The following is a 57671-nucleotide window of genomic DNA, read 5'->3' on the forward strand; positions in this document are numbered from 1 at the left end:
CGCGCTGGCTGCATGACCACGACGGCATCCCCCTGGGGCCGCTGCTCCTGCGCAAGGACGGGCTCTTGCTCACGCTGTCCGAGGACCGCACCGTGGTGGCCTTCGCGGAGGCCACCGGGCGCGAGGTGTGGCGGCTGGCCCCTCCGCGCACGCAGCGAAGCTGGCTGACGACGCAGGGCCACCGCGCCCTCGTCACCACGGACTCCGGCTATGTCTACGGGCTCGACCTGGAGGATGGACAGGTGCGCTACCGGATGCGCGCGCCCCTGCCCTTCCACGGCGCTCCGGTGCCGTGGGGTCGTCGGTTCCTCGCGCTGCTCGGTCGGGGTTCGCACTGGGCGCTGCTGCTCGCGGACGCGCACACGGGCGAGGCGGCGTGGACGCACGAGCCGGACCTCACCCACCCGTCGGCGCCGCTGCCGGTGGGCTCGCGCGTCTTCATCGCCGGGGAGCGCGAGCGCGAAGGCATGCTCTTGTGCCTGGACGCCAAGGGCCAGCGCGTGTGGGAGCGGCCGCTGAACCTGGGGCCGGGGCCGTACGCGCTCTCGCCCCTGCCTCGCGCCGTGGTGGTGACCAGCGCCTCGGGGGCCGCGGCGCGCGTGGCCTCGTCGGGCACCGTGGACTGGCGCGTGGGCGCCGCGGGGGAGCCGCTCATCGGCGCACTGCCGGCACGCACCGCGCGCGGGGTGACGCTGGTGCCGGGTGAGCGGGTGCGCGCGGTGGACCCTCGAGGAGGCCAGGTGCTGGCCGAGGTGCGCGCGGGGGCGGGGCTCGTCGCGCTCCAGGCCGACGTGCGCCTCAACCTCTACTTCCTGGACGACACCGGCGCGCTGTCCGCGTACCGGCTGGGCTCCCACTTCACCGTGGTGGAGTGAGGGCGAACACCCGCTTCGCCCTCCCCCACCCGACACACCGCTAGTTCGCGGCGGCCTTCTTCGCCGGGTCGATCTCCTCCTCGGGACGCTCCTCCTGCGTGGCGCCCTCCCACGTCTCACCCGCGCCCAGCTTCCACTCCGAGGGCACGTCCAGCTTCCACACGTACGTGGCCGTGGCGTCCCCGCCCGAGGGCGAGCGCGACGAGACGGTGATGGTCATGTCCAGCTTCGCCACCTCGTTGGGCATCAGGTCCAGGTCGTAGTGGCCCAGCACCAGCTGCGGCGGGAACTCCGCGATGAAGCGCTCCGGGTGGTCGATCTTCATCGACGGATCCCCACCGCGCATCTCGCCCAGGAGCTTCCCCTTCGCGTCGGTGAGCTTCCACACCGTGTCGAACGTGGCGCTGGTCAGCATCTTGAGGACCTTGCCCTCGTCCTTGAGCTGACGCTGCGCGCCCCACAGCGCGAGCTGCAGCCGGATCTGCGGCTTGCCCATCACCATGATGGTGTCCGAGGACACCACGTCCAGGCGCATGCCCTTGTCCGTGGCCGTCCACACCGGGCGGTAGCGGCCCTCGCGCAGGCTGTCGAACACCTTGCGCGTGTAGTCGTAGAACGCCTTGCGGTCGCCAGCGCGCTCGTCCTTCTCCGCGCGCTTCTCCAGCTCCTGCAGATAGCCGTCGAAGTTCTTGTTCCCGTTGAACGCCTTCAGGTGGTCATCCACCTGCTCGAAGTACGTCTTGAAGAAGGGCTTGAGCTCCTCGCGATACGCGTTCTCGTCCGGATTGACCCGGAGCCAGGCCACGCGCTCCAGATAGTCGGCGCGGATGCGCTGGGCGGCCGCCTCGCGCTGCGCCTCCTGGGTGCGGGCACTGGCGCTGCGGTAGCTCATGATGGCGCCCAGCAGCACACCAGCGACGAGGACAATGACTCCGAAATAGCGCTTCAAGCGGCAGTCTCCTGTGCGGTGGAGCAGGCAGTGATATGAAAATTCCCCAACGTGATCCAGGCCACCGGCACCCACCTGTTCACCTCCCTGCTCCCTCTGGAGGAAGGCGAGCTGCTGCGCAACCCCCAGGTGGCGTGGGAGGCGTACGGAGAACCGTGCGACGGCAAAGCGGTGGTGCTGCTGCACGACCTGTCGCATTCGCACCGGGCGGTGGGGCCGGCGGAGGACTCCGCGTATCAGCCGTCCGGCTGGGCGCGTGAGCTGGTGGGGCCGGGGCTGCCGTTGGACCCGGACATCATGCCGGTCATCGTCCCGGGGCTCCTGGGCAGTCCGTTCGGCAGCACGTCGAACGCGTCGATGGACCGCGAGACGGGCGAGCGACTGGGCCTGAGCCTGCCTCCCCTCACGGTGCTCGACATGGCGCGCGGGGTGTCCGCGCTGTTGCGAGCCCGGGGGCTGAACCACGTGCGCGCGCTGGTCGGTGTGGGCCTGGGGGCGCAGGTGGCGCTGCGGCTGGCGGCGCTGTTCCCGGAGCTGTCGGACTCGGTGGTGGCCATCGGCTCGGCGCGCGCGCTGCCGGAGGGCGTGCGCGAGAAGCTGGGCCTGGCGTGGCAACTGTTGCGCGCGGACCCGGACTTCCGCGAGGGCCTCTACGAGCCGGACGCACAGCCTCGCAAGACGATGCGCAGGCTGAGGCTGGACTTCCAGAAGCTGCTCTACGGCCGCGAGTACCTGTCGCAGCGCTTCGCCGACGCCGACGCGGCGAGGCTCGCGTTGGACGCGGAGGCGGACGCCTTCTCCGAGTCGTTCGACGCGTCGTCATGGGCGACGCTGTGTTCGGCCTACTCGGGCTGTGACGTGGCGGACTGCTTCGCGCAGATCCGGGCGCGGGTGCTGCTGGTGGCGGGGAGCTCGGACGTGCTCGCGCCGGTGAACCGGGTGCGGGACACCTACCACCTGCTGTCCGCCGCGGGCGTGAGCGCCCGGCTGGTGGAGCTGCCCGGCCCGGGGGACCATGGCGCGCTCCTGACGGAGACCGAGCGGCTGCGCGCGCCACTCGGAGACTTCCTGCGGCGCGTGGGCTGAGGCGCTGGGGCTACTCGCGCGGCTGCGGAGCGGAGAGCTTCCCGCGCAGCGCGCCCACCAGCATGCTGATGGCGATCTCGTTGTTGCCGCCGTGCGGGATGATGATGTCCGCGAAGTGCTTGGACGGCTCGACGAAGCCCATGTGCATGGGGCGCACGTGGCGCAGGTACTGGCTGACGACGTGGTCGAAGTCGCGGCCGCGGTCCTTGATGTCGCGGGTGAGGCGACGAAGGATGCGCAGGTCGTCATCCGCGTCGACGTAGATCTTCACGTCCATCAGCTCGCGCACTTCCTTCATGTGCAGGACGAGGATGCCCTCGATGAGGATGATGTCCCCCGGGTCCACGCCCATGGTGCGGGGCTGACGCGACGAGGTGACGAAGTCGTAGACGGGCTTCTGGATGGGCCGTCCGGCCTTCAGCTCCCGGAGGTGGCTCACCAGCAACTCGGTGTCGAACGCGTCGGGATGGTCGAAGTTCACCTCCCGGCGGTCCGCGATGGGGAGGTCCTTCAGGTCTCGGTAGTACGAGTCCTGATCGATGAAGGCCACGCGGCAGTCGGCAAGCGCCTCACGAACCTTTCGGGCGACGGTGGTCTTGCCGGACGCGGTGCCACCCGCGATGCCGATAACGAGGGGTGACGACGTCATTGCGGCGCGACCTACCCTACCGGACGCACAGGCGCAAGGGTTCGGTCCACCCCGGAAGCATCCCCCAGGCGGATCATCCGCTGATTCAGCCCATCCGCCAGGACCTCCGGGGGCACCGACTCCACCGGCACGGGCCTGGAACCCAACTCCCGGAGCAGCACCGCCAGCCCCCGTGACACGCCCGACACCTCGAATCCCGGGGCCTTGCGTCGCACGGCGAAGCTCCACGGGGTGCCCCCCGGACGCCGGGCCACCTGGGCCAGCGCCTCCAGCCCGGACAGCTCCAGCGCCCCACATGCCCACGCACGGGCGGTGAGGTGGCGGCGGACGGCGCGCGCGGCGAAGACGAGCTCGGACAGGTCCACGGGGAAGCTACCGGGCCGGACGTCCTCCGCGAGCCCCACCTGTCCGGGGCCCGGCGCCGGGGCGGTCTTCAGGAAGGTGGTGGGCGCGAGCATCTCCAGGCTCAGCGCGGCGGAGGCGCCCTCGTCGGGCTGCTCCCGGAGCCGACGCATCGCCCAGGCGGAGAAGACCTGCGGCAGCGAGCGCCCTCCCCCGCCGAAGAGGTTGCGGTACTCGCGCGAGCGGGTGAAGTCGAGCAGCGCCTCGCGCGTGCCGGCCAGGAGCAGGCGCGTCAGCGGCCAGTCCTTGTCCAGCGCCTCGGCGACCACCGCGAGGCGGAAGTCCTGGTCGGCGGCGGTGCCCTCCGGGTCCTCGCTCGCGTCCGGGGCCGACACACCGTGGCCCGCGTCGAACAGCTCCCACGGCCGGCTGTCGCCCGAGAGCACCGGAGGCGCGCTCACATCCGGCGCGCGAAGGGTCAACGGCTCGCGAGGGCCCTGGGGGATGAGCGTGCGCAGCCGCCGAAGGGACAGCCGGGCCACCTCCGGGGGATGGCCGTCGCCCTCGAAGGTGACGGCGCGCAGGGACGGACAACGCGGTAGCAAGGACTCCAACAGCTTGAACAGCTCCTCGCGCACCGGCTGCGTGTGGTCGTCGACGTAGAACCGACGCGAGCCCCGGCGCGTCACCACACCGCCCGCGAGGTGGATCTCCACGACCTGCTCCAGCGGGAAGCCGTCCAGGCCCGCCTCGAGCGGCAGCCCGGCGGAGAGCTGGTGGCTGAACAGGTGGCCCAGGTCCAGGAGCAGCGGCAGCCCCGTGCGCTGGTGCAGCTTCGCGAGGAAGTCGAGCGCGTGCAGCTCGCCTCGGCGCGCCAGCACCGCGGGGTTCTCCAGCACGAGCGGCATGGAGAGGTGTGACTGGACATGGAGCGCGTGCGCGGCGCAGTCCGCGAGCCCGGCCTCGTTGAACGGGGGCGTGATGTAGAGGTAGCCGGGGAACGGCTGGCCCTGCACGTGCCACCACCCCACGTCATTGCCCACCCACGGGCTGCCCACGGCGCGCGCGTGCGCGTCCAGGGCCTTCAGCGTGGCGGCGGGCTCCAGCTCCGGCCCCCACAGGTTGAGGTGCACGGGGTGGAAGAGCACGGGCACGTCGGCGCGGCGGCGCCACATCTCCGGAAACAGCGAGGCCTGGGCACGCGCCTCCTCCAGGTCCAACGGAGCGCTGTACTCGACGAAGTCGAAGAGCCCCGGCGACGCGTCCAACAGCCGGTACGGCTGCGGCACATCCGCGGTGCTCAGGTTGCTGCTCAGCCCCAGACCCCGCCAGGGCAACGTCCATGCGTCCGAAACGGCCTGCGTCATGCGGCGCAACCTAGTCCACCGCTCGCGTCTGTTGTGCTCGGAGTTGCGGGCGACCGGGCGAGCCCGCGTGAGGCCCGCACACCCTCCGTGGGCATTTGAAAAACAACCTCGAGCGGCCCCTCGGTGATTCATCGTGATGACAACCCAGCGCCGGGTTCACAGACATCGAACATGGCCCGTGTCGACGAATCAGACAGCCTTGAAGTCAACCTGCCCTCCATTCTCGAGCGCATCCATCCGGAGCGAGCGTTGCACGGAGACGAAGCGCGTCCCCGCTTCGACGAGTCCGCGCAAGACGTACTCCACGCCAGGAAGGCCAGCGCGGACTCGCCCTTCGCGGACCAGGGCCCGCCTGCGAGGCACCGCGGAGGGAGCGCCGTCGAAGGCAGACCTGGCCTGGAGGGTGAGCGTCCATGGCGAGGACGGCCTCGTCCGGGAGGTCCTCCAACGCGCGCGAGCAGGCGCCAACCAGGGCCGGAGCACCAAGTCCTCGGAGGTCTCCGGCTGCACGCATCCGCTGTGACAGCAGACGATGAACGAACAGGGCCTGAGAGGCACAGCGGGCTACCCCACGTTCGCCGTGGCGGTGCTCGGCGAACTCAGCACGGGGGAGTTCGGGGACTGGCGGCAGGACTACCTGGCCACCCTCATCTATGGCTTCTACGTCGAATACACCGTGGACATGTCGGGCGGCGAGCACCACAGCAGGCCTCCGACCACAGGCATGCCATCTGGCGCTGTGAGCAACACGCCAGGAAGGTCCTCCGCGAGGAGGCTGGCGAATACTTCGACCGAACTACACGGCGGACCTGAGCTGGGGATGGATGACACCAGCGCGAGGCCTCGGGTGAATCCGCGGAACCTTTTCCACGGACCGCTGTCGGAGCACTGGCGAATCCAGGAACAGGGAGGCAGTGAATGAGGCGGAACCTCAAGGCCGTCACGGGTGTCGTGTGTGCGCTCGCGTTGAGCGGAGTGGTGTTCTCGTGCCGGTCATCGGACGTGGACACGAAGAACCTGGCCCCTCGTGACTCGCACGCGGGACAGATGGCCTCCAAGTCCCCCCCTTCCCAGGCAGACACGGCCCTGGCGCCAGCCGCCGGGACCACGAGCCCTGATGCCCCCTCCCCCGTCGCCGCTCTCGAAAAACCTGCCCCCGCACCTAGCGCGGCGCCCCCACCCTCCGGGAACTCCGCGCGCCTGCGCTCCGCGATGGGCAACATGTTCGGAGCGGCCGGCGCGGCCCATGGCCAGGGCGGACTGGGGGTCAAGGGCAGCGGCTCCGGTGGCGGTGGCGTCGCGATACTGGGTGGCAAGAGCAGCGGCATCACGGGTATCGGCACCATGGGTCGCGGCAGCGGACGCCTCGCGGGCTCGTCCCGAGGTCCTGCTGCCGACGCCACTTCCAGCCAGGAGGGCTACCGCGACCACGGCGTGAATCCCTTCGTCTCCACGGAGAAGGACCGCCTCTCCACGTTCGCGGCGGATGTCGACACGGCCTCGTACACGCTGGCACGGCGCAAGCTCAAGGAAGGCACCCTGCCGCCGCGTGAAGCCGTGCGCGTGGAGGAGATGCTCAACTACTTCCGCTACACGTACCCCGCGCCCGCACCGGACGAGGGCCCCTTCGCCGTGCACCTCGACGCCGCGCCCTCCCCCTTCACGCCCGGACGACACCTGCTGCGCGTCGGCGTGCAGGGCAAGCGCCTGAGCGTCTCCGAGCGCAAGCCCGCGCACCTCACCTTCCTCGTGGACGTCTCCGGGTCGATGCAGTCCCCGGACCGCCTGCCGCTCGCGAAGCGCGCCCTGCGGATGCTCGTGGACCAGCTCCGCGACGGCGACACCGTGGCGCTCGTCACCTACGCGAGCGCGGTGCGCCGCGTCCTGCCGCCCACGGGCATGGAGCACAAGGCCCGCATCCACGCCGCCATCGAGGACCTGACCGCGGGCGGGAGCACCGCGATGGGCTCCGGCATCCAGCTGGCCTACCAGGAGGCGATGAAGACGCTGGATGGCGAGTCGGTGTCGCGCGTCGTCATCCTGTCCGACGGCGACGCCAACGTGGGGAGCACCTCCCACGAGGAGATCCTGAAGACCATCCGAGGCCACGTGAAGGAAGGCATCACCGTCACCACGGTGGGCTTCGGGATGGGCAACTACCAGGACACGATGATGGAGCAGCTCGCGGACCAGGGGAACGGAAACCACCACTACGTGGACTCGCTGATGGCCGCGCGGCGCATCTTCGTGGAGCAGCTCGGAGGCACGCTGGAGGTCATCGCGAAGGACGTGAAGCTCCAGGTGGAGTTCGACCCCAAGCAGGTGTCCCGCTATCGCCTCGTCGGCTACGAGAACCGCGACATCGCGGACGAGGACTTCCGCGATGACCGCGTGGACGCGGGAGAGCTGGGCTCGGGCCACTCCGTCACCGCGCTGTACGAGCTGGAGCTCATGCCCGGCGCGGGCGAGGGTCTGGCCACGGTGCGCGTGCGCGCCAAGCGCCCTCGTGGAGAGAGTGCCTCCGAGCGCGCCTTCCCCTTCCCCGCCAGCGCGCTCTCCCCCTCGTTCAAGCAGGCCCCTTCGGACCTGCGCTTCGCGACCGCGGTGATGGGCGCGGCGGAGCTGTTGCGACGCAGCCCCCACGCGGAGAAATGGAGCCTGGACCAGGTGCGGGAGATCGCGCGCTCCGCGACGCCCTCGGGCAACGAGGAGCGTGAGGAGTTCCTCGCGCTGCTGGGCGAGGCGCATCACCTGCTGCGCGACGTGGCCACGCGTTGAGTCAGGAACAGAGGGCACCGGGGGCACCGCGCCTCCAGACGGAGCACCTGGGGTACAATCGATCCTTCACCCCTCGCCCCTGGAGCCCTCCATGCACTCCGCGACGCAGGCAGAGATCGACGAGTCCCATGCGCAATTCCGAGGCGCCTGGCGGAAGATGGCCCTGGGCGGCAGGGCGGGCGAGGTGGTGGAGCGCCCCGAGGTCTTCATCGCGTCGAGCCATGTCTCCTGGGCGATGATGAACGCGGCCTTCCTGCGCGCGCCCGCCACGACGGAGCAGGCGCTCTCGGCCGCCGTCGCGTCCGCGGCCCGCTACTTCTCCACCGGCCGTCATCCGTGGACGTTCGTCATCTCGGACGACTGGCTCGCGCCCCAGGTGCGCGAGCGCGCCGAATCCATCCTCGCCTGGTACAAGCTGCGCCCGCTCACCACCGTCACCGGCATGGTGTGCGAGCGGCTCTCGGAGCCCGTGCGCGCCCTGCCCTCGCTCGACGTGCGCCCCGTGAAGGACACCTGGGGACGCCAGGCCGTGGCCGACATCAACTCGCTCGCCTACGACGTGAGCCGCGAGTCGGGGCGCGAGGCCCTGGACGCGGAGGCCCTGTACGACGAGGAGATCCGAGGCTTCGTGGCCTGCCGCGAGGGCGCTCCCGCGAGCAGCACCGTGGTGCTCCGGGTGGACGGCCTCGCGTACATCGCGCTCGTCGCCACGTCCCCCGGCCACCGGCGGCTCGGCGCCGCGGAGCTCGTCATGAGGCACGCGCTGCGCGAGGCTCGCGACACGTGGGGCATCGAGCGCTCCGTGCTCCACGCCACCGACGCCGGCGCGCCCGTGTATCAACGCATGGGCTATCGCCCCGTGACGCGCTTCCGAATGTACGAGGCCCCCGCGCCCGGGAGCACCTGACACGCACGCGGCTCCCGCCACGAGGACGTCCTCACCCCTCCCTCGCGAACGAGGGCTCTGCACGAAATCCCACCCTGGAGGGCACGAAGGACCCATGGGCCCGAGGCCTCATCATTCTCGCGGTACCAATCCAGCAATGCGCGACAGCCTCGCGAAGAAACGTGACCTCACGAGAACACGGGCACCATTTTCTGCCGGGCCTGAAAGCGCGCGGCCATCCAGGGATGAGAGAGCGAGAGGCGGTGGCGGAAGCGCTGACCCAGGCTCGTGAAACCGCGTGGCTGTGGCAGACTTGGTCTCCAGGGGGATCGCCGGAGACAAGAGGCGCCGCAGCACACGGGAGTCCGCGAATGGCGACGTGGAATGACCTCATCCTGGCCACACCTCGACAGGTGAACGGCAGGCATCAGGAAGAGGGACCGGTGGCGCTGCAGGAGGCGCTGCTGGGGACGGAGGGAGAGCAGCTGGTCCTGCTGGGCCATCTGCATCGGGAGCCGCACCTGCTGCGCGAGGGCGCATTCCACGCCGGGCGCGCGCACCTGGAGGCCTCCACCCGGCCCTCGTGTACGCGCGACGAGCGGCTGGAGCAGATCAGGGCCGCGGGCCACCGCTTCACGGAGGCGCTGGGCGCCGAGCGCGACACGGCCCGCGTCTCGCTCATCTCCCTGCACCTGGGCCTGTGCCGGTTGCTGCTGGGCAGCCCGAAGGACGCGCGCGAGTGGCTGGGGATGGCGAACCAGTCCGCGGTGGAGACGCTCAAGGACATCCTCACCGAAGCGACGGGCGAGCAGGGCTTCACCCGCAACCGGCTGCTCGGGGGGATGCTCAACTTCGTGATGTTCTTCACCAGCTCCGCCACGCTCGGCGCGGGCTACCTGGTGTGGGATCGCGTGATGAGCAAGCGCTCGGACAAGGTGCTGCGGCGCGCGCTCGCGAGGATGGAGCCGCTGGCGGGCTACATCGACGCCCTGCGGGAGATGCGCCTGCGCCTGGGTGAGCCCGCCTCCAGCGTGCCGCGCTACGTGGTGACGCACACCGTGGATGACAGCCAGTGCCTGTCGCGCATCACCATCCGCACGCTGGTGGGCGAAGGCGAGGCAGTGGACTTCAACGGCCGGGAGACCCGCCGCGTGTCGAGGACCGGCTCGGAGCGCACCACCCCGCTCATCCGCTGAAGGCATGCGCGGGGGCAGCGGCGGAATCCCCTGCCCCCGTGAAGCCGCTCAACCGCGGACGCCCGGAGTCACGGCGCGGGCGTGGAGACGACGCACAGCTTCACCGAGCCGGAGCGGACGCCGCCGCGGCTGTCCCGAGCCGTCATGGTGACACTGCAGTTGTTGCACGCGCCGGACGGCACTTCCGTCGGCGTGAAGTTCGAGGACTGCCCGGTCGGCGTGCTGAACGTGCCAGGGCAGGACGCGGTCCACTGGTAGGTCACCGCATCGCGCTCCTGGTCGAACACGTTCGCGATGACGGCCGTGCTCTGTCCGAGCACCACCCGGCCCTCGCTCGCGTGCACGTAGAGCACCAGCGGCGGCCTGTTGAAGCTCACGTGGACCTCCGCGCTCCCGCCCGGGGGAGGCGGCGCTCCGACGACCTCCACCGTGAGGCGCGCGGTGCTGACGCCATTGCGCTGGTCGCGCACCGTCAGCGTGAGCGTCACCGTCTGCGGCGACGTCGGCGCCGTCCACGTGGGGTTGGCCACCGTGGTGCTGCTCAGCTGCCCCGCCGTGGCGCCCCACGAGTACGACAGCAGGTCGTTCGGCACCGGGTCATGCGCCGTGGCGCCCAGCGTGAGCTGCTCCCCGACCACCACCGTGCTCGACGACACCGACACCGAGTCGATGATGGGCACGTCGTTGTCGTCGTGATGGCCGAACGTCATGTCATGCAGCGTGACGGCCACCAGCGCCGTCTCGCCCCCGACGATGGTGACGCCCGTCGCCTGGCCCTGGTACTCAAGCCCGTTGTTCGCCGCGAAGGCCGACACCGTGAGCGTCCTGTCGGTGCCCGCGGGAATCCCGGCGATGGTGCCTCCCCAGACCGAGCCCGTCTTCACCAGGTCCTGCTGGATGTCCGCGAAGTCCGCGCCGGAGACGACCACCTGGATGCGGACGACGCTCGCCTCCGTCGCCGCCGCCTCCTGGTCGCCAATCACCAACTGCACGGCCCCCGACTGCGAACCGGAGCCACAGCCCACCACCATCGCCAGCAGGAAGCCGACGACGCAGACACTCTTCGCCATGCGCATGGATGTTCCCCTTCTCGCACGCAGACGCGAATCGCCTGGCCGTGCGCGGAGCCCCAGCCTGCAACAATGACAGACACGCCAGAAGTGGAATCAGACACAATCACAACCGGGGCCAGGTCGACACCCGTGCGCAAATCATGCGCGTCGGTTTTGGACCGCCCACCCGGCCCACGCCCCAGGGAGGGATGGGTCATTCCGGATGCCTCCGCAAGCGCCCCACGTCACGAGACGATGTTTCACGGACCCGACAACTCCCGGGGAAAGGAGGAGTGAACAGACATACAGGGAGTTCACGAGAACCCACCCTCGTGATAGAGACACGCGCCGAACCAATCACCTGGGAGTCTCTTCATGACCTCGGCTGTCCGAAAGCTCTGCGCCCTCGCGCTGTTCCTCGCGTCCTCGTCGTCCTTCGCCATCGAGCACTGGGCGGATGGCCGCGCGTCGCTGCACTCCTGTCTGTACGCCAGCTCCTACGAGGCGGAGATCCGGATGTCGTACCGGAACCTCTCCCTGCCGTGGGGCACGTCGGTGGAGCTCATCCACGGCTGGGGCGGGCTGGACAACTGGGTCGCCTTCGACTGGGACAACACGCAGACGGTCGCCGCGCCCGCGTCCGCGCCGTGGACCTGGACGGTGACGGTGCGCAGCTTCATCTCCCACCGCACGTCCCCCAAGTGGTACGACAGCTTCAACTTCGTGTGGAAGGTCACCCTGCCCGGCGGCAGCGTGTTCTACGAGAAGGGCAACGGCTCCACCTTCGGCTTCTACTCGGCCAACCTGGGTGACATCGCCGAGCGGCCCTGCACCAACAACTCCAGCTTCTCCGGCCCCCCGTTCGCGCTGACCATCACCTCCATCGAGCGGTGGTAGTCCCGCGCCACGTCCTCCGGGCAGGGCTGCTCCTCGGAGCCCCTGCCCCGCTGTACCTCCAGTCCTCCGCGAGGTGTCGACGAGCCACCGCGCACGCGCTCCCCGGATTGAATGCGAGGCACGGAAGGCTCTAGACAGGTGGGATGCTCGATTCCCCTGGAAGGCTCCGTACCAGCTCGCGCTCCGTGTTCCGCGCGAAGAGCTGGGTGCTGCTCGCGCTTCTCGCCCTCGTCGCTCCGGCGTGTGACGACTCGGACGACCCCTCACCCGCGACGCCCATCGGCGAGGCGCGCGGACGCGCCACCGGCGAGGCCGTCACCGTCGAAGGCCACGTCACCGTCCCGCCTGGCGCCTTCAGCTCAGCGCTCGGAGATCAGGGCTTCGCGGTGCAGGACGACACCGGCGGCGTCTACGTCAAGCTGGAGGAGAAGCTGTCGCTCGCCGTGGGCGCCCGCGTTCGCGTCACCGGGACGCTCGACGAGCAGAACCAGCTCCGCATCCTGAAGGCCGTGCCCGCGGACGTGTCGACGCGAAGTGGAACCCAGACACCCACCCCGAAGAACATCGGCACCGGCTCCGTCAAGGAGCCCGTCGAAGGCCAGCTCATCCGCGTCACCGGCGCCGTGACCAAGACCTTCGAGGATGACTCGCCCTACGGGTACAAGCTCTACATCGACGATGGGTCCGGAGAGGTCCAGGTGTTCGTCCACGCCTCCGCCGGCTTCAACCCGGACACGCTGCGAGCCCTGCCCCTCGGCCAGAGCATCACCGTCGTGGGGCTCGCCGCCCAGTACGAGACGACCTACGAGGTCGCCCCCCGGGAACCCGCCGACCTGAGCATCCCCTGAGCCGGAGCGTCACACCTCTCCTGACACCGGGAGTCCTGGGTATTTCAGATTTTCCGGAGAAGGAACGTCAGACCCCTCCGCCATAGTGCATGGAGGAGGGAGACGGTGACGGCTCAAACGTTGTTGGTGTTCGTTCCGGTGGTGTTGATGCTCGCGGCGGCGGTGGCCATCCGTCGCCCGCGACGGCGCTCGCGGCGACTGAAGGTTCGCGAAGCCCACTGACAGGCTGAGCCGGGGCGCAGGCAGCCGCCCCGGCTCGAACCGGACGAGCCCCTCCCCCGAGGTCGCTCGTCCTTCCGTCAATCAGGTGGCGCTGACTTCCCCCGAAGCCAGACGACCGCATTCCTTGGGGTTATCGGTCCTGCCCGCACCGGGTTGCGTCCGACCCGAATAAAAAATGGAAAGGTGACTGTACGCCCAGGTCCGGGCGTGTCGGAGGTAGACTCCACGCCCTCCCCAACCCGAGTGCCGCGTGGCTGAACGTCCCACCGTCCTGGTCGTCGATGATGATCCGCACCTGCGGGACATCGTCCGTTTCGCGCTGGAGCAAGGCGGCTTCCGCGTGGAGGAGGCCGCGGAGGGGCGAGCGGCGCTGGCCCACGTCCAGCGCTCGCCCCCCGCGCTCATCGTCCTGGACATCATGATGCCGGAGATGGACGGGCTCACGGTGTGCCGCGAGGTGCGGCGCACACACGAACTGCCCATCGTCTTCCTCTCCTCGCGGGACGACGAGGTGGACCGCATCCTCGGCCTGGAGCTGGGCGGCGACGACTACCTCACCAAGCCCTTCAGCCCGCGTGAGCTGGTGGCGCGCGTGAAGGCAGTGCTGCGCCGAGCGCGGCCCGCGCCCGAGAACCCGGCCTCCGCAGCGTCGAAGCCGTTGATGCGCGGCCCCTTGAAGCTGGACGAGGAGCGCTTCCGAGCCTGGTGGGGCGAGCGGGAGGTGGTGCTCACCGTGACGGAGTTCCACCTGCTCGCGGCGCTGTTGCGTGTGCCGGGCAAGGTCTTCACCCGGGACGAGGTCATGACGCGCGTCTACGACGACGGCGTGGTGAGTGATCGCACCATCGACAGCCACGTGCGTCGGGTGCGGCAGAAGTTCGCCGGCGTCGGCGGCGAAGTCATCGAGACGGTGCATGGCCTCGGCTATCGGCTCGCCATCCCGTAGCCGCCGCCCGCAGCCCCGGCTGTGGATGGTCTTCGCGGCCGTGGGGCTCGCGGGCTTCGTGCTGACACTGGGCGGGCTCGCCTTCGTGCGCGTCTACGACAACCAGCTCATCCGCCAGACGGAGATGGAGCTGCTCACGCAGGGCGCTGTGGTGGTGGAGCTCTACCGCGCCACGCTGGCAGAGCGCGTCGGCGAGGGCGACTATGGACGGACTCGCACCGCGAAGTGGCCCTTCCCCATCCCTGATGACAAGCGGCTGCGGCCCATCCTCCCCTCGCTCAAGGCCTCGGACGAGCCGCTCCCCGCGGACGAGGAGCCACCGCGCGCGCTCGTGCCCGGCGAGCCGTGGGCCCTGGAGACGGGCCTGAAGCTCAACCCGCTCCTGGAGAACGTGCGTGCCGCCACGCTCGCGGGCATCCGCGTGGTCGACACCAGCGGCGTGGTGGTGGCCAGCAGCAGCCCGGCCGTGCTGGGCACGACGCTGGCCGACCGACCCGAGGTGCAGCAGGCCCTGCGAGGAGAGCCCGCGAGCGTGCTGCGCCGTCGTCACTCCGAGGCCGAGGACACACCCCTGGCCTCGCTCAGTCGAGACACCGGCATCCGCGTCTCGGTGGCGCTGCCCGTCCTTCAAGGCGAGCGCGTCTGGGGCGTGGTGGTGCTGGCGCGCACGCCGATGACCTTCGCCAAGGCCACGTACGCGGACCGCTGGAACCTGACGGCCACGGGCCTGGTGCTGCTCGGCGCGCTCGGGTTGATGTCGCTGGCCGCCGCCGCGCTGCTGGGCCGCCCGGTGCGGGCCCTGGTGAAGCAGACGCGCGCCATCGCCGCCAGCGCACCGGAGGGCTACGAGCCTTTGGCCCGTCCCGTCGTCGCGGAGCTGGCCGAGCTGTCCGAGTCGCTCGCCGGCATGGCCACCGCGCTCAGGGACCGCAACCAGTACATCCGCTCCTTCGCGGCCAACGTCTCGCACGAGTTCAAGACGCCACTGGCCTCCATCCAGGGCGCGGTGGAGCTGTTGCGCGACAGCGCGGACGCGATGACACCCGAGCAGCGCACGCGCTTCCTCTCCAACATCGACGCCGACGCGCGCCGGCTCACGCGGCTGGTGCAACGCCTGCTGGAGCTGGCCCGCGCCGACTCCATCACCGCCACGCCCGCCCAGGTGGAGCTGGCCCCGCTGCTCAAGGCCGTCACCGCGAGGGCCCACGCGGAGGGACTGGAGCGCGTGGACGTGGGCCCCGTTCCCGAGGGCCTCACCGTGGCCCTGCCCTCCGAGGTGATGGAGGACGTGCTCTGGCAGCTCGTCACCAACGCCCGCCAGCACGGAGGCGAGGACGTGCGCGTGTCGCTCGCCGTGGAGACGCAGGCGGACGGCGTCGTGCGCGTCGTGGTGCGGGACGACGGGCGAGGCATCTCCGAGTCGAACCGCGCCCGCATCTTCGACGCCTTCTTCACCACGGCGCGCGAGCGCGGAGGCACGGGCCTGGGTCTCACCATCTCCCAGTCCATGCTGCGCGCGTTCGGCTCCACCCTGGAACTCCTGCCCGCGAGCCCGGAGACGAAGGGCTCCGCCTTCGCCGTCGCCGTGCATCAGCGGAAGTAGCTGTTGGAGATGTCCACCGAGTAGCCCAGCTCGAGCGTGGGCGAGGACGCGGCCACCAGGTATTGACGGAAGTGCAGCACCTTGCCCGGCAACGTCGCGCCCTGGCTCGTGCCCTCGGCCGCCTCGAACTGCTCCAGGCTGCCGCCCTCTCGGCGATAGTTGAACACCGCGGGGAAGTGCGCGCGGGCCCGCAGCTCCGCGACCGGCCACGAGACGCGCGGCAGCGCCAGCTTCAACCGACCGGACAGGTGGAACACGCCCAGCTCCCGCGTCATCACCACCTCGAGCGCACCCGACGTCTCGCCCAGTCGCGCGGGCGCCACCTTCAGCCGCAGCACCCCATCCGTCACCGCCTCCACGGGCACGGGGATGGCGTTGAGCGTGACGCGCTCCAATGCGTGCCCTTCCGGGATGCTCAGCTCCAGCGCCTGCTCACGGTCCAGGCTCAACGTGTAGCCGACGCGCAGCGTGGCGCGGCCTTCCAGCGTGGACACCCACGTCGCGGTGGCCTCGGGGATGCGCGGCTCCAGCGGAGGACGCACCTGCGGCTTCGTTGCCTGCGCAACCTGGGACGCCGCCTTCCAGCCGACCCGCAGCGCGCCCTGCACCGGATAGAGCACGTATCCCTCACCCGAGGACGACAGCGATTCCAGCAGCGTGAAGACGGACGTGTCCGCCTCCAGCTCCAGCGGCACCGGCGAGGCATGAGAGCCAAAGCGAAGCTGCGCGCGACGCTCCGGCCCCGTGCCCGACGAGCGCACGGTGAGGCTCACGTCGAAGCTCTGACGCCCCGCCTTGCGCGTGAGCAGACACAGGAAGCCATCCACCACGCCCACCGTGGCGCCCTCCAGCGTGGGCAGGGCCGTGGGGTACGTGTCCGCGTCGAGTTGCAGCAAGCGCACCTGCGTCCAGCGTCCATCCGCGAGCACCTCCACCTCGAAGCTCGCCTCCACTTGCAGCGCATCCGCGGACAACCGTCCGCGCAGCCCGGTCTTCACCAGCGCCTCGGTGGGGGGCGCGGGAGGTGGTGTCTGTCGCTGCGAATACAGCGGGATGAGCTGCTCCAGCGGCACGGTGGCGGTGCCGGCGGGAGCCGGAGTGGACTCGGGCGCGCCCAGGGCCTCGGGAGCGAGCAGCAGGATTCCGACGACGAGGGAAAAGGTCCGCATGATGGGCTCAGCTCGCTTCCGGGGTGACAGGAGTGGACACGGGGGCCGCGCTCGGAGCCGCGCCGGGCTGGGACAGGTCCGACAGGAACGCGCGCACGCTCGCGCGGGTGGAGAGCACCATCAGCCCGAGCAGGCCGGCGAGGATCTCCAGCGTGTAGATGAGGCCCGTGTAGCCCTCCAGGATGACGGCGCCGGTGGGCACCAGCAGCGTCGCGGCCCACAGCCCCGCGAGCAGCGACGTGCGCTCCTTCGGGAACAGCCACCGGGCATACGCCACCACCGCCGCGCCCAGGCCCAGCGCGCTCACCGCATAGGCCACATAGAAGTTCATGAAGGCCGCCAGGTACGCGAGCAGCACGAAGAAGAAGCCGTACACGGCGGCGAGCAGATACGACTCATGCAGCGCGAGCTGCCGCTTGTGCCGCAGCCCCAGCGCCGCGAGCAGCGCCACCAGCACCAGGAACGGCACCCACGCGCGCCCCGCCATGCGCGACACCATCGAGTCGAACGTCTTTTCCGACGGGAGGATGACGCCCAGGTTGACGCCGGACTCCAGCGACTGGAACGCCCAGTCCAGCGTGACGGTGTCGCTGCCCGCCTGCACGGACGACGCGGACAGCCCGCCCGCCGGATAGTCGTAGTTGTCCCCGCCCTCGACGGCCAGGTGCACGCGCACGTCGCGCGCGGAGAGCGCCGGATCCAGCTTGTAGATGAACGAGTCGAGCCCTCGCGCGCGGTAGCGGATGACGAAGCGGGCCGTGGCCCCCTTGGCGATACGGCCCGTCCACACGAGCCGGTTGCCGGACTCGCCCAGGTCCAGGCTGGCTTCCTTGCCGTCCACCAGGAACTGGAGCTCCGACAGGAGCACCTGCGACTTGTCCATCTCCATGGGGAAGATGAACGCCACGTCGATGTCGTGGCCCTCGCGGTTGACCACCGCGTACTCCGCGCCCAGGTTGAAGTCGAAGCCGGAGAAGTAGCGCAGGCCGCGCTTGCGGTAGTTCATCTTCGCCAGCACCTCCACGTGCTGACGGTCGAACGCCAACGGCTTGAGCTCCGTGAAGATGGTGCCGCTGTGCACGTAGCGCAGCGACGGCGCGGGCTGCACCACGGGCGCGCCCCACCGGTCCTCCACCCCGGCCGCCAGCTCCGAGTTCGCGAAGTCCGTCCGCCCCGCCACCTGACCGGCAATCACCGCGGTGGCGAAGACGACGATGAAGAGACTGCCGAAGACGTGGTGCGCGACGAGCCACCGGAACGCCCCGCGGATGGGGCCATCGGACGTCCTCGGAGCACGAGGCGGGAAGGCAGGAGGATTCATGCGCCCAGACTCGTCCCGCGCGGTGCAACGCGGATGGCGCACCCGTGCGCTTCCCGAGGAATGTTCGTGCGGATTTCGTGCAAGCCCTCGTCACAGGCACGGAGGTGAGTGCGCGTCGACCCGCACGCGCCGAACGCGGCTGAGCACACCTCGCGACGGAGTCCTCTCGGACCACACCGGCCGCCCCGACTGTGACTTTCCGCGCCCGTCGCGCGCACCGCGCCCGTCGCTGTCACAAAGTTGTCAGCCGCCCCAGGAAGGGGATCAAATCCAGGAAATGGAGAGAGTCGAGGAGATCTACCAGGGCTTCGTGGTCGATCATCAGCTCGAGCGCGCGGGCCTCTTCGAGGTGCTCCGCGAGCGTTACGTGGCGGTGGACACGGTGCTGTACCCGGGGTGCTTCGTGCACATCACCCCGTCGTTCTTCTTCCAGCACGTGGTCTACGTGGACCGCAACGATCTGGCGCAGGGCTTCTTCGCGAACAAGGACGGCGTGCTGCGCAAGATCAGCTCGCGGCAGCAGTACGCGCAGAAGGCCTACGTGCGCTTCGTCGCGCAGGACTTCACGCAGCCCATCCCCATCCTGGACGAGAGCTTCGACCTGGTGCTCTCGCTCTACGCCGGAGGCATCGCCCGCGCGTGCGGGAAGTACCTCAAGGTGGGCGGGCTGCTGGTGACGAACGACCACCACGGCGACGCGGCCGACGCCGCGGCCGAGGAGAACCTGGCGCTCGTCGCGGTGGTGAAGGAGCTGCGCGGCAAGTTCACCTTCAGCGACCAGGAACTCGACACGTACCTGGTCCCCCGACAGGCCACGCGGGGGCCTCGCGCGTCACGCTCCGAGGGCCGCCCCGAGTGGACGCGCCACGCGGACTACTACGTGTTCCGCAAGACACACCCGGGCCCCTCGACCCAGGAGCCCGGGCGATTCTCCGCACCGCACTGAGCGCGCGGACGTGCGCTACCGCGGCTCCAGTCGGAACTGCTGGCAGTCGTTGTTGGACCAGGTCCACTGCTGCAGCACGGTGCCGTTGGTGCTCGACCCGCAGTTCGTCACGTCGAGCACCTTGCCGCTGTGCCGCGCCTCGATGCGGACGTAGCCGCCGGACGTCGCCACCGCGCGGAACTGCTGGTTGGCGCCGCCGCCATAACCCCACTGCTGGATTCCCGCGCCGTCCGCGGTGCTCACGTCCCGCACGTCCAGCGCCTTGCCGCTGTGCAGGGAGACGAAGCGCGAGTAGCCGCTGTCGGTGGGCTCCACCACCCAGATCTGGCTCGCGCCGGTATGGCAATCCCACTGGTGGATGGTGGCGCCGTCCGCCGTGCTGGGCCCGTCGATGTCCAGGCACCGCCCGGTGCTCTTGTTGACGATGCGGTAGCGCTGCGTCGGGCTGCCTTGCGCCGCGTTGTAGATGGCGAGCAGCAGCGACGTGTCGTTGCGCGTGTCCTGGCTCAGCTCCCAGATCATCACCCCGCCGCCCTGCTGCAACGCCAGCCGCGTCTTCGCCTGGATGGTGGCAATGCCGTTGTAGAAGACGTCGCCCACGTTGTCCTTGTACGGCGCCTGCGCGTCGCGAGCGACCAGGTCCGCGTAGCCGACATACGACGACGGCGAGCGCCCGTAGAACGGCACGCCCAGCACCGCCTTGGACGCGGGCAGCCCCCGCCCCTTCCAGTAGTTCAGCGACTGCACCGCGTAGTCGTACGTCGAATGCGGCTGGCCGCCGTCGTACGCCATGATGTTGAGGAAGTCGAAGTCGGTGAACGTCGACGCGGGGACGCCGTCACCGTAGTAGCCGTTGGCCACCACCGCCGCGGTGAGCAGCTTGCCGCGAGCGCGCATCGCCACGCCGAGCTCACGGATGAGCGCCGCGAAGTTCTGCGCGGACGCGCCCGGGTCCGGGTACTCCCAGTCGATGTCCACCCCGTCCAGACCCGCCGTGGTGACGTAGCTCACCAGCGTGTTGACGAACGTGGTCCGCGTGCCCGCGCTCGCCGCGAGCTGCTCGAAGGCGCTGTCGTCGCCGTTGTTCCACCCGCCCACCGCGATGAGCACCTTCACGCCACGCGCGTGCGCCGCGGTGACGAGCGAGCGCAGCCGCGCATCCGTCGCCCCAGGGCCCGTCAGCCCACCCCACGCCGTGGGCACCACGAACGCGTAGTTGATGTGCGTGAGCCGCTCGTAGGGAATCGCGTTGACGTCCCCCGCCCACGTCGGGAAGTAGCCGACCACGCGCGTCGCGAGCGCCGCGTCCTCCCGTCGCTCCAGCGATGCGTCCCTCGGCGCCGCCTCGTCCGGCGGCCCCGAACACGCCATCAGCACCACCGCCAACACCGCTTCGAGGACCAAGGCCCTGGATGTGAATCCCGTGCGCGACATGCGGACTCCCTCGTGAGCCCCCGCCCCGACGCGGGACGGATGGGTCGCGCACCTGTAGCGCCGCCACAAACCCGCAACAACGGTTTTTCCAGAAACCAAAGAAAGACTATCCAGTCCTGTCGGACGTTTGGCGAGGGCCTGGAGCCCCTTGCGGGGGCGTCCGTATTTTCGGCGGGGACTGCACGGCGGGCGTCAGCGGGCGTCGGTGGGGAGCGGCTTCACCTGGAGCTGCTTGGACGCGAGGAACTCCGCGTTGAAGACCTTGGACGCGTAGCGGCTGCCGTGATCACACAGGAAGGTGACGATGCGCAGGCCCTTCCCCGCGTGCTGCCGCGCGATTTCATACGCGGCGCGCACGTTGAGCGCCGCGGAGGTGCCCACCACCAGCGCGTCCTCGCGGGCCAGGTGGTAGAGCATGTCGAGCATCTCGCCGTCGCCCAGCCGCATCGCCTCGTCCACGCGAGCGGCCTGGAAGTTGGCGGTGAGTCGCATGATGCCGATGCCCTCGGTGATGGAGGAACCCGACGACTCCAGCTTCCCCTCGCGCACGTAGCAGTAGAGGCCCGAGCCCGCCGGGTCCACGAGCACCACGCGCAGCGCGGGGTTCTTCTCCTTGAGGAAGCGACTGACGCCGGACATCGTCCCGCCGCTGCCCACGGAGGCGACGAGCACGTCCACGTGCCCCTCGCACTGCTCCCAGATTTCGGGCCCGGTCGTCTCGTAGTGGAAGTCGCCGTTGGCCGTGTTCTCGAACTGGTTGGCCCAGAACCAGCCATGCGCCTCCGACAGCGCGCGGGCCTGGTGGAAGAAGTGGGCCGGGTTGGCGAAGGGCACGGGCGGCACCTTGCGGACCTCCACGCCCATGGCCTCCAGGTACTCGTACTTCTCGCGCGCCTGGTTGTCCGGCATCGTCACCACGACGCGGTAGCCACGCTCGCGGCCGAGCAGCCCCAGGCCGATGCCCGTGTTGCCCGCGGTGCCCTCGACGATGGTGCCGCCGGGCTTCAAGCGCCCCTGCTCCTCCGCGCGGCGGATCATCCCCTTGGCGGCGCGGTCCTTGATGCTGCCGCCCGGGTTCATGAACTCCGCCTTGCCCAGGATGTCGCAGCCGGTGACGCGGCTGAGCGAGCCGATGCGAAGCAGCGGGGTGTTGCCGACCGAGTCCCACAGCGAGCCGATGCGAGGCGCCATGCCCCCTCCCCTAATGGAGTCCGGGGAGGGAGGCAACCGGCCAGGTCCGCTTGCGGCTACTCGTTGCGCATCGCCTCGACGGGGTCCAGCTTCGCGGCGCGGGCGGCCGGGTAGATTCCGAACAACAGGCCCACCCCGCAGCTCATCGACAGCGCCAGGGCCACGGCCCACGGCGGCACGGACATGGGGAAGCCCACCATCCAGTCGCCCAGGAACACCAGGCCGAAGCCCAGGCCCACCCCCATGGCGCCGCCCAGCAGCGCCAGCAGCACCGCCTCCGTGGCGAACTGCCCCAGGATGCGCCGCCGCTTCGCGCCCAGCGCCTTGCGCACGCCAATCTCCCGCGTGCGCTCCATCACCGACACCAACATGATGTTCAGGATGCCGATGCCGCCCACCACCAGCGACAACAGGCACACGCCCACGCCGGCGATGGTGATGACCTGCGAGAGCTGGTTGAACGACGCCGTCACCGACTCGTTGGTGTGCAGCTCGAAGTCGTTGGCCTCGTCGGGCGCCAGGTTGTGCCGGCGGCGCATCAGCGTGGCCACCTCGTCCTGCGCCTTGCGGAACAGGCCGGGGTCCTTCGCCTGGATGTCGATGTCCAGCGAGCGCTCCTTGCCATAGAGCTGCTGGAACACGCGCAGCGGGATCATGGCCTGGTTGTCCAGGCTCACCATGCCCAGGAAGCTGCCGCGCCGCTGGAGCACGCCAATCACCCGGAACGGCCGGCCCTTCAGGCGGACCTCGAAGCCCACCGGGTCGATGCCGGGGAACAGCTCGTCCGCCACGTCCACGCCCAGGATGATGACGTTGCGGCCGTCCAGCCCCTCCACCTCGTTGAAGAAGCGGCCGGACTGCACGGACACCCCGCTCACCGCCGGGTACGTCGTGGACGCGCCCATGATGAGCACCGCGGGCCGCGTCTCCTTGCTCACCGTGGACACCTTCTGCCCGCCCTGGTCGTCCGAGGGCGCCACCAGCCCCACCGACGGACAGAACTGCTCCAGGGCGCGCACGTCCTCCAGGGTCATGTCCGGACGCTTGGCGAACTTGGCCCAGTTGAAGCGGCCGAAGCCGCCCGCGGGCCACTTGGTGAGCTGGAAGGTGTGCGCGCCCAGGCGGCCCAGGTCGCGGTTCACCTTGGTGCGCAGGCCCTCGATGAGCCCCATCATGGTGATGACCGTGGCCACGCCGATGACGATGCCCAGCAGCGTGAGCAGCGAGCGCAGCGGGTTGCCCAGGAACGTGCCCAGCGCCAGCCGGAGGTTGTCGAAGAAGGCTCGCATCGGCTCACTCGTACCGGAGGGCTTCCACCGGGTCCAGGTTCGCCGCGCGCGCCGCCGGCCAGATGCCGAACAAGAGGCCCACCAGCGCCGCGAAGAACACCCCGCCCAGGATGGTGCCCGTCTGCACGTCCGCCGCCAGGGGCGTTATCAGCGACACCACCTTGGCCGTCCCCAGCCCCACTGTCGTCCCCAGCAGGCCGCCCACCGCGGACACGCTGGCGGCCTCCATCAGGAACTGCACCACGATGGTGCGCTTGCGCGCCCCCAGCGCGCGCCGCACGCCGATCTCCCGCGTCCGCTCGCGCACCGACACCAGCATGATGTTCATGATGCCGATGCCGCCCACCAGCAACGTGATGAGGCCCACGCCCACCGCGACGCCATACAGCGCGCCCGTGAGCTGCGCGTACGTCTGCGCCATGGCCTCCGGCTTGTTGATGTTGAAGTCGTCCGGCTCACCCGGCGTCGTGCCGCGGATGCGCCGGAGGATGCCGATGAGCTGGTCCTCGGCCGCGCGCACCTGGCCCGCGTCCGCCACCGCCATGGCGATCTCGAACGGGCGCCCCTTGCCGAAGCTGCTGTAGAAGGTCTTGAAGGGGATGATGACGAGCAGGTCCATGCTCTGGTTCACCACCTTGCCCTTGCGGCTGAGCGTGCCCACCACCTGGAAGGAGCGGTTGTCCACGCGGATGGTGCGCCCCACCGGGCTGATGCCGGGGAAGAGCCGGTCCGCCACGTCCGCGCCCAGCACCGCCACCGGCCGCGTCACCTCTTCGTCCGCCTCCGTGAGGAAGCGCCCGCTGGTGATGTCGAACCCGGAGATGCTCAGGTACTCGTGGTTGACGCCCTGGATGCGCACCGTGGACATCTGCTCGCTGGCGTACGACACGTCCGCCAGCCGCGACACCGACGGCGACATCGCGCTGATGAAGGGCGCCATGGAGCGCAGCCGCTGCACCTGGTCGAGCGTGAAGTTCTTGCGCCCGCGGTACTTCCACCAGTCGCCCTTGATGATCATCGGGTACTTGCTCACGTAGAGCGTGTTCGCCCCGAAGCTCGCGAGCTGCCGGTGGAAGGACGTGTTGAGCCCCTGGATGATGCCGACGATGGCCAGCAGCGTGGCCACGCCGATGCCGATGCCCATCGTCGTCAGCACGGTGCGCAGGCGGTTGGCGCGCAGCGAGAACAGGGCGATGCGCGCGCCCTCCAGGATGTCCACCCGAAAACCCGCCCAGTGCTTCATGCGCCCCCCGCAGCCATCGCCGCGGCGTTGCCCAGCGCCACCTCGCGCCCCGGCCCGTCGGCGACGATCTCACCGTCGCTCAGGCGGATGGCCCTCGGACACCGGGCCGCCAGCTTCGGCTCGTGCGTGACCAGCACCAGCGTGTGGCCGGCCTGGTGCAACTGCTCGAACAGCCGGACGATCTCCTCGCCCGTGGCCGAGTCCAGGTTGCCCGTGGGCTCGTCCGCCAGCAGCATGGACGGCTCGGACACCAGCGCGCGGGCAATCGCCACGCGCTGACGCTGACCGCCCGACAGCTCGTTGGGCCGGTGGTGCATGCGGTGCGTGAGCTGCACCTTGTCCAGCGCCGCCTTCGCCCGCTCCCGCCGCTCCTTGGCGGGCATGCCGCGGTACACCAGCGGCAGCTCCACGTTGGCCAGCGCCGTCTCCTTCGGCAGCAGCTGGAACGTCTGGAAGATGAAGCCGATCTCCACGTTGCGGATGACGGCCAGCTCGTCGTCGCTCATGCGCGACACGTCCTTGCCGTTGAGCATGTAGCGGCCGCTGGAGGGCGTATCCAGGCAGCCCAGCACGTTCATCATCGTGCTCTTGCCGGAGCCGGACTGACCGATGATGGCCACCCATTCGCCCCGGCCCACGCCGAAGGTGACGCCTCGCAGCGCCCGCACCTCCTCGCCACCGACGTGGAAGACGCGGGTGATGTTGTCCACCTGGATGAGCCGGCCATCGCCGGCGCCGCTGCCGTGGCTCACGACTTCCGCCCGCCCTTCATGCCGCCCGGACCGCCGCCCTGCTCGGGCTCCTGCACGTTGTCCCCGTGGTTGAGCTCCTTCGACAGCGTGCGGTAGGGGCCCTCCACCACGCGGTCGCCATCGTTCAGCCCGGAGAGGATCTCCAGCTCCGTGTCGGACGCGATGCCCGTCTGCACCCGCCGCACCTGCGCCTTGTTCGCCGCGTCCACCACGAACACCACCTTGGCCAGCGACTCGGTGCGCCGCGCCTTGAGCGCGCCACCCTCGATGGGCTCCTTGTAATCGGGCAGCGTGCGCTCCGCACGCACCGTGACCGCCTGGATGGGCACCAGGACGACGTCGCTGCGCGTCTCCGCGGAGATACGGGCCTCCGCGCTCATGCCCGGCAGCACGCCCGGCGGACGCATGTCCAGCGCCACCGTGACGGGGAAGCTGGTCACCTCGGCCTCCGTGCCCTCGTTCTTGATGAGCGCCTTCTGGGCGATCTCCACCACGGAGCCCGCGAAGGTCTGCCCCTCCAGCGCGTCCAGCGTCACGTCCGCGGGCTGGCCCGGCTTGAGGTGCACCACCTCGTGCTCCCCCACCTCGAACTTCACCTCCATGGCGGACAGCGCCGCGATGGTCATCACCACGTCCTCGGCCAGCTCCGAGCCACGCACGCGCTCACCCACCTCGCGCGACAGCTCGATGACGTTGCCGTCGATGGGCGAGAACATCGTCGTGCGCGACAGGTCCGTCTGCGCCTGCTCCACGACGGCGACGTTGCGCGCGAGCAGCTGCCTGGCGGACGCGAGCCGGGCCTCCGCCGTGTTCTTGCTCGCCTTGGCGACGTCCAGCTCCGCCCCGGACGCCAGGCCCTTGGTCACCAGGCCCTCCACGCGTCCGAGCTCCTGCGTGGTGCGGCTGACCTCCACCTCCGCCACCTGGGCGTCGGCGCGCGCCGCGTTCTGCGAGGCCATCGCCTGCTTCAGCGCCGCCTCGTAGACGCGCCGGTCGATGCGGGCCAGCACCTGGCCCTTCTTCACCGCGTCGCCATCCTTGACCAGCAGCTCCACCAGGTCTCCAGAGAGGCTGGAGGAGATCTTCACCGTCGTGGCCGCCTGCACCTTGCCCGCGCCGGTGATGGTGCGGGTGATGGTGCCCTTGCGAGCCTTGGCGATCTGCACCTCCTGGGACGGCGGGGGACGCTCCTTCAGGCCTCCCGCCGTGATGGCCGCGGCACCGAGGAACAGCGCACCGGCGATCACACCCTTCCACCACTTCATTTCGTCTCTCCCGGGCTCATCAGGGCGCCCATGGCCCGCATCAAGGTGAAGCGGGCGATTTCGACATCGATTCTGTTTTCCAACAAGCTGAGCTCCGCCTGCGTGAGGCTGAGCTGCGCGTCACGGACCTCCAGCGTGGAGCCCGCACCGGCCTTGAAGCGCTCCTCGGCCAGGTTGAGTCCCTGGACGGCGGCCTCGCGGTTCTCCGCGGCCAGCCGGGCGGCGACGATCTGCGCCTCCAGCGACTGGTGCGCGGTGCGCACCTCGGCCTCGATCTCCCGCGCGGACTGCGCCAGCTGGAGCTGGGCCTTGCGGATGTTGGCCTCGGCCCGCTTGGTCTGCGCGGGGGTGATGAAGCCGTTGAAGATGTTCCAGTCCAGGTTGAGGCGGGCGATGACGTTGTTCTGCAGCCGCGGCTCGGTGAAGACCTGGCCGGCGTCCGGGCCCTGGCGGGTGTAGAGGCCCTGGGCCGACAGCTTCGGGATGTAGTCCGCGCGGGCGATGGCGCGCTCCAGCTCCGCCGCGCTCACCCGCGCCTCGAGCGCCTTGAGCAGCGGGCGCTGCTCGCGGGCCACGCTGATGGCCTGCTCGATGGTGGGCGCGGGGCCGGGCTCCGACTGGAGCACGCCCGGGTCCACCGCCTCCACGGGCTGGGTGCCCGGACGCGTCAGCCACACCGCGAGCTGGCCCTGGTCCGTGACGAGCTGGCTGAGCGACTGGACGAAGGAGATGCGATCATTGCCCAGGTTCACCAGGGCGGAGATCTCCTCCACCTTGCCCACGCGGCCGGCCAGGAACAGGGAGCGGGCACGCTCGAGCTGCTCCTCGCTGCGCTTGACGGTGGCGTCCAGCACCTGGCGGGTGGCCTGGGTGCGGAAGAGCGTGAAGAAGCGGCGGATGGCCTCCAGCTCCGCGGTGTCCGCCTCCTCCTTGGCCTGGCTCGCCTGCGCGTCGCGCAGCACTCCGGCCTGCTCCAGCTGCTTCCAGAGCGCGCGGTCATAGACGCTCTGGCTCAGGACGGCGCCCAGGTCGTAGTCGCCCGTGCTGGTCGGCTTGGACTCGACGGAGATCTGCACGAACTCGCCGGGGTTGTTCACATCCGGCACCAGGTCGAACTGCTGCCGGCGGCCCAGCCAACGCTTGCCCACGAAGCCATTGATGGAGAGCTGGGGCAGGAGCGCGGAGCGGCGGATGTTCACGTCCTGCTGGCTGACCTCCAGGTCCTGGAGCGCCGTGAGAGCGGTGGTGCTCTGGCGGCCCTCCTCGCGGGCCTGCTGCAGGGTGATGGGCGTGGGCGCGGGGGACGCGGACAGGAGCGTCGCGACGATGAGGGCGTTCATTGGCCACCTCCCGCCGAGCCGGGCAAGCCCACCATCATGACGCCCGCGAACATCGCGTAGAGCGCCAGGGACAGCAGCAGCGCGCGGGTGCGCGGCATGCCGGTGGCGGCGGAGAATCCCAGGCCGAGCAGCGCGGTGCTCCAGAGGTTGAAGAAGTCCACGGTGGAGGCGACGCGCGCCATCTTCGGGCTCAGCTCCCCCAGGAACGCGCCCAGGTGGGACGGGACCAGCTGGAGCACGCGCGAGACGGAGACGGTGTGCTGCGCCGCGAGGCAGCCGGTGAGGATGAGGTGGTACAGCGCGATGGGCAGCAGCGCGATGGCCGCCACCGACATCAGCTTCTCGAAGTGGACGGGCCGGTCGAACAGCCACGACACGACCCAGAGCATGGCGGCCAGCAGCAGCGCCATGAACGGCATCACGAAGACGCCCTTGGCGATGCCGCCCACCAGCGCCTTGCGGGAGGCGGTCTGGATCTTGTCGCTCAGGTCCGCCTCGGAGATGGTCGCCATCTCCCCGGAGGACTGGAGCTCACGGATGACATCCGGGGTCGCGTCCCAGCGCAGGGAAAACAGCGTCCCGGAGGCGGACACGCAGAGGGCGAGGATGAGGAGGGGCCAGACCCAACGGCGGGCTTCGACGGCGGCGGGCGTCCCCTCGACAGGGTCGATGAAGACGCGCACGGGTTGGACGAGTGAGGTCATAAGGTGGGTGGTCTCGGAGGGAAGTACGGCAGTCCCCCTCAGGCAATTGCTCGGCCAGTCGAAATTCCGCGGTGAACGGGCAGCCAGCCGGCCGAATTCCATCCGCATGGAAGGTCGGGCGGCTTTCTACTTCAAGGATTCCGCAGACCTGTAGCAACCTGTTGCGGAAATTTTGCCGTCGGGATCGAGAGGGTGTATTCCGCTCGGCTGCACGCCTGCCGGAGCTCGAATGGTCGAAAGCACGGATCTCGCCCAGGTCCTCCAAGAAGCCAACGACATTGCCCGGAGCGTGGCCCAGAAGCTTACCTCGGCCCACGTGCTCCTGGCGCTGTTCACGGTGGAGAACCGGGCGCAGCTGCTCCTCAAGGAGCGGGGCGTGGACGAGGATGCCCTCCTCCAGCTGCTCACCGCCGCCCCCGCCGAGCACGACGGCCTGGTCCGCGAGCTGCGGGAGAAGGCCCGTGAAATCGCGGTCAGCTGCGGTTCCCAGGAGGCGGACTGCCTCCATCTGCTCATCGCGGTGACGCGGGTGCGCTGCGGGGCCCAGGAGCTGCTGATGCACGCGGGCCTGGATCTGGCGACGCTGCGCACCACGGCGGTCTCCTACTTCGTGAGCGGGCGGATGCCGCGCAAGCTGCAGCCGGGGCGCACGCACGTCACCACCTCGCGGCCGGTGCAGAGCCGACCGCTCGGGGCGCCGCCGTCTCCCCTGCCCTTCTCCGCGGTGGCGGTGAGCCTGCCGCGCCCGATGCCGGCCGCGCCGCCGAAGCCTCCTCCCCCCGCCCCCCCGCGCGCGACGACGCCCGCGCTGTCGCCTCGCGACCTCATCGACGTGGACGAGGAGCCGCAGGAGAAGGCCGCGCCCCCCGCTGCCGCTCCGCCGCCTCCGGCTCCCGCTCCGACCGCGCGCGTCACGCCCACCGTGACGCCCCCGGCGCCGACGTCGGCGCCCGTGGCGCGTCCCACGCTGCCCCCCGCGCCCGCTCCGGCGGCGCGTCCCGCCCAGGCGGCCGTGGCGGTGGCGAAGGGCCCCTCGATGGCGCTGGACCCCAAGGCGTTCCCGCTGCTCACGTCGCTGGGTCGCAACCTGAGCCAGGCGGCCCGTGAGGGGAAGCTGGACCCGGTAGTGGGCCGCGCGCGCGAAATCGAGGAGGTCATCGACGTCCTCGGCAAGCGCCGCACGAACAACCCCTGCCTCCTGGGTGAGGCGGGCGTGGGCAAGACGGCGGTGGTGGAGGGCGTGGCGCAGCGGCTGCTGGGGCTGCGTGGCGGGCTGGCGGAGAAGGTGGTGGTGGAGCTGGACATGGCCTCGCTGGTGGCGGGCACCCAGCTTCGCGGCTCGTTCTCCGAGAAGCTCAACGCGTTGAAGGAGGAGGTCCGCCGCGCCGAGGGGCGCGTGATGGTCTTCATCGACGAAATCCACACGCTGGTGGGCGCGGGCTCCACGGGCGACGGGCCGCAGGACGCGGCCAACGAGCTGAAGACGGCGATGGCGCGGGGTGAGTTCCCCTGCATCGGCGCGACGACGCACGACGAGTACCGCAAGTTCATCAGCGCGGACCCGGCGCTCGAGCGGCGCTTCACGGCGGTGGTGGTGCACGAGCCGTCGGTGCCGGAGACGGTGGAGATCCTCCGCGGCATCATCGGCCGGTACGAGGAGCACCACGCGCTGCGCTATCGGCCGGAGGCGCTGGAGGCCGCGGCGTCGCTGGCGAGCCGCTACGTGACGGACCGGTTCATGCCGGACAAGGCCATCTCGGTGGTGGACCTGGCGGGGAGCCGGTGCCACCGCGAGGGGCGTGACGTGGTGGAGCCGTCGGACGTGGCGCGGGTGGTGGCGAAGCTCGCGGGCGTTCCGGAGGAGCGGCTGCTCATGAACGACTCGGCGCGGCTGCTCCGGTTGGAGCAGGACCTGGGCGAGCGGGTCATCGGACACGAGGAGGCGATCGCGCGCATCGCGCGGGTCATCCGTCGCAACTACGCGGGCTTCGCGTCGCGGCGCCCCATGGGCAGCTTCCTGTTCCTGGGCCCCACGGGCGTGGGCAAGACGGAGATGGCGCGCGGGCTGGCGGAGGTGCTCTTCGGCAACCGCGACGCGCTGGTGCGGCTGGACATGAGCGAGATGTCGGAGGCGCACGGGGTGTCGCGCCTCATCGGCTCGCCGGCGGGTTACGTGGGCCATGGCGAGGGTGGCCAGCTGACGGAGCCGGTGCGTCGGCGTCCCTCGTCCGTGGTGGTGCTGGACGAGATTGAAAAGGCGCACCGCGAGGTGCAGCTGCTGCTGCTCCAGGTCCTGGAGGAGGGGCGGCTGACGGATGGCAAGGGTCGGCACATCGACTTCTCGAATACCGTCATCGTGCTGACGACCAACCTGGGCGCGGAGGCGTTCTCGCGCACGGGTCGTCCGCTGGGCTTCGGGCAGGAGAGCTCGGGCGCGGCGAGCGCGCTGGAGCACGCGGCGTCGGCGGCGCGTCGGGCGCTTCCGCCGGAGTTGTGGAACCGCATCGACGAGCGGCTCCCCTTCCGTCCGCTGGAGGAGGAGGAGGTCGCGCGCATCGCGACGCTGCTGCTGGAGGAGAGCAGCAAGCGGCTGTCGACCGAGCGCGGCATCGAGTACGTGGCGGGCGACGACGTGGTGGGGCACCTGCTGAAGTCGGGCGGCTTCGACCCGCAGCTCGGCGCGCGTCCCATGCGGCAGATGGTGCAGCGGCTGGTGGAAGGTCCGCTGGCCGAGCGCATCCTGTCCGGTGAGTTCGGCGCGGGAGACCGCGTGCGCGTCGCGCTCCACGCCGGACAGCTCGCGTTCCAGCGGGAGCGATGAGTCAGCGCGCCTCGCGGAAGCGAAGTGCCCCGAGGAAGGAATCCTCCCGGGGCCGCGCGACCGCGAAGCGCCCCGCGTCCGCCAGCGACGGGGGGATAGAGCCTCATCAGGAGAGCTCTCCGACGACCCTCGAGACCGTCATCGGCGCCGCGCAGGCCGAGGTCTCATCGAAGAGACCCGGCGGGAAGCGAGCTACCAGCACCACGAAGCGGTCCGCATCCACTGGCGCCGGGCAGGCTGAAGTCTCATCGAACAGACCCGGCGGGAAGCGAGCTACCAGCACCACGAAGCGGTCCGCATCCGCCGGCGCCGCGCAGGCCGAAGCCTCATCGAGAAAACCCGGCGCGAAGCGAGCTACCGCCACCGCGAAGCGGTCAGCCCCCTCAGGCGTCGAGCCCACGGAGGCAGCGCAGGAACTCCCCGTCGCGAACCGCGTCACACCGCCCGCTACGCCTCCTGTCGCCACCAGCGCAAAGCGCGTGAAGCCCCCGCGACGAAGCACCTCCGCGAGCCACACCACCAACATCCGCCCGGCACCCGGCAGCGTCGCCATCGCACCGACTCCACGAGCCACACGCTCAGCGAAGCGTCCCCCCGTCGTCATCGTCGGAACAGGTCGCCTCGGCGGAGCCCTCGGTCTCGCGCTGAGCGCGACGGGCTGGCCCGTGACGCTCCACTCACGCGGTGACGAAGGTCGTCGGCGGATCGCAGCACTCGGCCTGAAGCCATCGACACCCGAGGACTTGCGGCGCGCGCGGCTCATCCTCCTCTGCGTCCCGGATGCGGAGGTCCCCCGCGTCGCGAAAGAGCTCGCCAGCACCCTGCCCCGCTCCGTCGCCCTCGTGCACACGGCCGGAGCGCTGTCACTCCAAGCCCTCGGCGAGCCACGAGGCCGCGCCCTCGGCTCGTTCCATCCGCTCTGCGCCGTGTCGTCCGCGCACGACTCGCTCGCCGGCCACACCGCGTCCATCAGCACGCGCTCCAGCCCCCTGCGCGAAGTGCTTCGCCACATGGCCGAGGACGTGAAGCTCGAAGCCATCGAGGTCCCCGAGGCTCACCGCCCCGCCTACCACGCGGGCGCGGTGATGAGCGCGGGGCTCGTCGTGGCGCTCGCCGACGCGGCCGTCGCGGCGCTCGGCACCGCGGGAATCGCGCCCGACGCAGCACTCCGCGCCCTGCTGCCCCTGATGCGCTCCGCGCTGCGAGGCATGGACGCACGCGGCCTCGCCGGGAGCCTCACCGGTCCCATCGTCCGGGGCGATGCGGGCGTGGTCGGCGCGCACCTGGATGCGCTCCCGGACGACCTCGCCCCCATCTACCGACTGCTGTCGCGGCGCGCGCTGAAGCTCGTCTCGGAGAGACTCAGCCCTGAATCGCGCGCCGCGCTGGAGAAGCGGCTCAGGTGATGATGAGCGAGCCCTGAAGGCCCTTGCGCACCGAACCCAGGGCGCGCTCGGAGGCGGCCTCGGCCTCGGTGAGGCGGCGCAGGCACAGCTCGCCCTTGCCCTCACCCACGCCGCGCTTCAGGTCCGACAGCAGCGTGAGCGAGGCCTGGAGCATCTCCTTGCCCTGCGGCGTGTCGTTGACCGGCTTGCCCGCGGCCGTCGCCACCGTCTCGCCGAACGTCTTGATGCTCGTCGCGAGCTTCTGCGCGTCGAAGCTGGCCAGCAGCGGCTTGATGCGCGTGGGGTCGATGCGGATGAGCCGCAGCGCGCCCACCCGAGCGAAGCCCGGGTGCAAGAGGCCGATGTCGCTCATCTCGAACGCGCCCAGCAGGCCCTCGTCCGGCGCGCTGTGCGCGTGCGGCACCACGTCCACGAACAGCGGCAGCGGGTCCGCGCCGTTGCGGAACAGCTCCAGCTCCTCGTCATCCAGCGGCGGGAACGTGGTCGGCGCGCCGATGAAGAGCAGCGGCAGGACGATGTCGTGCCAGAAGTCCTCGGGCGCCGAACCCGTGCCGTTCACCGTGGCGAACAGGTGCACCATCAGCTCCGCCAGACGCGGGGCGCGCTCGGCCTGCTCGATGAGCGACTTGCTGGGATCCAATCGCTGCAGGGACTGGACGATCTGTCCCTCGAACTGCTGGCGAGCCTCGGCCGGCAGGTCCTGCGCGCGGCCCAGGGCGGCGCGCACGTCACGGGCGAGCACATCCGGCTTGGTCTCCAGCGCCGTCTTCGCCTTCGCCGGGTCCACCACGACGAACTGCAGGAAGCCGGGGTCGAACAGCCGCTGGTAGTCCACCGGCGTCAGCTTGGGGGCCTGCCCCCCCAGCGCCTGGGCCGGGTTGGTGCCGAAGCGGGCCTGGCCCAGCGAACGGCGGATGTCCCCCGCCAGGTCGTCCAGCCGGCTCAGCTTGCTCTGCCCCAGCGCGTCCATCGCCGCGCCGAACGGCGACAGCATGATGATGGCCTCGGGGAAGCCCAGCGTGGCGCCCTCGGGCGAGTCCCGGTTGGGGAACCAGAACGCCTGGTGCTCCATGATGAGGCGCATGGCGAAGGCGCCTGCCAGGCCCAGCGCCAGCGTCTGGTGCTCGGGCTGGTTCACCTGAAACGGGCCACCGAGCACCTTCGCGACCGCCTTCTCCACATCAGCCCAGGGCGCCTTGAGCAGATCGATCGGCTTGCCCTCGGCCTTCTCGAGGGCCGCGGCGACCTGGAGCTGCGCCTGGTGGACATGCTGGGGAACAGGATGCGCCTGGGTATCCGGTTGGGACATGGAGGAATCCGAAATCGTAAGGGAAGCGGAGGGCCTCCCCTTACCGTGAAAAACGCGTTCGTGGCTACGAATTGTGGCCAGTAGGATGGCTCCCATGCCTGCTACCCGCCGGCCCCTCCGCTGGCACGCCTGGGTCGTCTGTCTCCTGCTGACATGCTGGGGGTGCGCTTCCGTCACACCCCGTTTTCCCCAAGACATCCAGACGTCCTTCGCGCGCGACTCGATGCGGAAGCTGACGACGGAGTCACTGGAGCTCTATTACCCGGAGCACCTGCGCGCCTCCGCGTTGCGCATGGCGGCGAGGCTGGAGGGCTGCGTGGAGCGGCTGCGCGGCCACACCGTGCGGCAGAAGCCGAGGGACAAGGTCCTCGTCTACCTGACGAGCGCGAACTTCAACAACGCGTACGTCGTCCCGGACTACGCCAGCGTCCCCCAGCAGATGGTGATGCCGGCGCACATGACGCTGGAGCTGTTCCACCTCTTCGGGCTGGGCGAGGTGGACGTGGGCGACGTGGCCTGCCACGAGGCCGTGCACTACGTGCAGCTCCAGCAGGCGGACGGGCTCTGGGGTTTCCTCAACACCTTCACGGGGGGCCTGTTCCAACCCAACACCTTCACGGAGTCCTGGTTCCTGGAGGGCCTGGCCACGTACTACGAGGGCCGCTTCGGCAAGGACACGGGGCGTCCGCACAGCCCGGTGTGGCGTGGCTGGTTCGAATCGGTGGTGCAGGTGCGTGACGGCAGGATGGACCCGGGGTTCCTGTCGCCGGAGAACCGCGCGCTGGATCCGTTCGGCGGCAACTACCTGACGGGCATGCACTTCGTGGAGTACCTGGCCTCGCAGTACGGCGAGGAGAAGCTCTGGAAGCTGGTGGATGACCAGGGCAGCACCATCATCCCGCCCATCGCGGTGACCCTGCGCTTCAAGCGGGTATACGGCCGGGACATCGGCTCGCTGTTCGCCGAGTTCACCAAGAACCTGCGTGAGCAGCTCATCGTCCGCGAGCGCCCTCCGACGCAGACGGTGTGGCAGCGCGACGCGGGCTACTTCTCGCGGCTCGCCTCGCATCCGGACTCGGGGACGACAGCGCTGGTGAGCGTGGGGCGCACGGAGTATTCGCGGCTGACGGTGCGCGAGAAGGACGGGCGCGTGCGCTTCGAGCGGCCCTTGGTGGAGTTGCTGCCCTTCCGCCGCTGGGTGCTGGGGACGTCCACGCTGGTCAGCGGCATGTCGTTCAGCGCGGATGGCGCGTGGCTGTACCTGGTCATGGCGGACCTGAACGCGGTGGGCGCGTACGAGGCGAAGCTGTGGCGCGTGGACGCGCGCTCGGGCGACGTCGTGCGCGTCTGGGATGGCCTGAAGGGCATGGGCGGGAGCATCACCCCGGACGGCAAGGCGTATGTCTTTGTCCACGTCGAGGGGGATACCGCCAACCTGCGGCGGCTGGAGTTGGACACGGGGAAGCAGGAGCCGCTCACGAGCTTCGAGGCGAGCGCTCCGGTGGGACCGCCCTCCGTGTCTCCGGAGGGGAAGCGCATCGTGTTCCCGCTCGGCGGGAGCCAGGGCTGGGACCTGGTGATGCGCGAGGAGGATGGGCGTCTGAGGTGGCTGACGCGAGATGGTCAGTTCAACTACTCACCCCGCTGGCTGGACGCGGAGCGCATCGTGTTCCTGCGGGAGTACGAGACGCGCCTCCAGGCGCACGTGATGAACGTCGACACGCGAGCGTTCGAGCGAATCACCGACGCTCCCTTCCTGGTGCTGGATGTGAATCCCGTGGGCACGAAGGAGGTGACGTTCCTGAACAGGGATGGCACCGCGTTCACCATCGACCACGCGCCCATGGTGGACATCCCCGAGCGACAGGCCACGGTGGCTCCCGTCATTGCCCCCACGGGGACGACGTCCTCGCACGCCGAGGCGACCTCGGAGGACTCGCCGATGAGCCCCCCTCCGCTCACCGCCGCCCCCACCGGAACGTCGCCGTCGGAGCAGGGCGCCGCGTCATCGATGCCGGGGCAAGAGGTCACACCGGCACCGGCTCCTTCCCCACCGGATGCAGCGCCGCCAACGGGAGCGGTCGCGTCGACCCCGGAGACGGGAAACGTGACGTCCGAGGCAACGAGCCCGCCCGGTCCGGCGAACACGCCCGTCGCCAACGAACAGGCACCCGCGGGGAGCGAGCCACCACCGAGCGACTTCACGCCAACGCCCTTCCCCGCCGCGCCCGATGCCCCTCTCGCGGAGACCGTTCCCACCGCGCCGCCGCCCATCGCGGTGCCGCCGTCGACCGTGCCCGTCGCGGACCTGGGAGACCTGGACGCGCCCGTGGTCGCGCCGCCTCCGGACCCCGGCAAGGCCGTCACGGTCCTCGGCGATGAGCCCTACTCGACGCTCGAGGGCTTCCTCATCCCCGAGTTCCGTCTGCCCTACGTGTGGCTCGCGACCGAGAGCGAGGACTCGGACGACCTCATCTTCAGCGGCGGCCTCGCGCTCGCGGGACAGGACCGGCTCGGCTTCCACGCCTACGCGCTATCCTTCGCCTACAGCACGCAGGACAAGGAGCCGAACGTCGCGCTCGCGTACGGCAACGCGCAGCTGGCGCCCTGGTATCTCCAGGCCTCCGTCTCGCGCCTGCGCGAGAACGAGCGCACGGACCTGCAGGCCCTGGCCTACGCGTCGCGCACGTTCTGGACGACGCCCGTGACGATTGGCGTGCTCGCCCTGCGGCGCGAGTACGACGCCGTGGGCCGCTTCCCCGGCCTCGTCACCCGGCTGATCGGTCCGGAGGTCTCCACGTCCTACTTCGCGGGCGATGCGACGTCCTACGGCGGTCTCCAGCGCGGACTGGGCATCAACCTGAGCGCCGCCATCTATCCGGGGGCCTTCGCCCTGGACTCGACGGTGGGTGATTTGCGCGTGGGCCTGGACGCGTTCCTCGCGGGCTTCTTCATCGGGAGGGATCACCTCCAGCTCTCCGCGGTGGGCCGCTATCTGCCCGGCGCGCCCGAGGGCCTGCTGGAGGTCGGCGGTCTCACCGCGGGGCAGACCTGGTACAGCAGCCGCCGATCCACGGAGACGCGCCCCCTCCCCCTCCAGCTCCAGCCCGGAATCGCCTTCAGCGAGTACGTGCGCGGCTACGAGGACATCACCCTCCGCGCGAAGAACGCGATGGTCGGCACGGCGACGTATCGCTACCGCATGCCCATCGACTACGGCTGGGCCTCCACGCTGTGGCTGTTCCCGTCGCTGTTCGTGAGCAACCTCCAGCTCGAGGTCTTCGGGACGCTGGCGCGCACGGACAACCGGGACAACCACGGGGCCTTCGGCACCGCGCTGTCGCTGCAGTCCACCATCGGCCAGTCGGTGCCGTTCTCCATCTTCTACCAGTTCGCCCGTCGCTACGACGATGGGCTGGGAGACCTGCACCTCGTGGGGTTCGGCCTCTAATCGCGGAAGTGTGACTCCGCCACGGACGCGCCCCAGCAGCACGCGTCCTCGCCCTCCGCATCCGCGGGGAGCGACGTGTGCAGCGGGGCGCCCGGCTTCACGTCCGCGAAGTAGAAGAGGTTCCGAGGCACCAGGACGAGGGCGCGGTCTCCCTGACGCGTGCGCAGGGTGAGCTGGCCGAGCGTCGGCGCGGACAGGTCCGCGGCACCGTCCGGGAAGAACGTCTCCTGCTTCGGAGGCTCGAACGCGCCGCCCACGTTGCAGCCACCGTCCTCCGTGAAGACGTCCACCTCACGCAGCCGGCAGCCCTGCCCCGCCTCGAAGCGGAACACCGCCTGCAGCCGGGTGAAGTAGCAGTCGGGCGTCCCGCAGTCCGCGCTGTGGACATCCGCCATCACCGACAGGCGAACGTCGCCTCCCGCGAGCGACGCCACCATGCCGCCGCGCGCGAAGCGCTCGAACAGCGAGGCCTTCGCGCAATCGGAGGACGACGACGGCTTCACATCCACGGCACGCGACGCGCAGTTCGTCAGACACAGCAGAAGCACGAGGGAGCACAGGGCACGCGTCAGCGACATGCCCACGGTCATATCAAGCACGGGCCCTGATTCCTGGCGAACCGCCACGACCTACCGCGCGCGGCCCAGCCCGTACAGCCCCGCCGCGCGGGCATGGGCCAGCACTCCCGAGGGCACCAGGTCCGAGGGCTCCTTGCCTCGGGCCAGCAGCTCGCGAATCTCCGTGGAGGACACCTCCGCCAAGGGAGGCCCCACGGTGTTGGGCGCCGGATAGCCCGCGCGGTACAGCACCAGCACGCGCGACATCGCCTCGATGCGGTGGAAGTCCTTCCAGTGCGGCAGGTCCCTCAGGATGTCGCTGCCGATGATGATGGACCAGCGCACGTCCGGATGACGCGCCACCAGCAGCTCGAGCGTGTCCACCGTGCGCCCCGTCAACCCCGGCTCGCTCTCGATGCGCGTCGTCTTCAGCCAGCCCGAGGTCTCCCGACACATCGCCTTGCACATCGCGATGCGGTGGTCGAAGTCCTCCATCTGTTTGCCGAACGGGTGCTGCCAGGACGGCATCAGCCACACCTGGTCCACGCCCTGCGTCGCGTGCACATACGAGGCGGCCATCAGGTGCCCCACGTGCGGCGGGTTGAACGAGCCTCCAAGCAGCGCGACCTGCACGTCAGGGCCTCACATCACTTCAAGGTCAGCTTCGGGGACTTCTTGTCCAGCGTCAGCACGCGGGGCTCCAGCACCACGTGGCCATCCAGCCGGTACGCGGAGAAGCGCAGCTCCCGGTCCACCCGGTCCAACAGCGCGCACGTCTGCTCCGCCGCGCCCACCAGCCTCCCCGGCGTCAGGAAGTAGCGCGGGCCAATCTGCACCACCTTGGGCTCCGGGTCCTTCCCATGGATGAACACCAGCGCGTTGAGCAGGTCCTCGCGCGTCAGGTCGTTCTTGTCGTGCACCACGCAGCACAGCGTGTCGCCCAGCAGGTCCATCGCCTTGTTGTTGATGGCGGGGTCCCGATACTGGAGTGAGTCCCGCTCCGGCACGCGCACGAAGCGCTCCATCACCAGCCGCCGGTCCTCCTCGGAGGCCACATCCGCGGGGGCCTCGCCCCGGGACGGCGTGCGGGGCAGCGCGTCCTGGCTGCCCAGCCACTGGCTCACGTCCGCCAGGAAGTCCGCGTCCGAGTACTCCCGGCCGCCGCGCGACTTCTGCCGGCGCCAGAGCAGCCACTCGTCCAGGTCCGTGTAGCGCGCGCCCGTGAACAGGAACCGCCGCGCCCCCAGGGAGCGCAGCAGCTCGTAGGCCGCATCGAAGGCTTGAAGGTCGCCGTGGCTGTCGGAGAAGACACCAATCACGTGGAAGGTCCCACGCTCAAGCGTACAGCAGGTAGGGCTCCCTGTGCCCGGCGAAGCGCTCGGATTGGGCCTGGAACCCCTCCATCAGCCGGTCCAGGCTCCACCCCTCCAGGATGCCCCGGCGCACCTGGTCCGTCCCGCACAGCAGGTCGAACGCCGGCACGTCCTCCACGAACTCGTACGCGTCCGCCCGCCAGTCGAACCTCCCCGGGCCGATGTCGTGCAACGCCTGGAAGATGGCGATGCCCGTGCGCAGCGGCTGGAACGTCCGCCGGTCCGTCACGTGGATGAAGGCCCCGTTGCAGGACTCACCCCGGTACTTGTCGAACGTCGGCGTGAAGCCCACCGCGCGGAAGGCCACCCCCGGCAGTTGCTCCTTCGCCAGCCGCGCCAGCAGCGCGTCCGTGTCCACCCAGGGCGCGCCGAACTGCTCGAACGGGCGGCACGTCCCGCGCCCCTCGGAGACGTTGGTGCCCTCGCCCAGGCACATGCCCGGGTACACCAGCGCCGTGTCCGGCGTGGGCATGTTGGGCGACGGGGAGATGAACGGCAGGCCCGTCTCGGACCAGAACTGCTCGCGGCGCCAGCCCTCGCACGGCACCACCGTCAGGTCGCAGCCGAAGCCCTCCTGCGCGTTGAAGAGCCGCGCCAGCTCCCCCGCCGTCATGCCGTGACGGTTGGGCAGCGCATACAGGCCCACGAAGGAGCGGAAGCCCTCCCCCACCAGGTTGCCCTCCATCGCCACGCCGTTGAGCGGGTTGGGCCTGTCCAACACGTAGAAGGGCACGCCCGCCTTCGCCGCCACCTTCATCGCCAGGGCCATGGTGTAGACGTAGGTGTAGTAGCGGCTGCCCACGTCCTGGATGTCGAACACGAGCGCGTCCAGCCCCTTGAGCCACTCGGCGCGCGGGGACAGCGACTCGAAGGTGGAGCCATAGAGGCTGTGCACGGGCACGCCCGTGCGCCGGTCCTTCGCCTCGTCCACGGCGACCATGTACTGCGCCTCTCCGCGCACGCCGTGCTCGGGGCCGAACAGCGCCGCCAGCGTCACGCCCGGCGCCTGGGACAACAGGTCCGCCAGGTGCCGGAAGCGCGAGTCCACGCTGGTGGGATTGACGATGGCGCCCACGCGCTTGCCCTTCAGCGCGCAGAAGCCCTGCTCCACCCAGACATCCAGTCCCGTCTTCACCTTCGTCACGGTGATTCCTTCCTCGCGCGAGCCCATCCGGGCCCGGGCCTAATCCTTGAAGCTCTTGAGCGCGTGCTCGGCATACGCCCGGGAGTCACACTTCCCCATGCCCAGAAAGCCGCCCGAGCCATCATCCGGGCCGCCATCCTCGGCGAGGTCCTCCAGCGCCGACACCGCGCTCGTCAGCTTGAGCGAGCGCACCGTGTCCACCGCGGCCACGCGCACGTTGCAGGTCGGATGCGCCAGCAACTCGATGATGCGCTTCTCCGCGTCGCGGTTGCCCACCTTCGCCGAGCGCCCGTAGTCCTCCAGCGAGCGACGGGTGTTCTCCATCGCCTCGTCCAGCCGCCCCTGCAGGTAGAGCCGCTGGCCCGGGTCCTGCTCCTCGGCGATGACCTTGCGCGCCTCCTTCACCAGCGGGTCGCGCTCCGCCTTGGGCGCCTTCTCCACCGCGGAGATGGCCCGCATCGCGGGGCCGCCACCGAGCGCCACCATGCCCACGCCCGCCACCGCGACCGCCAGCAACACGCAGCCGGCCACCACCAGCGCCTTGCGCTGGGAAGACAGCGCCCTCAACGCCCCCGAGACGCCACCCACCTCCTCGAAGCGGGAGGTGGCATGTCGCCCGAGTCCCACCGCCTGCTGCCCCAACACCACCGCGTGCTGCCCCAGCACCGCCGCGCCCGCCGCGGCCTTCTGGCCCAGCGCCGCCGCCTTCACGCCCAGCTGCGCCAGCTCTCCGCCGGGCGCCTCCAGCGCGGACTCCGGCACCCGCGACAGGGCCAGGTTGCCGTAGGGCGGATTCGATTCGCTGCCCGGCGCCTCGGCGATGGCGCCCGCCGACGGCGCCTCCACCCGGTACGGCGCACGCGGCACCTGGAAGACGCGGATCTTCCCGGGGATGCCCTTGAGCTCGAAGGCCCCCACCTCGCGCGCGGGCACCTCGGCCCGGTTCATCGCGAGGTAGACGGCCTCCGTGAAGTACACCTCGCCCGCCTCGGCCAGCCCCTCCACGCGCGCGGCGATGTTCACCGGCTCGCCGAAGATGTCGTTGCCATCCAGGCGCACCTCGCCCACGTTGATGGCGAAGCGCACGTGGAGCTGGTCCGCCTCCGGGGACACCCGGTTGTGGTGCCACAGCCGGTCCTGGATGGCGACGCCGCTGAGCACGGCCTGGGTGGGCGACTCGAAGGTGACCAGCAGCGCGTCACCGATGGACTTGATGATGCGGCCACCGAACGCCTTGAAGAGCGGCGACAGCAGGGCACCGTGGATGCGCAGCAGCCGCTGGTTCTCCTCCAGCGTCTGCCGACTGGTCCGCTCGGTGAAGCCCTTGATGTCGGTGAAGACGATGGCGAGGTTGGCGGTCTTCAAAGCGCGCGCAGTCTATGCGCCACGCTCTGGGGTGCAATCGCAACGACGCATCGCGACGTCGACCGTCAGCGACGCGACGGCTTGAGTGCTCGCATGCGCCGCTTCTCCTGCGGCTCCATGGACTTGCGCACCTTCGCCGCGAGCTGGGGCCGCTCCGTGCGGTCATAGAAGTCGGCCAGTCGCCGGAGCACCAACGGGCTGTCCGGCTGGAAGCTCCTCGCCGCCAAGAGCTCCGTCTCCGCGTCCAGCAGCCGCTCCTGCTTCTCCAGCACGTCCGCCAGTTGCAGGCGCACCTGCACCCACTCGGGCTTCGCGCGCGCCAGGTAGCGGTAGTGGAGCTCCGCCTTGAGCAGGTCGCCCAGCGCCACCCACAGGCCCCCGAGCCGGAAGCGGGCCTCCTCGTAGGAGCCCCGGTGCTGCACCGCCGTCTCATAGGCGCGGGCCGCCTGCATGGGGTTGCCGCGCTCCTCCCAGATGAGCCCCCGCAGGTACCAGGCGCGGGGGTTGGTGGGGGCCTCGCGGGTGGCGACCTCCAGGTGGGCCTCGGCCTGCTCCATGGAGCCTCCCAGCTTCAGGAGCAGCCGGGCTGCCTCCATCCGTGGCAGCTCCCACCGGGGCTGGCTAAGAACCAGGGCCTCCACGGCCTGGAGCGCGGCGGCGTCGTCCCCACCCGCCTCCAGGGCGAGCGCGTCCGACAGCGTGCCGGGCGAGGGGGCGGCGGCCGGGGTTCGCGCTCCCGTCAGGGCGGAGGGCTGTGCGGCGTCAGAGGCGCCCGCCAGGCACGCCACCAGGATGACCCAGTGCATGCGCGGCAGATAGCAGAGCCGAGCCGGGCGCCTCAATAGATCCTCTTGACGGCCGGACGGCCACGCATGAAACCCATGACCGTGCAGATATCCCAAAAGACGCTGGAAGACCTCGGATTCGCGGATGTGCTCCGAGCGCTGACGCAGCGGTGTCGGACGGAGCCAGGCCGGGAGCGCGTGCTCGCCCGCCCGTTCCTCGACACGGCCGAGCAGGTCTCGGAGGCGCTGGCCCTGGTGGGTGAGGCGCGAACCCTCTCCCAGGAGCAGTTCTCCCTCCCGCTCGGCGGCGTGGTGGACCTGCGCATCCACGTGGGCCACGCCGCCAAGGGCGGCACCCTGGAGCCCCGGCAGCTCATCGACGGCGCCCAGCTCCTGTTCGCCTTCGTGCGCACCCGCGAGGCCCTGGACGAGCGCAAGGAGCGCGTGCCCCGGCTGATGGACATCGCCCGGCGGCTGCCCCTGCTGGAGTCGCTGGCCCGGCGCATCGACCAGTGTTTCGAACCGGACGGTGAGATTTCGGACCGGGCGAGCCCGGAGCTTCGCGAGGCCCGCGACAGGGCGCGCGGCCTGCACCGTCGCATCAAGTCGCGCCTGGACGAGATGCTCCACGACCAGGGCTTCGTCGCCAAGCTGCGGGAGAACTACTACACCCTGCGCAATGGCCGTTACGTGGTGCCGGTGGTGTCGAACTACCGCGCGGAGGTGGACGGCATCGTCCACAACGCGAGCCAGACGGGCCAGACGCTCTTCATGGAGCCGCAGGCCATGGTGGGGCTGGGCAACGACCTGGCCATCGCGCAGTCGGTGGTGTTGGAGGAGGAGCGGCGGGTGCTCCAGGAGCTGAGCCAGCTGCTCGGCCGGGAGGCGGACCGCATCCTCGAGGGCCTGGAGGCGGTGGCGGAGCTGGACGAGGTGGAGGCGGTGGCCATCCTCTCCTCGGACCTGGACGCGACGACGCCGGAGTTCGCGGGCGTCACGGAGCTCCAGTTGCGGATGCTGCGCCACCCTCGCCTGGTGCTGCGAGGCACCGAGGTGGTGGCCAACGACGTGACGCTCAACGGCGGGGCGAAGGCGCTCATCGTGTCCGGCCCCAACGCGGGCGGCAAGACGGTGACGCTGACGGGCGTGGGGCTGTGCGCGCTGATGCTGCGCGCGGGCCTGCCGATTCCGGTGGGCGAAGGCTCGCGGATGCCGCTGTACCGCTCGGTGCACTCGACGGTGGGCGACTCGCAGGACCTGGCGCAGGGCCTGTCGACGTTCAGCGCGCACGTGGTGATGCTGCGCGACATCATCGCCGAGGTCGGCGAGGGCTCGCTGGTGATGATCGACGAGATCGCCGCGGACACGGACCCGCGCGAGGGCGCGGCCATCGCCATCGCGGTGCTCGAGGACCTGCTGGCCAAGAACGCCGTGGCCCTGGTGACGACGCACCTGGAGGAGCTCAAGGCGCTGGCGCACATGGACCCGCGCTTCCTGAACGCGCGGGTGGGCTTCGACTCGAAGCGCATGGCGCCGACGTACCGGCTCCAGATTGGCGCCGCGGGACAGTCCTCGGCCATCGAGGTCGCGGCGCGGGTGGGCCTGCCCCAGAGGGTGTGCGAGCGCGCCCGTGAGCTGACGATGAACGCGGGCGGTCCCCTGTCGCAGGCCCTGGCGGCGGCCGAGGAGGAGCGGCGCAGGCTCTCCGAGGAGCTGGAGAAGGCGCGGGTGGCGGCGAAGGAGGCCGAGGCGCTGCGCGTGGAGCTGGAGAAGCAGAAGCAGACCTTCGAGCGCGAGCGCCGCGCGAAGATGATGCAGTTCAACGAGGACGTCCACGCGGCGAGCGAGCTGGCGGCGACGGAGGTCCAGAAGCTGCTCACGAAGCTGCGCGCCGAGCAGAACGAGAAGGCGCTGTCGGAGGCGCGGCAGCAGTTGCTGCAGCGGGCCGAGGACGCGCAGAAGCGGGCCCTGGCCGCGAGGGCGGAGCTGTTCCAGGTGGAGGCTCCGGCGCCGGTGAACCTCAAGGTCGGCGCGTGGGTGCACCACTCGGGGCTGGCTCGGGATGTGGAAATCCTCGAGCTGGCGGATGGGCACGCGGTGGTGTCCGCGGGCGGCGCGATGAAGATGCGGGTGCCCACCTCGGAGCTGTCGGGCTCTCGCACGCGCAAGCCGCAGCAGGCGAAGTTCCCGGAGCGGCAGAAGCAGGATGCGGCGCTGAAGCGCGCGTCCACGGCGGCGGGCGCGCCGGTGGACGCGATGAACTTCCGCTGCGACGTGCGCGGCATGCGCGCGGACGAGGCCCTGGCGGAGGTGGAGTCCTTCCTGGACCAGGGCATGCGCAGCGGTGAAGAGGCCGCGCTCATCGTCCACGGACATGGCACGGGCGCGCTGAAGCAGGCGCTGCGGGACTATCTGGCGAACTCGCCCTACATCCGGATGTATCGCCCGGGAGAGAGCCACGAGGGCGGCGACGGCGTCACGGTGGTCGCGCTGCGCTCCTGAGTCAGGCCCCGTGGAGCCCGAGCGTCCCCGGCGCTCGAGGTTCCACGGAGGGCCATGTCATGCACTGGGTCGTTCAGGACAACCTGTTCAACGAGCGCGGCTTCCACGAGCTGCTGCGGGTCCTGGAGCGCGGCGGCATTCCGCACACCCTGGTGAAGGTCATTCCGTTCGACGGGGGCGTCGAGCCCACCGTCGACGTGGACGGGCACGTCATGGTGATGGGCTCGTTGAGCCTGGCCCGGTACGCGCGGCGGCGCGGATGGACGCCAGGGGCGTTCATCAACGAGCGGTTCGACTTCCGCGTCTGGCGCGAGCACCTAGGGGAGTTCCTCCTGAACGGGGACGCGCGCGTCTGCCGGTTCGCCGAGGTGCCTCGCCAGGAGGGCGCGTTCTTCATCCGCCCCTGCCTCGATGACAAGGCGTTCTCGGGGATGGTGGCGCGGTGGGAGGACTTCGAGCCCTGGCGCGAGCAGGTGTTGCGAGTGGGCGACACGCCGCAGCTCACCGCGGAGACCTGGGTCGCCGTGAGCGAGCCTCGTCGCATCCAGAGCGAGTACCGGATGGTGGTCGTGGATGGCCGCGTCGTCACCGGGACGCGCTACAAGCTGGGTGACCGGGTCTTCTCCTCGTCGGAGGTGGAGCCGGACGTATGGACCTTCGCGCAGCGGATGGCGGCGCGGTGGGGGCCGGACAGGGCCTATGCCCTGGACATCTTCGTCCACGAGCACCGGCCCCACGTCGGGGAGATCAACACGCTCAACGCCGCGGGCTTCTATGCCTACGACGTGGGGAAGATGGTCGACGCCATCGAGTCGATGCCGTTCTGAGACGATGGAGACAGCAAGGCGCCGGCCTCTCGCGAGCGGCCGGCGCGCCCTCAGTGATGTCGCCCCAGGCTCTCGTGGCTCGTCACCCACTCCTCCGAGCCCAACGCGGAGGCCACCGCGCAGGCCAGCGACAGCTCCCCCGCGAGCACCACGCCAGCGACAATCTCCGCGAGCCGACGCACCTTGCCTCGCCCGAAGCAGTCCATCAGCTCCAGACACTCGCGCTGCGTGGGCAGCCCCGTGCCACCTCCGTGTGTTGCCAGCACCAGCGACGGGAGCGTGATGGAGGCATGCAGGTCGCCCTCCGGCGTCTCGTCCATGTACAGGTCGCCCGCGGCCGACTCCGCCAGCGTCGCCACGTCCTGGCCGGTGGCGATGAACAACGCCGCGAGCGCGTTGGCGGACTGACACCCGTTGTTGTGCGCCCCCGCGAGGCTGGAGCCCTCCGCGCTGACCCGCTGCAACAGGACGACCTGCTGCACGGAGGTCCGCATCTTCTCCAGCAACAGCGCCTTGGGTACCACCACCTCCGCCGTCACGCGCTTGCCCCGCGTCTGGAGGATGTTCAGCCGTGACGACTTCTTGTCGGTGGAGACGTTCCCATCCAGGAAGCTCGCTCGGATGTGCGGATACTGCTCGCGAATCCAGAGCAGCGCCGCGAACGTGGCCTTTCCCACCATGTTCTGGCCCGCCGCGTCCCCCGTCGCGAAGTTGAACCGCACGAAGACGAACCGGTGGAGCTGATACGTCTCCAGGCGCAGCAACTTCGCCACATGGCTCGTCGCCTCGGCCTGCTCCGCGATGGCGGACTCGTTCGCTCGCAGCCACCGCGAGAAATCACGCCCCGCCCTCGCATCGTCGAACACGAAGACCGGCGCGCGCTGCATGGCATCCTCCAGCACCGTACAGCGGGCTCCGCCACACGCGTTGAGCAGCTTGATGCCCCGGTTGTAGCTCGCCACCATCGCGCCCTCCGTCGTGGCCAGCGGAATCAGGTACGGACCGTGGGCGTACTCTCCCTGGATGATGAGCGGTCCCGCGAGACCCAGCGGGACCTGCGCCACCCCGGTGAAGTGCTCACACGCGTTCCTCGCATGCGCGGGCTCGAACGAGGGGCTCGACACATGGCTCAGCCGCGTCCCAGCCCACTGCTCCGCGTGGGCCCGCCGCGCGCGGACGACCCCCTCGGCGAAGTCGTCATCCGGGGCGCGCGGAATCCGCCCATCCGCCTCCGGATGCGGCTCGTCGATGACCTGGGTCACGTCCGCGCGGATGACGCCATGAACCCCACACTCGAGCTCCAGCTCGACGCGGTGCTCCCCCATCGCGAGCGGCGGAATACCGACCCGGAGCCACACACGACGTTGTCGCTCGAAGAGGAACGGACACCGGGACGACAGGTCCACACCGGGCCACACGGCCCCCTCCTCGGGGACCAGGACGATGTCCTCCAGCGGAACCTCCCGCCCGTTCACCCGCACCACCCCCACCCGGATGAGCTGGAGGTCCGCGACCTGGTTCGTCAGCGAGACCTCCACGGCTCCACGTCGATTCCTGAGACACGGCCCCAACACCATCGGGGCCGACCCATCCAAGCCGGTGCCTTCGTTGCTCATGTCCCCTCCCACCGGGAACATGATTCACGTGCTCACCTCCGACCACGGCCCCAGGTCCCTAGCGTGAGACAGCGAGCGAGGAGATGCGATCATTCCACGGCCCGCCCGCCACCGAGTCGACACTGTCGATGCTGGAGGACGTGCTGAAACACCGTCCAGACATGAACGCATGCTCACACAGCGTCGCCTGATACGAGCCGAGCACCGTCACGGAGCTGGTGACGTCGTTGAAGCCGAAGTCCCCCAGGTTGCCGACGCTCGACGTGAGCCGCATCACGTTGCCCTCGTAGCCCCCGTGCTCGTGCAGGTACACGCCGTCTCCCGCCGAGTACCCCTGCACCGCGTACGTGTAATCACCCGACGACGTCTTGTAACCACGACCGTAGTCCGAGTACGCCCAGTTGCTCAGGCCTCCCGGTGAGCGCTTCACCACCACGGACCAGAGCTGGAACGGAAAGCGCGCACTCAGCCGGCCATGGAGCTGTGTGGCCCGATCTCCCGCGCCGCCAGAGAGGCTCCCGAGCTGTCCGTTCACGTAGCTGGCGAGATACGAGGGCCCCACCACGCTCGTCACCGTGCGCGTCGTGAAGGCCAGGTGGGTGTACTCATCCATGGAGTCGGACTGGAGGAACGCGCCCTCGTAGTGCATCCAGCCGCCCCACTCCCGCTTCAGCGCCAGGATGTGCCAGTACCGCCCCGGCGCCGCGTTCTGGAGGAACGCCCGCGTCCCGCGCCACCGGGCCTCCGCGTCACCGCCCACCGTGTGCGCCGTGTTCCGGAAGATGATTCCGAAGTCCGGAGGGAGCGCCGCGCTGCTCGGCAGGAGCCGAACATTGAGCGCGAGGATGGCGTCAATCAGGCCCGCCCCGGGGAAGTCCATCATCAGGATTCCCGCGCGCTGCGCGTACCCGCCCACCAGGTGGTCGATGGCGAAGTCGTTCACCCCGCGATAGCCGATGCCCAGGACATTGATGCCGCCCGCGACGTGGAGCGGATGCGCCATGGCGGAGGCGCCGCTCAGGAAGTTCACGAACAGCTTCGACGGCGCGCCACCCTGCGTCCGGTCCAGGTGCGCCCGGACCTTGTTCCACTTGTCGTCGATGTCCGCGAGCTGCGACACGGTCCAGTCATCCTGGAGCTCCAGCGCCCCCCAGGGGATGCCGTAAGCGCCCCCCGCGAAGTCGTCCAACACGACGATGCGCCCGCGCACCTCGCCCAGCGTGGGCACATGCGAGCCTCGCCAGAGATACGGGCTGTAGGCCGGCTGGTCGCGATACCACTCGAAGGTCTGGTTGAAGCTCCGGGTGATGTCCTCCTCGGTGTGCTCGCGCTTCACGCGCATCACCACCGTCTCGGTGGGGTTGTCGTTCAGGAACTGGATGGTGGTGCGCAGGACGTCATCGAAGTTGACGTGCAGGTACACCACACCGTGATGGATGGTGAACCGGTCGCCGATGTGTCGACACCGGATGTCCAACGCGCGCACGCCCGCATCCAACTGCTTGCGCAGGTCCAACGACTGCGTCTGCGTCAGGCTCCCGCCATACGACTGATACGCCATGGTGTCGTGCGTGCCGGGGATGGACAACGACGCGAGGCTCGTCGAGTTCGACACCCAGCTCATCCACGAAGGATGGGTCGTCTCGATGCTGCCGGAGTCGTTGTAGTAGCGCCCTCGCGCGAGCGCGGAGGGGGCCGCCGCCACCAGCCCCACCGCCAGGGACACGAGGATGTGACGCAGACGCAGGACTGACATGAAGCCCTCGACAAGGATGAGCGATAAGCCGCAAAAGCAGCATAACACTCAAAACGCTATCCAGGCGGGAAGGCAGGCGCCCGGCACTCCGGGAGGAGCTTGTCGAGGGAACGGGCGGGTCCACACCGTACGGGCATGCTCCAGCTCGACCACTTCGGTTTCGTGACGACGGACCTGGACGCGAGCGTGCGCTTCTACGAGGCGTGCCTGAAACCGCTTGGCCTGGGCGTCCTGGAGCGCGGGGAGGGCTTCGTCATCTTCGGCACGGACGCGAAGTCGCCGTTCCTCTGGGTGGGCACGTTGCGGCCATCGACCTGGACGGCCGAGCACGCGCCGGCGCGCAGCCCGCTCCACCTCGCGTTCTCCACGAAGGAGCGCGAGGTGGTGGACGCTTTCCACCAGCGGGGCCTCGCCGCGGGAGGACGGAACAACGGCGCCCCCGGTGTCCGCGAGGGCGGCTTCTCCTACTACGCCGCCTTCCTGTTGGACCCGGACGGCAACAACATCGAGGCCTGTGTCCGGCTGACGTGAGGCCCTGGCCTCAGCCGGGGGACTGTCCCGACAACACGCGCTCCAGCGCCGCCGCCTGCTCCCGCTGGTCCGCGTCCGCGCTCCGGCTCGCGGGCTTCAGGTGAGCCTTCGCCCGCTCCGGGTCCGTCTTGGCCAGCGCCATGGCCATGCAGAGGTTCGCCCTGGGGTGGTCGGGCTGCGCCGCGAGCACCGGCGCCAGGACCTCCGCCGCGCGCGCGTCCTCGGTGCGCTCCAGCAGGGCCATCGCCAGCTCACACGCGGCCTCGGGGTCCGAGGGCGCCTTCGCGTGAACCAACTCCAGGAGCTGCACGGAGCGCTCCCGCTCGCCCGTCACATCCAGGGCCCGCGACAACGCATGCATCACCTTCACGTCTCCGGGGGCCTCGCGAAGCGCGGCCTCCAACAGGCGCGCCGCCTCCCGCCCATCCCCCGCCTCCAGCCGAGCCACTCCGTCTCGATACAGGTCCGCGCCCACGTGCTCTCCTTCTCACAATGCGATGCGTCAATCCCACCCGCGCAACTTCCACCCTACAAATTGCGACAACCCGAGAGAAGCTTTCCCCCGGGTCCCTTCATGCTCGTTCGCAACGCTCCCGTCGCCCCCCGCCGCCAGACGCCCTCCGCCTCGGAGGCTCCGGCCTCGGAGAAGGCCCAGAACACGGCCCTGGTCCGTCCGAACACCGAGGACACCTTCACGAAGGGCACGGCCGCCACGGCGCGCGTGGGCAAGGCGCCCGCCGGAGACCACGGCAAGCTGATGACGGAGTACCTCACGGGTGCCCGTCCTCCTCCGGCCGACTTCGAGAAGGTCATGGGCTACAAGCCCTTCGCCATCCAGACGAAGCACGGTCAGCGCATGCAGGACCCGCACGGCTCCGCGTCCGCGCCCGGCAAGATTGGACCGGACAAGGAGTTCGACCCCGCGGCGAAGACGCACGACTACGGGTACGACCTGCTGCGCTACTTCGACCGCAAGGGCACGCCCCTGAGCGGCGACGCGCGCAAGGCCGCCGACGCGCTCTTCCGCAAGGACCTGTTCGACTACGCCAATGACCAGAAGGGCTTCGGCGACCGGCTGAAGTACCGCACGTGGGCGCAGATCTACGCCACCGCGGTGGAGCTCAACTCCCGCGTGCAGGGCTACGGCCCTCCGTGAGCCGCGCCCCGCGGCGCTACTGCATCCCGTAGCGCCGCAGCTTGTCGTAGAGCGTCCGCAGGCCGATGCCCAGTCGCTGGGCCGCGCGCTTGCGGTTGCCGCCCTCGTCCGCGATGGCCTGCTCGATGGCCATCCGCTCCAGCTCCTCCAACGTCTTGTCCGGCAGCCGCGCTCCCACCGCCGGCGTCGGCGTGGACGTCGGCGCGCTGGTCGGGTCCAGCCACAGGTGACGCGACTCCACCACCGCGCCGTCCGCGAGGATGGCCGCGCGCTCCAGTGCATTGCGCAGCTCCCGGACGTTGCCCGGCCAGGCGAACGACTCCAGCCGCTCCGACGCCTCCGGTGACAGCTTCAACCCCGGACGTCCCAGCTCCTCGCCGATGCGCCGCAGCAGCAGCTCCGCCAACGGCCGCAGGTCCTCGCGTCGCTCGCGCAGCGAGGGCAGCCGGATGGGGAACACCGCCAGCCGGTGGTAGAGGTCCTCGCGGAACTCGCCGTGCGCCATCATCGTCTTGAGGTCACGGTTGGTCGCCGCCACCCAGCGCACGTCCGCCTCCAGCGTCCGCGTCCCACCCACGCGCTCGAAGCGCCGCTCCTGCAAGACACGCAAGAGCTTCGCCTGCAGCTCCGCCTTCAGCTCGCCCACCTCGTCCAGGAAGAAGGTGCCACCCTGGGCCAGCTCGATGCGCCCGCGCCGCTGCGCCACCGCGCCCGTGAACGCGCCCTTCTCGTGGCCGAACAGCTCGCTCTCCAACAGCGTCTCGGTCAACGCCGCGCAGTTGACCGCGATGAACGGCCCCTCGGAGCGCTCGCTCCACTGATGCAGCGCGCGCGCCGCCACCTCCTTGCCCGTGCCGCTCTCCCCCACCAGCAGCACCGTGGCCTGCGTGGGCGCCACCTTGCGCAGCGCCTCCACCACCGGGCCCATCGTCGGCGCGCCCCAGCTGAGCACCACCTCGCTCGTGGACTGGCGCGCCTCCGTCTTCAGGTTGAGCAGCGCGCGCCGCTCCAGCGCCCGCGCCACCGTCAGCCGCAGCTCCGCGGGACTGCCCACGGGCTTGAGCAGGTACTCGAACGCGCCGGCCTTCATCGCCGACACCGCGCTCTCCACCGAGCCCACCGCCGTGAGCACGATGACCTCCACGTCCGGCTGCTCCTCGCGCACCTTGCGCAACAGCGTCAGCCCGTCCATGCCCGGCATGCGCAGGTCCGTGACGAGCAGATCCACGCCCTGCTTCGACAACAGCCGCGCGGCCTCCTCGCCGTCGGCCGCCGTCGTCACCGCGTGGCCCTCCACCTCGAGCGCCTCCGCGATGAACGAGCGCACGCCCTCTTCGTCATCCGCCACCAGGATGCGCGCCATCTCAGGTCCCCCTCGCCGGCACGGTGAGGCGGAACTCCGCGCCTCCCTCCGCGTGCGTCCTCGCGCTCACCGAGCCCCCATGCAGCTCGACGATGCGGCGGGTGATGGCCAGCCCCAACCCCACGCCCCGCAGGCGCCCGGTGACGAAGGGCTCGAAGATGCGCTCCTCGTCGCCCTTGGGGATGCCCGGACCATGGTCCCTCACCGTGAAGACGAGCGCCGGCCCCTCCTGCGCCACCCCCACCTCCACGCGCTGCCCCGCGGGGCTCACCTGCACCGCGTTGCGCAGCACGTTCTCCAGCGCCTGCTGGAAGCGGCCCGCGTCCAGCTCCACCGTCTCGTGGCCCGGCAGGTACCGCGCCTCCACGCTCGACTCACCCGTGGCCTCCACCGCCGCGCGCAGCACCTCGTTGGGGTCCGTGCCCGAGCGGCGCAGCTCGCCGCTGCGCACGAAGTTCAGCAGGTCGTTCATCAACTGCTCCAGCCGCACCGCCTCGCCGACGATGCGGTCCGCCTTGGGACGCAGCACCTCGTCGCGCTCCACGCGCTCGGCCAGCAGCTGCGCATGCCCCTTGAGCGACGCCAGCGGGTTTCGCAGCTCGTGCGCCAGCACCGCGGACATGGTGCCCAGCGCCGCCAGCCGACGCCCACGCTCCAGCTCCGCCGCCAGCGCCTCACGCTGCGCCAGCGAGCGCGAGAACGCGAACGCCAGCCCCAGGATGCCCATGCATGACACCGCGGCCACGAACAGCAGCCGCTGTGAGCGCTCCTTCAACTCCAGCGCCGTGACGGGCTCGAAGTCGTAGCCGATGCGCAGGTTGCGGCGAGGCTCCTGCGAGACAGGAGGCTCCACCATCGGCGGCGTCCCGCTCACGGCGGGCGGGCCGTCCGGCGGCCTCGGCTTGCGCAGCCGGTGGATGAAGCGGCCCCGCCCCTCCTCGAAGCGCAGCTGCGTGCCGTCTTCGATCTTCCCCAACGAGCCGACACCCGCCGAGGCGAGCACCTGCCCGTCCTCGACGATGGCGACGTAGCGCAGCCCGCCCTCCTGGTGGGTGTTCAGGAAGGCCTCCAGCGCCTGCTGGCTCGGCACGCCCGTGCCCTCCCGGAAGGCCTCCACGCCGGCGAGCATCAGCACGTTCGCCATGCCGCGCACCACCAGCGAGGACGACTCCAGCGCCGAGCGACGGATGAACACGACGGCGGACAGCAGCACCGCGCACATCAGCCCGGCCGCCACCCAGGGCATCCAGGGACCCCGCGGTCTCCAACGGGCCGGGCCACTCATCGACGCGGCCCTCGCTCCGGGTGTCTTCCACTCCATGCGGCTCCTCCACTCGCTGCGAACTCTGCATCCAGGATGCGGAATCCGCACTCCCTTCCGTCACGACGTGGCGCCGCGTGGGCTCCTCCTTGCTTGAACGCTGCCGAGCCCATCTGTCTCTCCCCGAGGGTTGGGGGTGGCGCCCGAGCCGGGTCACCACCTCTCTTCGAGACTCCGTTGTGCAAGCACGAGGCCCATGGCCCCATCCCCCGATGACGAGCCGCGTCGAGCGCATGCGGAATCCGCACCCCACCGGCGACTCCCGCAGTCGGTGGAGACATTTTCCATGTGATTCCGCAGGGTTGAAATGTGGCAAGGTGCATGCAATCGACCCTGCCTGGGAACGCCGGAGCGCCAGGAGCGCACCGGCCTGCAACGGGACATGGCGGCGATGACGATGCTCCGGAAAGCGTGGTTGAAGAGGCGGCCCCAGCGGCTGACGGCGCTGACCCTGGGGATGCTCGGCGTGGTGGTGGTGCCCGGTACGGGTCTGGCGGGCGCGACGAAGGGCGCCGCGCTGTTGCCGGGTGATGCGCCCACGAAGGTCGCCCTCCTGGGCCTCGCCCAGGCGGGCGTGGTGCCCGCGCCGGCGGAGACCGCGGCGCCTCCGAAGGAGCCGAGCGCTCCGAGCGAGGCGGTGCCCACGGACCTGGGCGTCACCCGGCAGGCCCAGCCGGAGGTGCCCAGCGTCTCGCTGGAGGAGGCCATCGCGCGGGCGCTGAAGACGAACCCGGCGGTGGCGCAGTCCGAGGGCAACGTCACCAACGCGGCGGCGGCCGAGCGCAGCGCCGTGGGCGCGTACATCCCCACGCTGTCGGCGAGCGCGAGCGGCTCGCTCTCCAGCACCCAGCGCGTCGAGCCGGTGACGGGCGCGGTCATCAACGGCTCGGCCGACAACTACAGCGCGGGCCTGTCCACCGGGTGGAACGTCTTCACCGGCGGCCAGCGCAGCGCCACGCGCGAGCAGACCAAGGCCCAGTCGGGCGCGGCCTCCGCGCAGTTGAGGGCGCAGCGCGCCAGCGCGGTGCTCGAGGTGCAGCGCGCGTACTACGAGGTCCTCCGCGGCACGGGCCTGGAGAACGTGGCGCGCTCGCGCATCGAACGGGCCCGGCAGAACGAGGAGGCCGCGCAGCGCCGGTTGGCGGTGGGCTCGGCGACGCGCTCGGACCTGCTGCGCGCGCAGCTGGACCACACCACGGCGCGCGATGCCCTGCGCACGGCGGAGACGCAGCGCGCCTCCGCGGCCCTGGCGCTCGGACGGCTCATCGGCGCGGAGGGCGCGGTGGAGGCCAAGGGCACGGAGAACCTGGACCCGAAGCCGCTCGCCGTCTCCGATGAGACGCTGGTGTCGGACCTGGAGGCGCAGGCCCCCGCGGTGCTCGCGGCGGCCTCCACGCTGAGCGCCTCCGCGGCGGGCGTGGACGTGGCCAAGGCCACCTACCTGCCGACGGTGCGCTTGTCCGCCGGCTACGATTGGTTCAACCAGGACCCGAGCTTCAATGGCGGCAGGACGAGCTGGAACGTCCGGCTGGGACTCTCCTACCCCATCTTCGACGGCTTCCTGCGCGAGGAGCGCGTGCAGCGGGCGAAGACGGCGGAGGTGGTGTCGCAGGTGCAGCTCGCGGACACGCGGCGCGCGGTGCGCACCGGTGCCCACCAGGCGCTCAACCAGCTGCGCCTGTCCGCCGACCGCATCGGCCTCTCCGAGCAGTCGGTGGAGGTGGCGCGCGAGGACCTGAAGGTGCAGGAAGAGCGCTACCGTCTGGGGGCCACCACCATCCTGGAGCTGCTGACGTCCCAGGAGAACCTGGTCCAGGCGGAGATCAACCTCGTGTCCTCGCGCTTCGACTATCGCATCGCGCACGCGGAGCTGGAGGCGCTCGCCGGGAGGCAGCTGTGACGACACCCATGAACGACACGACGGGAGCACCGGCCGACAAGGCGCGCGACATCGCGGACGTGGTCATCCGGGTGGAGGGCCTTTGCAAGGACTACACCATGGGCTCGGAGGTGGTGCGCGCGCTGCGCGGCGTGGACCTCACCATCCGCCGCAACGAATACGTGGCCGTCATGGGCCCGTCCGGCTCGGGCAAGTCCACCTTCATGAACCTCATCGGCTGCCTGGACGTGCCCAGCGAGGGCCAGTACTGGCTCAACGGCCAGCCGGTGGCGGGCATGACGGAGAACGCGCTGGCGCGCATCCGCAACCGCGAGCTGGGCTTCGTGTTCCAGAGCTTCAACCTGCTGCCGCGCGCGTCCGCGCTCGACAACGTGGCGCTGCCCCTGGTGTACGCGCGCGTGCCCAAGAAGCTCCGCCTGGAGCGCGCCGCGGCCATGCTGGACAAGGTGGGCCTGGGCAGCCGCAAGGACCACCGCCCCAACGAGCTGTCCGGCGGCCAGCGCCAGCGCGTGGCGATCGCGCGCGCCCTGGTGACGCAGCCGGCGCTGCTGCTCGCGGACGAGCCCACGGGCGCGCTCGACAGTCGCACGGGCGAGGAGATCATGGCCCTCTTCGGGGAGCTGCACTCGCAGGGACAGACGCTGATGCTCGTCACGCACGAGTCGGACATCGCGGCGCACGCGCAGCGGGTGCTGTTCCTGAAGGACGGCGTCATCGAGCGGGACGAGCTGAAGAAGCACTGAGCAGGTCCGTCTCCTGGATGGAGAAGGCCACGAAGATTTGGAGGTCGTCGTGAGCAAGGTGAAGAAGGTGGTCATCACGGGTGTCGCGGCGGTCCTGATTGGCGCGGGCGTGTACGCCACCCAGCAGGGAAGCCAGCCGAAGACGCCCGAGCGCTCGGCGGCGGTGGCCGTCGTGGAGCGCCGGGACATGGAGGTCGTCGCGGAGTCCGCGGGCCTGGTGGAGCCCCTGCGCGTGGTGGAGGTGAAGTCCAAGGCCTCCGGCGAGGTGCTCCGCGTGCTCTTCGACACCGGCGACAAGGTGGAGAAGGACGCCCTGCTGGCGGAGATCGACCCGCGCGACGTGCAGAACGCGCTCGCGCAGGCCCAGGCGGACGTGGAGTCCGCGCGGGTGCGGCTGAACACGACTGACGCCCAGCGCCAGCGCATGGAGTCCTTGCGGCAGTCCGGCTACGTGACGCAGCAGGAGTACGAGTCCGCCATCGACGCGTTCGCCACGGCGCGGGCGGCCAAGGTGCGCGCGGAGACGAACCTCCAGTTGGCCAAGGAGCGCAGCCGCGACGTCACCATCCGCGCGCCCAGCTCCGGCACGCTGCTGGAGCGGCAGATCCAACCCGGGCAGATCATCGCCTCGGCCATCTCCAACGTGTCCGGCGGCAACACGCTGTTCAAGATGGCGGACCTGTCGGTGATGCAGGTGCGCGCCAAGGTGGACGAGACGGACGTGGGCCAGCTCAAGGCGGGCCTCAAGGCGCGCGTGACGATGGAGGCCTACCCGGGCCGGACGTTCATCGGCGAGGTCGTGAAGATCGAACCGCAGGCGCTGGTGGAGCAGAACGTCACCCTCTTCCCGGTGCTCGTGCGCCTGGACAACCCGGAGGGCCTGCTCCGGCCGGGCATGAACGCGGAGGTGGCGATTGAAATCTCCCGCCGGCGTGACGCCATCACCGTCCCCAACTCCGCCGTGGTGGGCCTGCGGGACGCGCGCGCCGCGGCGCTCGCGGTGGGACTGACCGAGGAGTCCGTGCGCTCGCTGATGCGGCCGACGGGCGGCAGCGGCAACGCGGGGGCGCCGGGCGGTGACGCGGCGGCGCGTCCCGAGGGCGCGGCGGACAAGGGCGCGGTGGCGCCGGGTGGAGCGACGCCGGTGAACGTGAGCGCGCAGGCGGCGGAGCCGGGCGCGGAGGGTGGCGGCCGTCGCAACCGGGGCGGTGGGCGCGAGGGTCGTCAGGGCACCGGGGACACGCGGCCGGGCATCGTCTTCGTGAAGGGGCCGAACGGACCGGAGCCGCGCCGGGTGACGCTGGGGCTGAGCGACTGGGAGAGCTCCGAGGTGCTGAGCGGCCTGACGGAGGGCGACCAGGTGATGCTGGTGTCGGTGGCGCAGCTCCAGCAGCA

At 70.3% G+C, this 57671-nt stretch carries 48 protein-coding genes (2 of these 48 cut by a window edge); 21 read left to right on the forward strand and 27 right to left on the reverse strand.

All coding sequences use genetic code 11. The features are described from left to right. Positions 1-875, forward strand: partial view of a PQQ-binding-like beta-propeller repeat protein gene (locus K8640_RS28790; protein WP_223749982.1) — the end only. Its footprint begins 1324 nt before the window's first position; only the last 875 of its 2199 coding nucleotides appear in the window; its start codon lies beyond the left edge, outside the window; its stop codon occupies positions 873-875. A 40-nt stretch (positions 876-915) separates the two neighbouring features. Here the strand turns inward: K8640_RS28790 and K8640_RS28795 are convergent, their stop codons facing one another. After that, positions 916-1824 (reverse strand): hypothetical protein, encoded by a 909-nt coding sequence (locus K8640_RS28795; protein WP_223749983.1) that lies wholly within the window; start codon positions 1822-1824, stop codon positions 916-918. A gap of 51 nt (positions 1825-1875) precedes the next feature. Here K8640_RS28795 and K8640_RS28800 point away from each other — a divergent pair, with 51 nt between their 5' ends. Then, entirely contained in the window at positions 1876-2910 is a 1035-nt protein-coding gene (locus K8640_RS28800; RefSeq protein ID WP_223749984.1) for an alpha/beta fold hydrolase, read from the forward strand. A 10-nt stretch (positions 2911-2920) separates the two neighbouring features. On the opposite strand, the gene udk is transcribed toward K8640_RS28800, so the two are convergent. Both udk and K8640_RS28810 read right to left on the reverse strand, forming a co-directional pair. Further along, on the reverse strand, positions 2921-3559 hold the full coding sequence (udk, locus tag K8640_RS28805) for a uridine kinase (RefSeq protein WP_074956956.1): 639 nt from the start codon (positions 3557-3559) through the stop codon (positions 2921-2923). 11 nt (positions 3560-3570) lie between these two features. Beyond that, positions 3571-5268 (reverse strand): DUF692 family multinuclear iron-containing protein, encoded by a 1698-nt coding sequence (locus tag K8640_RS28810; RefSeq protein WP_223749985.1) that lies wholly within the window; start codon positions 5266-5268, stop codon positions 3571-3573. A 532-nt stretch (positions 5269-5800) separates the two neighbouring features. Between K8640_RS28810 and K8640_RS28815 the strand changes: the two genes are divergently transcribed. The 4 genes from K8640_RS28815 to K8640_RS28830 all read left to right on the forward strand — a co-directional run bounded on the left by K8640_RS28815 (position 5801) and on the right by K8640_RS28830 (position 10128). Next, positions 5801-6190: a hypothetical protein gene (locus K8640_RS28815; RefSeq protein ID WP_223749986.1), complete on the forward strand. Its 390-nt coding sequence runs from the start codon at positions 5801-5803 to the stop codon at positions 6188-6190. A gap of 299 nt (positions 6191-6489) precedes the next feature. Continuing rightward, positions 6490-8046: a VWA domain-containing protein gene (locus tag K8640_RS28820; protein ID WP_223749987.1), complete on the forward strand. Its 1557-nt coding sequence runs from the start codon at positions 6490-6492 to the stop codon at positions 8044-8046. 91 nt (positions 8047-8137) lie between these two features. Next, on the forward strand, positions 8138-8953 hold the full coding sequence (locus K8640_RS28825) for a GNAT family N-acetyltransferase (RefSeq protein WP_223749988.1): 816 nt from the start codon (positions 8138-8140) through the stop codon (positions 8951-8953). A 350-nt stretch (positions 8954-9303) separates the two neighbouring features. Then, on the forward strand, positions 9304-10128 hold the full coding sequence (locus K8640_RS28830) for a hypothetical protein (protein WP_223749989.1): 825 nt from the start codon (positions 9304-9306) through the stop codon (positions 10126-10128). A 68-nt stretch (positions 10129-10196) separates the two neighbouring features. Here the strand turns inward: K8640_RS28830 and K8640_RS28835 are convergent, their stop codons facing one another. Further along, on the reverse strand, positions 10197-11204 hold the full coding sequence (locus K8640_RS28835; protein WP_223749990.1) for a hypothetical protein: 1008 nt from the start codon (positions 11202-11204) through the stop codon (positions 10197-10199). 351 nt (positions 11205-11555) lie between these two features. On the opposite strand from K8640_RS28835, the gene K8640_RS28840 reads away from it, so the two are divergent. The 4 genes from K8640_RS28840 to K8640_RS28855 all read left to right on the forward strand — a co-directional run bounded on the left by K8640_RS28840 (position 11556) and on the right by K8640_RS28855 (position 15696). Then, complete coding sequence (locus K8640_RS28840; protein WP_074956942.1) at positions 11556-12077, forward strand: hypothetical protein; 522 nt, start codon at positions 11556-11558, stop codon at positions 12075-12077. Positions 12078-12220: 143 nt separating this feature from the next. Next, entirely contained in the window at positions 12221-12925 is a 705-nt protein-coding gene (locus K8640_RS28845; protein ID WP_223749991.1) for a DNA-binding protein, read from the forward strand. A gap of 472 nt (positions 12926-13397) precedes the next feature. Continuing rightward, on the forward strand, positions 13398-14093 hold the full coding sequence (locus tag K8640_RS28850; RefSeq protein ID WP_223749992.1) for a response regulator transcription factor: 696 nt from the start codon (positions 13398-13400) through the stop codon (positions 14091-14093). Next, complete coding sequence (locus tag K8640_RS28855; RefSeq protein WP_223749993.1) at positions 14062-15696, forward strand: ATP-binding protein; 1635 nt, start codon at positions 14062-14064, stop codon at positions 15694-15696. The genes K8640_RS28850 and K8640_RS28855 overlap by 32 nt, the downstream gene beginning before the upstream one ends. Here K8640_RS28855 and K8640_RS28860 read toward each other — a convergent pair. After that, on the reverse strand, positions 15684-16865 hold the full coding sequence (locus tag K8640_RS28860) for a hypothetical protein (RefSeq protein ID WP_223749994.1): 1182 nt from the start codon (positions 16863-16865) through the stop codon (positions 15684-15686). The two genes, K8640_RS28855 and K8640_RS28860, sit on opposite strands and share 13 nt — an antisense overlap. A gap of 7 nt (positions 16866-16872) precedes the next feature. Further along, a complete protein-coding gene (locus tag K8640_RS28865; RefSeq protein ID WP_223749995.1) occupies positions 16873-18186 on the reverse strand; it encodes a hypothetical protein in 1314 nt (437 codons plus the stop codon). Positions 18187-18463: 277 nt separating this feature from the next. Between K8640_RS28865 and K8640_RS28870 the strand changes: the two genes are divergently transcribed. After that, on the forward strand, positions 18464-19132 hold the full coding sequence (locus tag K8640_RS28870) for a class I SAM-dependent methyltransferase (RefSeq protein ID WP_223749996.1): 669 nt from the start codon (positions 18464-18466) through the stop codon (positions 19130-19132). 15 nt (positions 19133-19147) lie between these two features. Here K8640_RS28870 and K8640_RS28875 read toward each other — a convergent pair whose 3' ends face one another. The 8 genes from K8640_RS28875 to K8640_RS28910 all read right to left on the reverse strand — a co-directional run bounded on the left by K8640_RS28875 (position 19148) and on the right by K8640_RS28910 (position 28350). Further along, positions 19148-20566 (reverse strand): RICIN domain-containing protein, encoded by a 1419-nt coding sequence (locus tag K8640_RS28875; protein WP_223749997.1) that lies wholly within the window; start codon positions 20564-20566, stop codon positions 19148-19150. Between the two features lie 192 nt (positions 20567-20758). Next, positions 20759-21757: a cysteine synthase A gene (locus K8640_RS28880; RefSeq protein WP_223749998.1), complete on the reverse strand. Its 999-nt coding sequence runs from the start codon at positions 21755-21757 to the stop codon at positions 20759-20761. Positions 21758-21813: 56 nt separating this feature from the next. After that, entirely contained in the window at positions 21814-23046 is a 1233-nt protein-coding gene (locus K8640_RS28885) for an ABC transporter permease (RefSeq protein ID WP_223749999.1), read from the reverse strand. A gap of 4 nt (positions 23047-23050) precedes the next feature. Continuing rightward, positions 23051-24289, reverse strand: coding sequence for an ABC transporter permease (locus K8640_RS28890; protein WP_223750000.1), 1239 nt, complete (start codon positions 24287-24289; stop codon positions 23051-23053). Then, on the reverse strand, positions 24286-25041 hold the full coding sequence (locus K8640_RS28895; protein WP_141328993.1) for an ABC transporter ATP-binding protein: 756 nt from the start codon (positions 25039-25041) through the stop codon (positions 24286-24288). The genes K8640_RS28890 and K8640_RS28895 overlap by 4 nt, the downstream gene beginning before the upstream one ends. Further along, positions 25038-26306, reverse strand: a complete 1269-nt coding sequence (locus tag K8640_RS28900) for an efflux RND transporter periplasmic adaptor subunit (protein WP_223750001.1) — start codon at positions 26304-26306, stop codon at positions 25038-25040. Before K8640_RS28900 ends, K8640_RS28895 begins: the two co-directional genes overlap by 4 nt. After that, positions 26303-27646 (reverse strand): TolC family protein, encoded by a 1344-nt coding sequence (locus K8640_RS28905; protein ID WP_223750002.1) that lies wholly within the window; start codon positions 27644-27646, stop codon positions 26303-26305. The genes K8640_RS28900 and K8640_RS28905 overlap by 4 nt, the downstream gene beginning before the upstream one ends. Next, a complete protein-coding gene (locus tag K8640_RS28910; RefSeq protein WP_223750003.1) occupies positions 27643-28350 on the reverse strand; it encodes a YIP1 family protein in 708 nt (235 codons plus the stop codon). Before K8640_RS28910 ends, K8640_RS28905 begins: the two co-directional genes overlap by 4 nt. Positions 28351-28579: 229 nt before the next feature. On the opposite strand from K8640_RS28910, the gene K8640_RS28915 reads away from it, so the two are divergent. Further along, positions 28580-31171 carry an AAA family ATPase gene (locus K8640_RS28915; protein WP_223750004.1) on the forward strand — a complete coding sequence of 864 codons (2592 nt, stop codon included), beginning with the start codon at positions 28580-28582 and terminating at the stop codon, positions 31169-31171. Between the two features lie 106 nt (positions 31172-31277). On the opposite strand, the gene K8640_RS28920 is transcribed toward K8640_RS28915, so the two are convergent. Continuing rightward, positions 31278-31724, reverse strand: coding sequence for a hypothetical protein (locus tag K8640_RS28920; RefSeq protein WP_223750045.1), 447 nt, complete (start codon positions 31722-31724; stop codon positions 31278-31280). On the opposite strand from K8640_RS28920, the gene K8640_RS43275 reads away from it, so the two are divergent. Then, positions 31723-32577 (forward strand): Rossmann-like and DUF2520 domain-containing protein, encoded by an 855-nt coding sequence (locus K8640_RS43275; RefSeq protein WP_223750041.1) that lies wholly within the window; start codon positions 31723-31725, stop codon positions 32575-32577. The genes K8640_RS28920 and K8640_RS43275 overlap by 2 nt on opposite strands. Here the strand turns inward: K8640_RS43275 and K8640_RS28930 are convergent. Next, a complete protein-coding gene (locus K8640_RS28930; RefSeq protein WP_141329576.1) occupies positions 32570-33886 on the reverse strand; it encodes a hypothetical protein in 1317 nt (438 codons plus the stop codon). The genes K8640_RS43275 and K8640_RS28930 overlap by 8 nt on opposite strands. 223 nt (positions 33887-34109) lie before the next feature. Here K8640_RS28930 and K8640_RS28935 point away from each other — a divergent pair, with 223 nt between their 5' ends. Continuing rightward, a complete protein-coding gene (locus K8640_RS28935; protein WP_223750005.1) occupies positions 34110-37337 on the forward strand; it encodes a hypothetical protein in 3228 nt (1075 codons plus the stop codon). Here the strand turns inward: K8640_RS28935 and K8640_RS28940 are convergent. The 6 genes from K8640_RS28940 to K8640_RS28965 form a co-directional block, all read right to left on the reverse strand. Next, positions 37334-37936, reverse strand: a complete 603-nt coding sequence (locus tag K8640_RS28940) for a hypothetical protein (RefSeq protein WP_223750006.1) — start codon at positions 37934-37936, stop codon at positions 37334-37336. The two genes, K8640_RS28935 and K8640_RS28940, sit on opposite strands and share 4 nt — an antisense overlap. Before the next feature lie 30 nt (positions 37937-37966). Then, the gene (gene nadD, locus K8640_RS28945; protein ID WP_223750007.1) at positions 37967-38527 is read right to left on the reverse strand and encodes a nicotinate (nicotinamide) nucleotide adenylyltransferase; all 561 of its coding nucleotides are present in this window, start codon (positions 38525-38527) and stop codon (positions 37967-37969) included. 14 nt (positions 38528-38541) lie between these two features. Further along, positions 38542-39213: a hypothetical protein gene (locus K8640_RS28950; protein WP_223750008.1), complete on the reverse strand. Its 672-nt coding sequence runs from the start codon at positions 39211-39213 to the stop codon at positions 38542-38544. A 16-nt stretch (positions 39214-39229) separates the two neighbouring features. Continuing rightward, positions 39230-40411, reverse strand: a complete 1182-nt coding sequence (locus tag K8640_RS28955; protein ID WP_223750009.1) for a DUF1343 domain-containing protein — start codon at positions 40409-40411, stop codon at positions 39230-39232. A 39-nt stretch (positions 40412-40450) separates the two neighbouring features. Continuing rightward, positions 40451-41776 (reverse strand): adenylate/guanylate cyclase domain-containing protein, encoded by a 1326-nt coding sequence (locus tag K8640_RS28960; protein WP_223750010.1) that lies wholly within the window; start codon positions 41774-41776, stop codon positions 40451-40453. A gap of 65 nt (positions 41777-41841) precedes the next feature. Beyond that, the gene (locus K8640_RS28965) at positions 41842-42582 is read right to left on the reverse strand and encodes a tetratricopeptide repeat protein (RefSeq protein WP_223750042.1); all 741 of its coding nucleotides are present in this window, start codon (positions 42580-42582) and stop codon (positions 41842-41844) included. A gap of 75 nt (positions 42583-42657) precedes the next feature. Here K8640_RS28965 and K8640_RS28970 point away from each other — a divergent pair, with 75 nt between their 5' ends. Together K8640_RS28970 and K8640_RS28975 are read left to right on the forward strand one after the other, a co-directional pair. Continuing rightward, complete coding sequence (locus K8640_RS28970; protein WP_223750043.1) at positions 42658-45063, forward strand: endonuclease MutS2; 2406 nt, start codon at positions 42658-42660, stop codon at positions 45061-45063. Between the two features lie 59 nt (positions 45064-45122). After that, positions 45123-45890 carry an ATP-grasp domain-containing protein gene (locus K8640_RS28975; RefSeq protein ID WP_223750011.1) on the forward strand — a complete coding sequence of 256 codons (768 nt, stop codon included), beginning with the start codon at positions 45123-45125 and terminating at the stop codon, positions 45888-45890. Positions 45891-45940: 50 nt separating this feature from the next. Here the strand turns inward: K8640_RS28975 and K8640_RS28980 are convergent, their stop codons facing one another. Beyond that, on the reverse strand, positions 45941-47506 hold the full coding sequence (locus tag K8640_RS28980; protein ID WP_223750012.1) for a hydroxymethylglutaryl-CoA reductase: 1566 nt from the start codon (positions 47504-47506) through the stop codon (positions 45941-45943). A 58-nt stretch (positions 47507-47564) separates the two neighbouring features. Beyond that, positions 47565-49262, reverse strand: a complete 1698-nt coding sequence (locus K8640_RS28985; protein ID WP_223750013.1) for a phosphatidylinositol-specific phospholipase C domain-containing protein — start codon at positions 49260-49262, stop codon at positions 47565-47567. 135 nt (positions 49263-49397) lie between these two features. On the opposite strand from K8640_RS28985, the gene K8640_RS28990 reads away from it, so the two are divergent. Then, a complete protein-coding gene (locus tag K8640_RS28990; protein WP_223750014.1) occupies positions 49398-49793 on the forward strand; it encodes a VOC family protein in 396 nt (131 codons plus the stop codon). A 10-nt stretch (positions 49794-49803) separates the two neighbouring features. Here the strand turns inward: K8640_RS28990 and K8640_RS28995 are convergent, their stop codons facing one another. Further along, positions 49804-50268, reverse strand: coding sequence for a tetratricopeptide repeat protein (locus K8640_RS28995; protein ID WP_223750015.1), 465 nt, complete (start codon positions 50266-50268; stop codon positions 49804-49806). Between the two features lie 99 nt (positions 50269-50367). Here K8640_RS28995 and K8640_RS29000 point away from each other — a divergent pair, with 99 nt between their 5' ends. Continuing rightward, complete coding sequence (locus K8640_RS29000) at positions 50368-50949, forward strand: hypothetical protein (protein WP_223750016.1); 582 nt, start codon at positions 50368-50370, stop codon at positions 50947-50949. Between the two features lie 16 nt (positions 50950-50965). Here K8640_RS29000 and K8640_RS29005 read toward each other — a convergent pair whose 3' ends face one another. Then, positions 50966-52312 carry a sigma-54 dependent transcriptional regulator gene (locus K8640_RS29005; RefSeq protein ID WP_223750017.1) on the reverse strand — a complete coding sequence of 449 codons (1347 nt, stop codon included), beginning with the start codon at positions 52310-52312 and terminating at the stop codon, positions 50966-50968. A gap of 1 nt (position 52313) precedes the next feature. Then, positions 52314-53558 (reverse strand): sensor histidine kinase KdpD, encoded by a 1245-nt coding sequence (locus tag K8640_RS29010; RefSeq protein WP_223750018.1) that lies wholly within the window; start codon positions 53556-53558, stop codon positions 52314-52316. Between the two features lie 490 nt (positions 53559-54048). Here K8640_RS29010 and K8640_RS29015 point away from each other — a divergent pair, with 490 nt between their 5' ends. The 3 genes in view from K8640_RS29015 to K8640_RS29025 are tightly spaced (at most 49 nt apart) and all read left to right on the forward strand, a layout consistent with a single transcriptional unit that may run on beyond the window. Next, positions 54049-55533, forward strand: coding sequence for a TolC family protein (locus K8640_RS29015; RefSeq protein ID WP_223750019.1), 1485 nt, complete (start codon positions 54049-54051; stop codon positions 55531-55533). Positions 55534-55541: 8 nt separating this feature from the next. Then, positions 55542-56276 (forward strand): ABC transporter ATP-binding protein, encoded by a 735-nt coding sequence (locus K8640_RS29020; RefSeq protein WP_223750044.1) that lies wholly within the window; start codon positions 55542-55544, stop codon positions 56274-56276. 49 nt (positions 56277-56325) lie between these two features. Beyond that, on the forward strand, positions 56326-57671 hold the 5' portion of the coding sequence (locus tag K8640_RS29025; RefSeq protein WP_223750020.1) for an efflux RND transporter periplasmic adaptor subunit. The gene runs 85 nt beyond the window's last position; 1346 of the gene's 1431 nt are visible here — the first part of the coding sequence; it begins with the start codon at positions 56326-56328; the stop codon falls past the right edge of the window.

This window comes from Myxococcus sp. XM-1-1-1, assembly GCF_020037095.1.
Classification (GTDB): Bacteria; Myxococcota; Myxococcia; order Myxococcales; family Myxococcaceae; genus Myxococcus; species Myxococcus fulvus.

Coding starts and splice junctions, on each gene's coding strand:
- udk (WP_074956956.1), bottom strand. CDS start 3,559: ATGACGTCGTCACCCCTCGTTATCGGCATCGCGGGTGGCACCGCGTCC.
- K8640_RS28810 (WP_223749985.1), bottom strand. CDS start 5,268: ATGACGCAGGCCGTTTCGGACGCATGGACGTTGCCCTGGCGGGGTCTG.
- K8640_RS28815 (WP_223749986.1), top strand. CDS start 5,801: ATGAACGAACAGGGCCTGAGAGGCACAGCGGGCTACCCCACGTTCGCC.
- K8640_RS28820 (WP_223749987.1), top strand. CDS start 6,490: ATGTTCGGAGCGGCCGGCGCGGCCCATGGCCAGGGCGGACTGGGGGTC.
- K8640_RS28825 (WP_223749988.1), top strand. CDS start 8,138: ATGCACTCCGCGACGCAGGCAGAGATCGACGAGTCCCATGCGCAATTC.
- K8640_RS28830 (WP_223749989.1), top strand. CDS start 9,304: ATGGCGACGTGGAATGACCTCATCCTGGCCACACCTCGACAGGTGAAC.
- K8640_RS28835 (WP_223749990.1), bottom strand. CDS start 11,204: ATGCGCATGGCGAAGAGTGTCTGCGTCGTCGGCTTCCTGCTGGCGATG.
- K8640_RS28840 (WP_074956942.1), top strand. CDS start 11,556: ATGACCTCGGCTGTCCGAAAGCTCTGCGCCCTCGCGCTGTTCCTCGCG.
- K8640_RS28845 (WP_223749991.1), top strand. CDS start 12,221: ATGCTCGATTCCCCTGGAAGGCTCCGTACCAGCTCGCGCTCCGTGTTC.
- K8640_RS28855 (WP_223749993.1), top strand. CDS start 14,062: ATGGCCTCGGCTATCGGCTCGCCATCCCGTAGCCGCCGCCCGCAGCCC.
- K8640_RS28860 (WP_223749994.1), bottom strand. CDS start 16,865: ATGCGGACCTTTTCCCTCGTCGTCGGAATCCTGCTGCTCGCTCCCGAG.
- K8640_RS28865 (WP_223749995.1), bottom strand. CDS start 18,186: ATGAATCCTCCTGCCTTCCCGCCTCGTGCTCCGAGGACGTCCGATGGC.
- K8640_RS28870 (WP_223749996.1), top strand. CDS start 18,464: ATGGAGAGAGTCGAGGAGATCTACCAGGGCTTCGTGGTCGATCATCAG.
- K8640_RS28875 (WP_223749997.1), bottom strand. CDS start 20,566: ATGTCGCGCACGGGATTCACATCCAGGGCCTTGGTCCTCGAAGCGGTG.
- K8640_RS28880 (WP_223749998.1), bottom strand. CDS start 21,757: ATGGCGCCTCGCATCGGCTCGCTGTGGGACTCGGTCGGCAACACCCCG.
- K8640_RS28885 (WP_223749999.1), bottom strand. CDS start 23,046: ATGCGAGCCTTCTTCGACAACCTCCGGCTGGCGCTGGGCACGTTCCTG.
- K8640_RS28890 (WP_223750000.1), bottom strand. CDS start 24,289: ATGAAGCACTGGGCGGGTTTTCGGGTGGACATCCTGGAGGGCGCGCGC.
- K8640_RS28900 (WP_223750001.1), bottom strand. CDS start 26,306: ATGAAGTGGTGGAAGGGTGTGATCGCCGGTGCGCTGTTCCTCGGTGCC.
- K8640_RS28905 (WP_223750002.1), bottom strand. CDS start 27,646: ATGAACGCCCTCATCGTCGCGACGCTCCTGTCCGCGTCCCCCGCGCCC.
- K8640_RS28910 (WP_223750003.1), bottom strand. CDS start 28,350: ATGACCTCACTCGTCCAACCCGTGCGCGTCTTCATCGACCCTGTCGAG.
- K8640_RS28915 (WP_223750004.1), top strand. CDS start 28,580: ATGGTCGAAAGCACGGATCTCGCCCAGGTCCTCCAAGAAGCCAACGAC.
- K8640_RS28920 (WP_223750045.1), bottom strand. CDS start 31,724: ATGGCGACGCTGCCGGGTGCCGGGCGGATGTTGGTGGTGTGGCTCGCG.
- K8640_RS28930 (WP_141329576.1), bottom strand. CDS start 33,886: ATGTCCCAACCGGATACCCAGGCGCATCCTGTTCCCCAGCATGTCCAC.
- K8640_RS28935 (WP_223750005.1), top strand. CDS start 34,110: ATGCGGAAGCTGACGACGGAGTCACTGGAGCTCTATTACCCGGAGCAC.
- K8640_RS28965 (WP_223750042.1), bottom strand. CDS start 42,582: ATGCACTGGGTCATCCTGGTGGCGTGCCTGGCGGGCGCCTCTGACGCC.
- K8640_RS28970 (WP_223750043.1), top strand. CDS start 42,658: ATGACCGTGCAGATATCCCAAAAGACGCTGGAAGACCTCGGATTCGCG.
- K8640_RS28975 (WP_223750011.1), top strand. CDS start 45,123: ATGCACTGGGTCGTTCAGGACAACCTGTTCAACGAGCGCGGCTTCCAC.
- K8640_RS28980 (WP_223750012.1), bottom strand. CDS start 47,506: ATGAGCAACGAAGGCACCGGCTTGGATGGGTCGGCCCCGATGGTGTTG.
- K8640_RS28985 (WP_223750013.1), bottom strand. CDS start 49,262: ATGTCAGTCCTGCGTCTGCGTCACATCCTCGTGTCCCTGGCGGTGGGG.
- K8640_RS28990 (WP_223750014.1), top strand. CDS start 49,398: ATGCTCCAGCTCGACCACTTCGGTTTCGTGACGACGGACCTGGACGCG.
- K8640_RS29000 (WP_223750016.1), top strand. CDS start 50,368: ATGCTCGTTCGCAACGCTCCCGTCGCCCCCCGCCGCCAGACGCCCTCC.
- K8640_RS29005 (WP_223750017.1), bottom strand. CDS start 52,312: ATGGCGCGCATCCTGGTGGCGGATGACGAAGAGGGCGTGCGCTCGTTC.
- K8640_RS29010 (WP_223750018.1), bottom strand. CDS start 53,558: ATGCCCTGGGTGGCGGCCGGGCTGATGTGCGCGGTGCTGCTGTCCGCC.
- K8640_RS29020 (WP_223750044.1), top strand. CDS start 55,542: ATGAACGACACGACGGGAGCACCGGCCGACAAGGCGCGCGACATCGCG.